Origin of the sequence: Maribacter sp. 2-571 (genome assembly GCF_050589625.1) — a bacterium.
GTDB lineage: Bacteria > Bacteroidota > Bacteroidia > Flavobacteriales > Flavobacteriaceae > Pelagihabitans.
The window spans coordinates 159,775-217,445 of the sequence record NZ_JBNGOP010000002.1 but is presented as its reverse complement, the minus strand read 5'-3'; the positions used below and the strand labels follow the sequence as shown (position 1 = coordinate 217,445).

The 57,671-nt window shown below is 44.1% G+C and carries 46 protein-coding genes (1 of these 46 running past the window's edge); 16 read left to right on the top strand and 30 right to left on the bottom strand.

What is annotated here, in order from left to right:
• Positions 1-46 precede the first annotated feature (46 nt).
• Positions 47-862, bottom strand: a complete 816-nt coding sequence (locus ACRD7P_RS02325) for a 2,3,4,5-tetrahydropyridine-2,6-dicarboxylate N-succinyltransferase (protein ID WP_430905866.1) — start codon at positions 860-862, stop codon at positions 47-49.
• 102 nt (positions 863-964) lie between these two features.
• Here ACRD7P_RS02325 and ruvX point away from each other — a divergent pair, with 102 nt between their 5' ends.
• From ruvX to ACRD7P_RS02310, 3 genes are read left to right on the top strand one after another with little or no spacing between them, the layout of a single operon-like run.
• On the top strand, positions 965-1,381 hold the full coding sequence (ruvX, locus tag ACRD7P_RS02320; protein ID WP_430905947.1) for a Holliday junction resolvase RuvX: 417 nt from the start codon (positions 965-967) through the stop codon (positions 1,379-1,381).
• On the top strand, positions 1,378-1,968 hold the full coding sequence (gene def / locus ACRD7P_RS02315; RefSeq protein WP_430905865.1) for a peptide deformylase: 591 nt from the start codon (positions 1,378-1,380) through the stop codon (positions 1,966-1,968). The genes ruvX and def overlap by 4 nt, the downstream gene beginning before the upstream one ends.
• 56 nt (positions 1,969-2,024) lie before the next feature.
• The gene (locus ACRD7P_RS02310; RefSeq protein WP_430905864.1) at positions 2,025-2,435 is read left to right on the top strand and encodes a DUF5606 family protein; all 411 of its coding nucleotides are present in this window, start codon (positions 2,025-2,027) and stop codon (positions 2,433-2,435) included.
• A gap of 168 nt (positions 2,436-2,603) precedes the next feature.
• Here ACRD7P_RS02310 and ACRD7P_RS02305 read toward each other — a convergent pair whose 3' ends face one another.
• The 3 genes from ACRD7P_RS02305 to msrA form a co-directional block, all read right to left on the bottom strand.
• A complete protein-coding gene (locus ACRD7P_RS02305) occupies positions 2,604-3,800 on the bottom strand; it encodes a Gfo/Idh/MocA family protein (RefSeq protein ID WP_430905863.1) in 1,197 nt (398 codons plus the stop codon).
• Positions 3,801-4,025: 225 nt separating this feature from the next.
• A complete protein-coding gene (locus ACRD7P_RS02300; RefSeq protein WP_430905862.1) occupies positions 4,026-5,408 on the bottom strand; it encodes a 3-keto-disaccharide hydrolase in 1,383 nt (460 codons plus the stop codon).
• A 93-nt stretch (positions 5,409-5,501) separates the two neighbouring features.
• Complete coding sequence (gene msrA / locus ACRD7P_RS02295; protein WP_430905861.1) at positions 5,502-6,200, bottom strand: peptide-methionine (S)-S-oxide reductase MsrA; 699 nt, start codon at positions 6,198-6,200, stop codon at positions 5,502-5,504.
• 136 nt (positions 6,201-6,336) lie between these two features.
• On the opposite strand from msrA, the gene ACRD7P_RS02290 reads away from it, so the two are divergent.
• Both ACRD7P_RS02290 and ACRD7P_RS02285 read left to right on the top strand, forming a co-directional pair.
• Positions 6,337-7,011: a peptidoglycan DD-metalloendopeptidase family protein gene (locus ACRD7P_RS02290; protein ID WP_430905860.1), complete on the top strand. Its 675-nt coding sequence runs from the start codon at positions 6,337-6,339 to the stop codon at positions 7,009-7,011.
• Between the two features lie 787 nt (positions 7,012-7,798).
• Positions 7,799-8,041, top strand: coding sequence for a hypothetical protein (locus ACRD7P_RS02285; protein ID WP_430905859.1), 243 nt, complete (start codon positions 7,799-7,801; stop codon positions 8,039-8,041).
• A gap of 136 nt (positions 8,042-8,177) precedes the next feature.
• On the opposite strand, the gene ACRD7P_RS02280 is transcribed toward ACRD7P_RS02285, so the two are convergent.
• On the bottom strand, positions 8,178-8,756 hold the full coding sequence (locus ACRD7P_RS02280; RefSeq protein ID WP_430905858.1) for an arylesterase: 579 nt from the start codon (positions 8,754-8,756) through the stop codon (positions 8,178-8,180).
• Between the two features lie 182 nt (positions 8,757-8,938).
• Here ACRD7P_RS02280 and ACRD7P_RS02275 point away from each other — a divergent pair, with 182 nt between their 5' ends.
• Positions 8,939-9,631, top strand: coding sequence for an ABC transporter ATP-binding protein (locus ACRD7P_RS02275; protein ID WP_430905857.1), 693 nt, complete (start codon positions 8,939-8,941; stop codon positions 9,629-9,631).
• Between the two features lie 47 nt (positions 9,632-9,678).
• Positions 9,679-12,180, top strand: a complete 2,502-nt coding sequence (locus tag ACRD7P_RS02270; RefSeq protein ID WP_430905946.1) for an ABC transporter permease — start codon at positions 9,679-9,681, stop codon at positions 12,178-12,180.
• A 67-nt stretch (positions 12,181-12,247) separates the two neighbouring features.
• Here the strand turns inward: ACRD7P_RS02270 and ACRD7P_RS02265 are convergent, their stop codons facing one another.
• From ACRD7P_RS02265 to ACRD7P_RS02255, 3 genes are all read right to left on the bottom strand, one after another.
• Positions 12,248-12,703 carry a hypothetical protein gene (locus tag ACRD7P_RS02265; protein ID WP_430905856.1) on the bottom strand — a complete coding sequence of 152 codons (456 nt, stop codon included), beginning with the start codon at positions 12,701-12,703 and terminating at the stop codon, positions 12,248-12,250.
• A gap of 39 nt (positions 12,704-12,742) precedes the next feature.
• Positions 12,743-13,714, bottom strand: a complete 972-nt coding sequence (locus ACRD7P_RS02260) for an MBL fold metallo-hydrolase (RefSeq protein ID WP_430905855.1) — start codon at positions 13,712-13,714, stop codon at positions 12,743-12,745.
• Between the two features lie 226 nt (positions 13,715-13,940).
• Positions 13,941-14,651 (bottom strand): helix-turn-helix domain-containing protein, encoded by a 711-nt coding sequence (locus tag ACRD7P_RS02255; protein WP_430905854.1) that lies wholly within the window; start codon positions 14,649-14,651, stop codon positions 13,941-13,943.
• A 579-nt stretch (positions 14,652-15,230) separates the two neighbouring features.
• Here ACRD7P_RS02255 and ACRD7P_RS02250 point away from each other — a divergent pair.
• A complete protein-coding gene (locus tag ACRD7P_RS02250) occupies positions 15,231-16,583 on the top strand; it encodes a DEAD/DEAH box helicase (protein ID WP_430905852.1) in 1,353 nt (450 codons plus the stop codon).
• A 702-nt stretch (positions 16,584-17,285) separates the two neighbouring features.
• A complete protein-coding gene (locus ACRD7P_RS02245; protein ID WP_430905851.1) occupies positions 17,286-17,540 on the top strand; it encodes a hypothetical protein in 255 nt (84 codons plus the stop codon).
• Between the two features lie 313 nt (positions 17,541-17,853).
• Here ACRD7P_RS02245 and ACRD7P_RS02240 read toward each other — a convergent pair whose 3' ends face one another.
• The 10 genes from ACRD7P_RS02240 to ACRD7P_RS02195 form a co-directional block, all read right to left on the bottom strand.
• Positions 17,854-19,068, bottom strand: coding sequence for a sensor histidine kinase (locus tag ACRD7P_RS02240; protein ID WP_430905850.1), 1,215 nt, complete (start codon positions 19,066-19,068; stop codon positions 17,854-17,856).
• A 174-nt stretch (positions 19,069-19,242) separates the two neighbouring features.
• Positions 19,243-19,758: an endonuclease V gene (locus tag ACRD7P_RS02235; RefSeq protein WP_430905849.1), complete on the bottom strand. Its 516-nt coding sequence runs from the start codon at positions 19,756-19,758 to the stop codon at positions 19,243-19,245.
• 147 nt (positions 19,759-19,905) lie between these two features.
• Positions 19,906-21,165, bottom strand: coding sequence for a sensor histidine kinase (locus tag ACRD7P_RS02230; protein WP_430905848.1), 1,260 nt, complete (start codon positions 21,163-21,165; stop codon positions 19,906-19,908).
• Positions 21,166-21,644: 479 nt separating this feature from the next.
• The gene (gene secA, locus ACRD7P_RS02225; protein ID WP_430905847.1) at positions 21,645-25,007 is read right to left on the bottom strand and encodes a preprotein translocase subunit SecA; all 3,363 of its coding nucleotides are present in this window, start codon (positions 25,005-25,007) and stop codon (positions 21,645-21,647) included.
• A gap of 214 nt (positions 25,008-25,221) precedes the next feature.
• Positions 25,222-25,446, bottom strand: a complete 225-nt coding sequence (locus tag ACRD7P_RS02220) for a DUF2795 domain-containing protein (protein WP_013994285.1) — start codon at positions 25,444-25,446, stop codon at positions 25,222-25,224.
• A gap of 135 nt (positions 25,447-25,581) precedes the next feature.
• Positions 25,582-26,157 (bottom strand): cob(I)yrinic acid a,c-diamide adenosyltransferase, encoded by a 576-nt coding sequence (locus tag ACRD7P_RS02215; protein WP_430905846.1) that lies wholly within the window; start codon positions 26,155-26,157, stop codon positions 25,582-25,584.
• A 260-nt stretch (positions 26,158-26,417) separates the two neighbouring features.
• On the bottom strand, positions 26,418-26,573 hold the full coding sequence (locus tag ACRD7P_RS02210; protein WP_430905845.1) for a hypothetical protein: 156 nt from the start codon (positions 26,571-26,573) through the stop codon (positions 26,418-26,420).
• A 38-nt stretch (positions 26,574-26,611) separates the two neighbouring features.
• Positions 26,612-27,118 (bottom strand): hypothetical protein, encoded by a 507-nt coding sequence (locus ACRD7P_RS02205; RefSeq protein ID WP_430905844.1) that lies wholly within the window; start codon positions 27,116-27,118, stop codon positions 26,612-26,614.
• Positions 27,119-27,562: 444 nt separating this feature from the next.
• Positions 27,563-29,443: an ABC-F family ATP-binding cassette domain-containing protein gene (locus ACRD7P_RS02200; RefSeq protein WP_430905843.1), complete on the bottom strand. Its 1,881-nt coding sequence runs from the start codon at positions 29,441-29,443 to the stop codon at positions 27,563-27,565.
• A 33-nt stretch (positions 29,444-29,476) separates the two neighbouring features.
• A complete protein-coding gene (locus ACRD7P_RS02195; RefSeq protein ID WP_430905842.1) occupies positions 29,477-30,721 on the bottom strand; it encodes a DUF4105 domain-containing protein in 1,245 nt (414 codons plus the stop codon).
• 78 nt (positions 30,722-30,799) lie between these two features.
• Here ACRD7P_RS02195 and ACRD7P_RS02190 point away from each other — a divergent pair, with 78 nt between their 5' ends.
• Entirely contained in the window at positions 30,800-31,561 is a 762-nt protein-coding gene (locus ACRD7P_RS02190; RefSeq protein WP_430905841.1) for a CDP-alcohol phosphatidyltransferase family protein, read from the top strand.
• A 99-nt stretch (positions 31,562-31,660) separates the two neighbouring features.
• Here ACRD7P_RS02190 and lptB read toward each other — a convergent pair whose 3' ends face one another.
• The 3 genes from lptB to ACRD7P_RS02175 form a co-directional block, all read right to left on the bottom strand.
• Positions 31,661-32,401, bottom strand: a complete 741-nt coding sequence (gene lptB, locus ACRD7P_RS02185) for an LPS export ABC transporter ATP-binding protein (protein ID WP_430905840.1) — start codon at positions 32,399-32,401, stop codon at positions 31,661-31,663.
• Positions 32,402-32,651: 250 nt separating this feature from the next.
• Positions 32,652-33,503 carry a twin-arginine translocase subunit TatC gene (gene tatC, locus ACRD7P_RS02180; protein WP_430905839.1) on the bottom strand — a complete coding sequence of 284 codons (852 nt, stop codon included), beginning with the start codon at positions 33,501-33,503 and terminating at the stop codon, positions 32,652-32,654.
• Positions 33,503-34,420, bottom strand: a complete 918-nt coding sequence (locus tag ACRD7P_RS02175; protein WP_430905945.1) for a KpsF/GutQ family sugar-phosphate isomerase — start codon at positions 34,418-34,420, stop codon at positions 33,503-33,505. Before ACRD7P_RS02175 ends, tatC begins: the two co-directional genes overlap by 1 nt.
• A gap of 255 nt (positions 34,421-34,675) precedes the next feature.
• Here ACRD7P_RS02175 and ACRD7P_RS02170 point away from each other — a divergent pair, with 255 nt between their 5' ends.
• Entirely contained in the window at positions 34,676-36,868 is a 2,193-nt protein-coding gene (locus ACRD7P_RS02170; RefSeq protein ID WP_430905838.1) for a RecQ family ATP-dependent DNA helicase, read from the top strand.
• 81 nt (positions 36,869-36,949) lie between these two features.
• On the opposite strand, the gene ACRD7P_RS02165 is transcribed toward ACRD7P_RS02170, so the two are convergent.
• The 8 genes from ACRD7P_RS02165 to ACRD7P_RS02130 all read right to left on the bottom strand — a co-directional run bounded on the left by ACRD7P_RS02165 (position 36,950) and on the right by ACRD7P_RS02130 (position 45,415).
• Positions 36,950-38,020, bottom strand: coding sequence for a trypsin-like peptidase domain-containing protein (locus tag ACRD7P_RS02165; RefSeq protein WP_430905837.1), 1,071 nt, complete (start codon positions 38,018-38,020; stop codon positions 36,950-36,952).
• 23 nt (positions 38,021-38,043) lie between these two features.
• Positions 38,044-39,216, bottom strand: a complete 1,173-nt coding sequence (locus tag ACRD7P_RS02160; protein ID WP_430905836.1) for a hypothetical protein — start codon at positions 39,214-39,216, stop codon at positions 38,044-38,046.
• A 479-nt stretch (positions 39,217-39,695) separates the two neighbouring features.
• Positions 39,696-41,024 carry a carboxypeptidase-like regulatory domain-containing protein gene (locus ACRD7P_RS02155; protein WP_430905835.1) on the bottom strand — a complete coding sequence of 443 codons (1,329 nt, stop codon included), beginning with the start codon at positions 41,022-41,024 and terminating at the stop codon, positions 39,696-39,698.
• Positions 41,025-41,122: 98 nt separating this feature from the next.
• Positions 41,123-41,701, bottom strand: coding sequence for a hypothetical protein (locus ACRD7P_RS02150; RefSeq protein WP_430905834.1), 579 nt, complete (start codon positions 41,699-41,701; stop codon positions 41,123-41,125).
• A 104-nt stretch (positions 41,702-41,805) separates the two neighbouring features.
• Positions 41,806-42,912 carry a helix-turn-helix domain-containing protein gene (locus tag ACRD7P_RS02145; protein ID WP_430905833.1) on the bottom strand — a complete coding sequence of 369 codons (1,107 nt, stop codon included), beginning with the start codon at positions 42,910-42,912 and terminating at the stop codon, positions 41,806-41,808.
• A gap of 181 nt (positions 42,913-43,093) precedes the next feature.
• Positions 43,094-43,810: a 23S rRNA pseudouridine(2604) synthase RluF gene (rluF, locus tag ACRD7P_RS02140; protein ID WP_430905831.1), complete on the bottom strand. Its 717-nt coding sequence runs from the start codon at positions 43,808-43,810 to the stop codon at positions 43,094-43,096.
• 34 nt (positions 43,811-43,844) lie between these two features.
• Positions 43,845-44,981, bottom strand: a complete 1,137-nt coding sequence (locus ACRD7P_RS02135; protein WP_430905830.1) for a serine hydrolase — start codon at positions 44,979-44,981, stop codon at positions 43,845-43,847.
• A gap of 185 nt (positions 44,982-45,166) precedes the next feature.
• Positions 45,167-45,415 carry a hypothetical protein gene (locus tag ACRD7P_RS02130; protein WP_430905829.1) on the bottom strand — a complete coding sequence of 83 codons (249 nt, stop codon included), beginning with the start codon at positions 45,413-45,415 and terminating at the stop codon, positions 45,167-45,169.
• Between the two features lie 149 nt (positions 45,416-45,564).
• On the opposite strand from ACRD7P_RS02130, the gene ACRD7P_RS02125 reads away from it, so the two are divergent.
• The 4 genes from ACRD7P_RS02125 to ACRD7P_RS02110 are packed head-to-tail and all read left to right on the top strand — an operon-like array spanning position 45,565 to position 49,621.
• Positions 45,565-46,434 carry a peptidyl-prolyl cis-trans isomerase gene (locus ACRD7P_RS02125; protein WP_430905828.1) on the top strand — a complete coding sequence of 290 codons (870 nt, stop codon included), beginning with the start codon at positions 45,565-45,567 and terminating at the stop codon, positions 46,432-46,434.
• On the top strand, positions 46,421-47,881 hold the full coding sequence (locus ACRD7P_RS02120; protein WP_430905827.1) for a peptidylprolyl isomerase: 1,461 nt from the start codon (positions 46,421-46,423) through the stop codon (positions 47,879-47,881). The genes ACRD7P_RS02125 and ACRD7P_RS02120 overlap by 14 nt, the downstream gene beginning before the upstream one ends.
• A gap of 1 nt (position 47,882) precedes the next feature.
• A complete protein-coding gene (locus ACRD7P_RS02115) occupies positions 47,883-48,836 on the top strand; it encodes an AAA family ATPase (protein ID WP_430905826.1) in 954 nt (317 codons plus the stop codon).
• 29 nt (positions 48,837-48,865) lie between these two features.
• Complete coding sequence (locus ACRD7P_RS02110; protein ID WP_430905825.1) at positions 48,866-49,621, top strand: class I SAM-dependent methyltransferase; 756 nt, start codon at positions 48,866-48,868, stop codon at positions 49,619-49,621.
• 203 nt (positions 49,622-49,824) lie between these two features.
• On the opposite strand, the gene ACRD7P_RS02105 is transcribed toward ACRD7P_RS02110, so the two are convergent.
• Positions 49,825-55,911: a sugar-binding protein gene (locus ACRD7P_RS02105; protein WP_430905824.1), complete on the bottom strand. Its 6,087-nt coding sequence runs from the start codon at positions 55,909-55,911 to the stop codon at positions 49,825-49,827.
• Positions 55,912-56,376: 465 nt separating this feature from the next.
• Between ACRD7P_RS02105 and ACRD7P_RS02100 the strand changes: the two genes are divergently transcribed.
• Positions 56,377-57,671, top strand: partial view of an aconitate hydratase gene (locus ACRD7P_RS02100; RefSeq protein WP_430905823.1) — the 5' portion only. It continues 979 nt past the right edge of the window; the window shows 1,295 of its 2,274 coding nt (coding positions 1-1,295); the start codon lies at positions 56,377-56,379; its stop codon lies beyond the right edge, outside the window.

Sequence of the window (57,671 nt, the reverse complement as noted above, 5' to 3'; positions counted from 1 at the left end):
AAAAAACCAAAAAAGTATGTTCCGTTACAAAATTCCTACAAAACTACTAAACCGCTACATCATATTCCCTAAGCGCATCGTTTAATGATGTTTTTTTATTGGTACTTTCTTTACGTGTTCCAATAATAAGGGCACAGGGTACTTGATATTCCCCTGCGGGAAATTTCTTCGTGTAGCTCCCTGGTATAACAACCGACCGAGCGGGCACCCTACCTTTGATTGAAATGGGCTCGCTACCGGTAACATCGATAATTTTGGTGGAGGCCGTCAATACTACATTGGCTCCCAAAACAGCTTCTTTTTCTACCCTGACACCTTCCACGACGATACATCTTGAGCCTACAAAAGCGTTGTCCTCGATAATGACGGGGGAGGCCTGAAGGGGCTCCAAAACCCCACCGATGCCTACACCACCACTAAGATGAACGTTTTTTCCTATTTGGGCACAGCTACCTACCGTGGCCCAAGTATCTACCATGGTTCCCTCGTCCACATAGGCGCCGATGTTTACATAACTGGGCATAAGAATGGTGCCGGAGGAGATGTATGCACCATGCCGGGCCACAGCATGTGGTACCACCCGTATCCCTTTGTCCGCATATCCCTTTTTCAACGGAATTTTATCATGATACTCGAAGATGCCGGTTTCCAAGGTCTCCATTTTTTGTATCGGGAAATAGAGTACGACCCCTTTTTTTACCCATTCATTGATCTGCCAACCGTTATCGGTAGGCGCTGCACAGCGAAGGCTTCCGGAATCCAAAAGCGCTATTACTTCACGGATCGCTTCTTGCGTAGCGGTTTCTTTTAAAAGTTCCCGATTTTCCCAGGCATTTTCAATGATATGTCTTAATTCGTTCATGGATTTGCTTAAAAATTTTTGCAAATATAATAGGTCGTGAACGAATTCGGGTCCAATTTTATACTTATAACAATTTATGGGTTATTTTTGCCAAAAAAAGGGATGGCGGGACGGCTTATGGCGTTGGATTACGGTAAAAAAAGAACGGGAATTGCGGTTACGGATGAACTGCAATTGATTGCTTCGGGACTTACCACAGTAGAAACGCATCGCCTTTTTTTGTTTTTGAAAACGTATGTCGCTACCGAGAAGGTCTGCGGATTTGTGGTTGGTGAACCGAAACAAATGAACAACACCCCATCGGAATCGGAAGCGTTGATCCGACCCTTTTTGAAAAAGTTGAATACTACCTTTCCCGATATTCCCATTGCAAGGCAAGATGAGCGTTTTACATCTAAAATGGCCGTTCAAGCGATGGTACAGGGCGGGGTGAAAAAACAAAAAAGAAAGAACAAGGCCTTGGTGGATGAAATAAGTGCGACCCTTATTTTGCAGGCCTATTTAAACAGATTTCAATGATTATACCCATCGTGGCCTACGGCGACCCCGTTTTGCGAAAAGTGGCCAAAGAAATTGATGCCGACTATCCGGAACTGTCCAATTTGATCGACAATATGTGGGATACTATGTATAATGCGAACGGTGTCGGTTTGGCCGCTCCACAGATCGGACGGCCCATTCGTCTGTTTTTAGTGGACACCACACCCTTTTCAGATGATGAAGAACTTTCCGAAACGGAAAGGACGGCTTTAAAAGGCTTCAAAAAGGCGTTCATCAACGCTAAGATCGAAGAGGAGACCGGAGAGGATTGGTCCTTCAATGAAGGATGTTTGAGCATTCCGGATGTACGTGAAGATGTCAAACGAAAAGGTACGGTAACCATTTCGTATATGGATGAAAACTTTAAGCCACATCGGGAAACCTATGATGGTTTATTGGCAAGGGTCATTCAGCATGAATATGACCATATAGAGGGCGTTCTTTTTACGGACAAACTCTCCACCTTAAAAAAGCGGCTGTTGAAAGGGAGGTTAAAGCAGATTTCACAGGGTAAAATAGCGGTGGACTATCGCATGCGTTTTCCAGAGATGAAAAAAGCAAGGTGATTTGCTTTCAATCCGCATAAAAGTAGCATATTTGCGGCATAATCGTATTAGGTATCATGAGCTTAGAAAAAATACTTTCCATCGGTGGTAAACCGGGACTTTTTAAATTGATAACACAGACCCGAACCGGCTTTGTTGCGGAGTCGTTGCTAACGGGAAAGAAAGTGACCGTTGGACTAAGGAGCAATGTAAGTGTACTTTCGGAAATTGCGATATACACTTTGGAGGAGGAAGTTCCCTTGCGCCAAGTTTTTTTGAACATTCAGGTAAAAGAAAAGGGAGGAAAGACTTCCATAGGGCATAAGGAGGACAAAATTAAGTTGGAAGAATATTTTTTTGAAGTACTTCCCGACTATGATGAAGATCGTGTATATCCCAGCGATATCAAAAAAGTAATCCAGTGGTACAATATGTTGTTGGACCATGGCATCACGGACTTTTCCGATGACACTGCGGCCGAGGAATAATATTGCTTGCGATTTCCTATCGTTTCGAATGTTTAAATAGCGATTTGCCATTTTTCAGGTAGAAATGGTACTACTTCTAATTTTGGGAGGATAGCATTTTGGCTTCTAGTATAACCCCTCCGCAACCAAACATTTTTCGAAACCGTATCATAGCGTTACCTTAAGGTTTTATCTTTGTTCTAGTACCGAATCGTTCCAACCAACAATTTCGTTTTTATACATGGCGTCGAGCCCCATTTGAACGGCGATGGCGACTTTTGCACCGGATTCGATATCGGAACTCGGTCTACTGTTGGAGAGAATACTTGATTTGAAATCCATAATGGCCTGTTTGCTAGGGTCGGCATGGCTTACTTCGATCGGTATGCCTTTTCCCTCGTCCCAAGAAACTGTTGCTCCGGCCACACCATCCACTTCTCCGATTTTTTTGTCATAACTACCCTCCGGGTAAAACCAAGCTTTTAAGTAATCCAATATGATCGTTCCCTTATCTCCTTGGACCTTTATTTGATAGTGGTTCAGGGCATTACTGGTAATACAGGTAAACTTTGCTTTGATGCCCTTTGGGTAGTCGTAAAGCAAATGAATATTGTCGTAGGTTTCCCTTCCGTCTTTCCAGTAGTCGATTCCACCGCTTCCCATTACCCGAAGGGGGACCGAATCGGTTACCCAGTTTACAAAATCGATTTGATGGGAGCACAGCTCGCCTACCAGACCTCCAGAAAATTCTTTGTACATCCGCCAATTGATCAACCTTTCCAACTCGGGTTCCGGAACAGGACGGCGCCAGTCGTTATTTCTGTTCCATTGGCATTCGAAGGCGATAATGTTGCCTACCTTGCCGTTCTTAATCAGATCCACCACATGCGTATACAGACGAGAACTGTGGTATTGGTGTCCCGTTTGAAAGATACTCTTGGACTGCATCGCTTTTGTAACCAATTCTTGGGTACCTCTATAACCTTTCGCCATTGTTTTTTCGCAATACACATGTTTGCCCGCATCAAGGGCGTCCATGGCTATTTTGGAATGCGTACTTAGGGGTGTTGCGATCAGTACCGCATCCACATCGGTATCTTCCAGAAGCTTTCGATAATCCTTAAAGGCTTTCGCTTTTTGTCCCGCTACTTTTTTAAGACCATCCTCAAGTCGAAAAGGGAGTATATCGCTACAGGCGGTAACGGTTATGCCCGGTACTTCATTGATGAGGGGTATTAGGCCGCCACCTCGTGAACCTGTCCCTATAATTCCCAATCGAATGGCGTCGTTCGGGCTTTTGACAAACGTTTTCGCCAAAGCGACACTAGTGCTTCCTATGGCAAAAGATGCCAAACTTCCCTTCTTTACAAATTCTCTACGTTTCATGTTACTTTCGGCTAAAGCGGTTAGGTGTGGATTTTGAACTGAAAAATACATTATAATTATTTATTCCAAGCTTTGATAGGTATTTAAAGTACTGATCGATACTATTTAAGCGCATTCTTTTAATTCTTTATAATTTCTTTAAAACTCGATGTCGTTGCCTTAAAATTCTTTTTTTTTGCGTTCTCTCGTATAACACGGTTCTTAAAATTCAAGCACTTCTCAGGTCTATTGTTTCATTTTTATGTTTCGAAAAGAAATTGCACCGCTATCGTTATTAAGTACGATATGTCCTTTGTCGATACGCAAAAAATCAAGTCTTTTTTGATCTCGATTTTGCACTGATGTTTGGTGAAGTCCTTCACTTTTCAATTCCTGAGAAAGTACCCTTGTTCCATTCAACCAGTGTTCTATTTGTCCCTTATGGTGTTTTATTTGGACGGTATTCCATTCCCCGACTACTGCAACCGATTTTTTGGAGTCAAGAATGATCATTTCTATAAGGGAAGCGCTGGTATCATTGTAACGCCGTTTTTCATTTTTGTTAGCGGTAAGATGTATGTTTTCATCGATTTGATACGTCAAGCCTATTACTATGTCTTTGGCTTTCTCCAGTTCCGCTGCCGTATGGCTTATGATATCCGATTTGCTTTTTTGTATAATTTTAAGGTCCAATTTCAGCTCAAAATCACCAAAGGTTTCTTCGGTCATGATATCGTTTCCCCGTTTTGTTTTGTTATTATCCTGGGTTTGAGCTGATAAAGCTCCATTTTTTATTTGCCAACGATTACTTGGGAAAGTGTCCGAATGCACTCCTTTCCATCCTTTTGTACTTTGGCCGTCCCATAACATTTTCCAACCACCTTCTTTTATTTCGGCGGCCGTGAGCGTATTTTTTGTGACAATTGGTGGAAGCTCGCTTTTTCGGGTGTATTCTGAAATATTTTCGGTGAGAATGCGAAGGTTCCGCCAAATGATTTCAGCTCCTTCATTTTTTTTCTCATAAATTTCATGCACCTGCAGGGCAACAAAACCCCTGTTGGTAACATCGTCTATCAGATGAGCGGCGGGAATAGTGTTTATCCATGTTTTTATGGTGTCCCCAATGGCTTCTATTCGGTAGTGGTTCCATTGGTTTTGCTTGAACGCTTTTCTCGCTTTCGGGTTTTGGGCCAACGGGCACAACCAGCCACGTCTTGATTGATCGTAGATTCCTCCGCTCCAGGCTCTATCCGAAGGGTCAATTTCTATTTGATAGCCGTAAACATTCCCATGTCGATAGCTAGGAACGCTATTGCTCCTGATCTGCAGCCCGGAGTTCATCGCAGGGTCGACCAAAAATTCAAACTCCAAAATAAAATTATCGAATAAGCTATCCGTGGTTAGAAAAGAGTTTGGGGTATCCCATACCGTAGTTCCCACTATAGTTCCGTCCCTAATGGTGTAATGGGCCTTTCCTCCTTTTTGGTTCCAGCCGTTAAAGGTGTTTCCGTCAAACAAGGAAATCCAAGGGATATCGGCTTCGGTCTGCTTTTGTTGACATCCACATAAAACAATCGCCATTAGAAAAAAGACTACGAATAGCTTTATGGAAAATTGATAGTTTCTCATTCGAACGTTTTATCGGTTAAAGATAAAACACAAGCGCATCGTCTGAAAACAGGCCAGGGAAGGTCACATTACCGCAAAATATACGCTAAAGTTCTAGTGTCCTTGTTCCTTTAAATAATCGGGAAAGTTCTTTTTAAAACGGTTTAACCTTGGGATAGAAACGTTGGTAATGTATGAATTCTTCGGATGTTTCTTCTCGTAATCTTGATGATAGTCCTCGGCATCATAGAATTTTTCAAAGGCGATGACCTCAGTGGTAATCGGTTCTCCCTGATACACATTTTGCTCCTGCAGTGCCGCAATGTAAGCGGCAATTATTTTGCGCTCGTTCTCGTCCTTGTAAAACGCCACGGACCGATACTGTGGTCCACGGTCCGGTCCCTGTCGGTTAAGGGTAGTAGGGTCATGCGACCCAAAAAAAACCTGGACCAAGGCCGTAAAAGAGATAACTTCAGGATCGTAGTAGACCTTTACCGCTTCCGCATGGCTGGTCAACCCTCTTCCCACTTGCTCGTAGGTGGGATTTTCCTCTGTTCCTCCCGAATAACCGGAGATCACTTCTTGAACGCCCTTTACGCTTTCGAATATGGCTTCTACGCACCAAAAACAGCCGCTTGCAAAATAAGCCGTTTCATACGATTCCAAATCCTGTTGGGCCATGTCCGCCCCTACAACTATCGGTTGTGGTTCCGAACCGGCTATAACGGCTTTCTTGTTTTCTTTTCCGTGTGATTGGCAACTGGTTCCGATTAGGGAAACAAAAAACAATAGTAATAGATGCTTTGGTCTCATTTGATGTTATTTTACTGCTTTGTTGTTCAATGTACGAACTACTTACATCATAGCGGGTTAAAAAATGTTAAAGGAATTGCCGATTTCTCAGATACAGGCTAGGTGTTTTTTAATTTAATGCAGAACTTTGCTGGCCATGCAAACCATAGCAAATTTAGCAAAGGGAATTACTACAATTCCCATTCCTATTTTGGATGCCGAAATACCATTGGCCCAATATATTCCTATAAACTTATCGGTTCACAATACCAATTTGAAATCGGTCGACATTACCGATCCTGTCGCTTGCGAAACCTATATTATGTCGTTTCTTAAAGCGAAAAATGGAACAGTGGCCTATGGTGGCTACCTAGAAAAACGTGATTTGTATCGCGACAAGGCCACGTTTTCGACCGACAAAATAAGGGACGTGCATTTGGGTGTCGATTTTTGGTGTAAAGCCGGTACCAAGGTATTGGCACCTTTTGATGGTAGGGTACATAGCTTTCAGGATAATTCGGCAAAAGGCGATTACGGTCCGACTATTATTTTGGAACACCGGACAACGCAATATTCCTTTCATACCCTTTATGGCCATTTATCCCGTGCCTCGCTAAAGGGACTAACAATAGGGCAGCGTTTTAAAAAGGGGCAGCTGTTGGGAACTTTGGGTACTTCGGATATCAACGTAAACTATGCCCCGCACCTGCATTTTCAGGTTATAATGGACCTAGAGGGTGCCGAGGGCGACTATCCCGGGGTGTGCAATGAAAGTGAGGTCGAAAAGTACACCGAAAATTGTCCGGATCCTCTTTTACTACTTGGATATTAAAGAACGAACCGCTATTCCTGTAGCGCAGCGGTCTTTATTCAATGGACAATGAACAATGAACAATGAACAATGAACAATTAGCAATTAGCAATGAGTAGTTTTCACTGTAGTTGCCAGCCGCCAGTTGGCGTGGTCGGTAATGAGTAAAAAGTATGTAGTGACGACGTTTGAATTTGATGTTTGAATTTGTATTTGTATTTGTATTTGAACTTGACACTTGAACTTGACACTTGAACTTGACACTTGAACTTGTTTATGGTCTTTGTTCTTTCAGCGCAGCGGTCTTTATTCAATGACCAATAACCAATGACCAATTAGCAATGAGTAGTTTGAAGTTACAGTTGCGGTAGGCAGTTGGCGTGGTCAGTAATGAGTAAAAAGTATGTAGTGAGAACGTTTGAATTTGATGTTTGAATTTGAGCTTTAACTTGACACTTGTTTATGGTCTTTGTTCTTTCAGCGCAGCGGTCTTTATTCAATGAATAGTTTGCATTGTTCGTGTCAAACAGCACCCATGAACGGGTCGAAACCGCCCCTCCCTTAAGTTTCTTTCCATTTTACCCTGATTTTACCGGATTTTCCATTCTCATTACGAATTTCTAATGAATAAACCGGGTTCAAATGCACCTTCTTTCGATAAGCGGTGATCGACATAAAATCATTACACCGATACTTTTTAACGCTTTGTCCGAACTTTTGTCACTTACCGAAAAATGGGTGGTTTTGAACGATTTACCACCACCTGAAATACGCTTGCCAGAGTTATAATTATAACAAAACGCAAGTCATGAAAACCATCGCAGCCATCATCTTAGTTCTTTTTATCGGAGTATCGGCCCAAGCCAAAGAAAGGGTACAAGAAGTAAAGGTCGAAACGGTTGAAATGACCATAGTGGAACAAATCGAAGTAAAGCAAGAAATTACGTTTGACGCTGCCAACGATGTAGCGCGTTTGTATAGAAGAAGTAACTCACAAGTGAAAAAAGCGCTTTCTTTTAGTACCAAAAGAAATCGTGCTAAAATGGCTTAATCAGTTCCCCCAGCCATTTTAATAAACCACTTTGATTTCTAAAAAAATGAAAACAACTTCTAAGCACTGGATGATTAACATCCGTTTTGTAACGCCTGTCCGATTACTGGCGTGACCTACATTTTTGATCCTGTTATTAAAGTAGTGTCTTTAAAACGCTCCACACATTCTCCCTAACGATCAATTGGCCCTCTGCCGTAGGATGTATACCGTCCGGAAGGTTAAGTTCCGGATTTCCCGCAACACCGTCCAATAGAAAGGGTATCAAGGGAAGTGCATTTTTTTTGGCGAGATCGGGAAAAATAGATTTGAACTCCTTGGTATATGCCTGTCCCATGTTTGGTGGTATCTGCATTCCCGCGAGAACCAATAGGGTTTCGGGATTTTTTTCCAGTACCTGATCGATTATCGTTTGTAAATTTTTTCGCGTTTCCTTCAGGGGAATACCGCGAAGCCCGTCATTGGCCCCAAGTTCCAACACGAATATATCTACCTTTTGGTTGAGCACCCATTGCAATCGATTCAGTCCGCTAGTCGTGGTTTCACCACTCAATCCCGAATTGATTGCGGTATACGGCAGTTTTAGGGAGTCGATACGTTCTTGTATCAGCGCGGGAAACGACTCTTCCGTATCCAATCCGTAGCCCGCGGTAAGGCTATTCCCAAAAAAGAGAATCACCCTATTCCCCCGATCCGCTTTTTTTTTCGTACTCACTTGCTTTTCAGGCGTAACGTTCGGTGCTTCTGGTGTCTTTTGCTTTTCTCCACAGGAAAAACAAAATAGTACTACTAAAAAATAACGAAACTTTAAGAAGGTGTTCATCGATAGGAGTTCATTAAAACGAAATCATTTTACTACTTTTCGGACTCTTGAAAAAAGCAATGATAGCGCATGGTATGGCAGCAAAGATATTAAACGTTCACAAGCTTGGAAAAACCTATTCCAGCGGAACAAAAGAATTAACGGTTTTAGAGGATGTTTCGTTCAGTATCGAGCAAGGCGCAACTTTTTCGATAGTAGGACCGTCCGGTAGCGGAAAAACTACCTTACTCGGACTGTGTGCCGGTCTGGATCGCCCCGATATGGGCACCATTACGCTATGCGGCTCCGAAATTCAATCGTTGACCGAGGATGAAAGAGCGGTACTCCGCAATAAAAAGGTCGGCTTTATTTTTCAAAATTTTCAATTGCTCCCTACGCTCACCGCATTGGAAAATGTTGTTGTTCCCTTAGAATTGCAGGGAGTTGCAAATCCCATGAAGATAGGGAAGACCCTTTTGGGAAAGGTGGGACTGGAAGATAGGCACGACCATTATCCATCACAGTTATCTGGAGGTGAGCAGCAGCGGGTCGCTTTAGCCAGGGCTTTTTCCAATCGTCCCCAGATTCTTTTTGCGGATGAGCCCACGGGCAACCTTGACGAAGAAACCGGTGAAAAGGTCATTCGTTTGTTGTTCGATCTGAACAAAGAGGCCGGTACCACTTTGGTTATCGTAACCCATGATTTGGAACTGGCGCAACGCACACAACATGTACTCCGTTTGAAAGGGGGTAAAATGGTCGAGGGCCACCTAACTCCCGAAGTCTAGTGGATACGCCTCGAACAAGATCGGTAGGTGCGCGATGGCTCTTGAAGATGGCTTGGCGTGATGGCCGTGCCAGTATAAAACGGTTGTTATTGTTTATGGCGTCCATTGTTTTGGGCATCACGGCATTGGTCTCCATACAATCGTTCGGGGATAACTTAAAAGAGAATTTTAGATTGCAGTCGAAATCCCTAATGGGTTCCGACTTTATTATCCTTAGCAAGCAGCCGCCCACGCCTAGGGTGCAAAAGGTGATGGATTCCTTGGGAGGTGAGAACGCCTCTGAAATTAATTTTCCCTCCATGGTGGCCTTCCCGAAAAGGAATGCCGCTAAACTCGGCTTCGTTCGGGGTATCGAGGGAGGGTACCCTTTTTATGGAGTACTGGAGACCGAGCCTCCTTCAGCAGCTATCGATTATCAGGGCGAGGGGGGCGCGCTGGTAGATGCCACGCTAATGCTCCAGTATAACTTAAAGGCAGGGGACTCCATATCCATCGGAAATCTGACGTTGCCCATCTCGGGTGCTATTATTTCCGGTCCCGGGAGTACGGGAATCTCCACTTCCGTCGCACCTCCGATATACATCCCGTATCGGCATATCGCCGGAACAGGACTGGTACAAACCGGAAGTAGGGTAGAGTACAAGTACTATTTTGTTGCGGATCCTGAACCGGACTATACCGCTTTGGCCGAAGGATTAGATCCCATTTTAGATGTTGAAAATGCCGATTTGGATACCCATGAATCTACGGGTAGGCGTTTGGGAAGGCGTTACAACAATTTTGGTAAGTTTTTAAATTTGACCGCGTTTATCGCGCTGTTATTGGGTTGTATCGGTATTGCCAGTTCGGTACACCTCTACATTAAGGAAAAACGCTCTTCGCTTGCCGTACTAAAATGTTTGGGCGCCACTCGAAAACAAACATTTTTGATTTTTCTCTATCAAATTATGGGCGTTGGGTTGTTGGGTGGCCTTATCGGTACCGGTATGGGGCTTGGGCTACAACAACTTTTCCCATGGATGCTTAAAGATTTTCTTCCTATTGCACTTGAAGTATCCTGGTCCATAACCCCTTTGTTAATGGGGCCGGTGTTAGGGTTGGTCATGTCCGTGCTTTTTGCCTTATCGCCGCTTTTGGGAACTTGGTACATTTCTCCTTTGCAAGCGTTGCGTATTCAGGAGGACGAAGCTCCGAAAAAAAGGAGGCTAACGGCCTTTGTAATGGGCGTGGTGCTACTTTTCCTATTTGGGTTTTCCTTTTGGATTTTGAGAAACGCCGCTTTTGCCTTGGCCTTCGTTTTTGGGGTGGTCATCGTTTTTGTATTATTGGCAGCGGTCGGTCTGCTGTTTATGCGCCTTATCAAACGGTACTTTCCAATGTCATGGGGGTTTACGGCACGGCAAAGTTTACTGAATCTGTATCGCCCTAATAACCAGACCCTTGTATTATTGTTGGCTATAGGTGTGGGCAGCTTTTTGATCAGCACCCTGTATTTTACAAGGGATATCTTAAAAGAGCGAACGTCCTTAAAAGCCGGTACCGGTGCTCCCAATCTCATATTGATGGATATACAGACCGATCAGACGGAGGCGGTTGCCGAAGGTATCCGTAAAAACGGATTGCCGGTTATCGATAACGTACCTATCGTAACCATGCGAATGCAACGGATAAAGGGGCGGTCCGTAAACGATATCCGGGCGGATACCACGGCCACGATAAACCGATGGATATTGAACCATGAATTTAGAACCACTTATAGGGATTCCCTAACGGCTTCGGAAAACTTGGCCTCGGGGCAATGGAACCCCACGTTCGACCCGAGCGGTGCGATTCCCATTTCCTTGTCGGATAACGTGGCCAAAGATGCTCAGGTAGTGATAGGCGACACCTTGGTTTTTAACGTACAAGGGGTGTTGATGGCTACCGTGGTAGCCAATACCAGAGCTGTTGATTGGGGCCGGATGCAAATGAATTTTTCGGTGGTATTTCCAACCGGGGTATTGGAGAATGCACCGCAGTTTCACGTAATGAGTACCAACGTTGAGGATGAAAAAGCTTCGGCAAGATTGCAGCGCGATTTGGTAAAACGTTTCCCGACCGTATCCATTATCGATATACGGCAGCTGTTGACGGTAGTTCAGGAAATTTTGGATAAAATCGCGTGGGTCATCAATTTTATGGCATTTTTCAGTATTCTTACCGGAATTATAGTGCTGATGGGCTCCGTTCGTAACAGCAAGTACCAACGTATTCGGGAAAACGTTTTGCTGCGCACCTTAGGGGCAAAATCCGTTCAAATACGGCGCATTACCGCTTTGGAGTATTTTTATTTGGGTATTTTAGGAAGCGGTATCGGGGTTCTTTTGTCCTTTTTTGGTAGCGCCATTTTGGCAATGTTGGTTTTTAAAACCGAATTTCACCCATCATGGGTTCCTTTTGTGCTCGTAGTCCCCATCATTACCTTGTTGGTAATGGGTATCGGTCTTTTCAATAACAGAACTGTGTTGAAAAGTCCACCACTTGCGGTTTTAAGAAAAACATTGCGTTAGCCGCTTCTGAAGTGACATGCCACATCGTTTGGATAAGCCTGGATATAGCACTGTTCAGTTTACGGTCTTAGGTGTTCGGAGTCGGTATAGTGGCTATGATACCCAAGCTTAATAAGGAGAGTGCCGTTCTTAAAAGATGCCAATTGCCCCAGCCATCCAAAGTACTGGCAATACTTTTTGCGGGGGTCACCGCTCCACTAAGTACCTGATTGGCACCGTCGAAAAAGATAGGATAGGTAATCGAACATAAAAAAATACATGCCAGGGCACCCAGCCATTTTTTTCGAAGGGCTCCTCCTTCTTTCCGAGTGTAAAAGAAACCACTGGCAATCGCTATAAAGGCAATAAGGTTCAAAGGAATCATTATCGTTGGAAAGCGCCAAAAAAAGGTGTCGAACCAACTGTTAAGGTCAGTATCTGAAAGGGTTTTCCAAAAAGGTACGATCGCTACCGCAACGAGAAGAAAGGCCCCGCTAAAAGCGGCATTGCCGATAAGTGCCAATGTTTTGAATAGGGTATTCATTTTTCCCTGTTTTTTTATGAATTCGCATTGAATTTTGTTTTAGAAATCGACACTTAAACTTTCGCACATGGCCCAAACATCGTCCCGGAGATAGGTATCGATACCACCGAGTTTACCGTCCCATTTTTTCTTCATTTCGGCCGTTGCGACATCGACCACCTTTTCAAAATAGGTATTGTACATTTTCCATTTGTCCTCAAAACCGGTCTCTTGGGCACTTTTCATAAAATCTACTTTTCCAAAAGCCTGCTGTGCCGTTTCTTTCAAATCGGTAACAAACGCTTTGGAAACTTCTACATCGGCGCGGTTTCCCAAACGGGTCACATGGCCCGCAATAAAGGTTTCAAAATCGTAGTCCAAGGCAATATCATGGGCCTCCATATACCCCGGAACGTCTTCGGCAATACCAAGATTTTTAAAGGGTACCCATCCTGGAAAGATAACATCGACCAACATCAATACCTTTTGTTTTGGTGCATGTATGAAAATATTCCCTTCAATATGGTTTTTACCGTGATACGTTAGGCGAAGCAATTGATCGCCAAGCACTATTTCATGGTTCTTTTCAAATACTTTGGTCGGTATGGGTCTTCTTGGATCTTTTCTACGCTCCAAAATAGCTTTGGTATCTTCATGTGCCACAATTTCGATTCCTTTCGGAAACAGACCGGCAGCACCGATGTGGTCGGTATGGGAATGGCTGTAGACCAAATGGGTGACGGGCTTTTCGGTTACTTCCGCAATCGCCTTCAAATAGTTCTGCCCTATGGTCGGGGGAGCATCAACAGCAATAACACCTTCATCGTACACCAGAAACATGGCGTTGTATAGACCGTCCGTCACCCAATACAACCGCTCATCGATTTCCGCTACCAAATATCCCTTTGCAGGGTCGATGGCGGGACCATATGAGGTTTCGGGCAATTGTTGCGTATCCTGTGCTCCAACTGCGATACAATTTATGCCTAAAAGAAGAAGAAATAGTAAATTTTTTAAAAGTGACCGTTTCATGTTAGTTTGTTTATTGTAATTGTTTTTATATGCTTTTCTTATTCCAAAAAATAATGTACCGCTTCAAAAATGGTCCACGTTATAAGATCTGGTTGTACAGTGACTTTTCTGACTATCTCCATTACTTATAGGAGATGCCTATTTCCGAACCGCATCAAAGCGCTATTTGGCTTTACAAGTCAAAGGTAATGGCTACTGTTTTGCCGAAACAGGTCAATAACTCGGTTTAGGTAGTCAAAATTTCGGTTCTATACGCTGCCGGGGTGCGTCCGGTATACTTTTTAAAATACTTCCCAAATGTAGAAGGGTCGGGAAAATTGAGTTCATAGGCAATGCCCGATACGGTATTGTTAGAATTTTGAAGTAAAATTTTTGCTTCTAAGATCAACAGGTCATGGAGAAACTGGCTTGCGGTTGTTCCAATATGTTTTTTAGCAAGCGCGGAAAGGTGTTTGCCGGTAACGAACAGGGTATCGGCATAAAATTGTACCGTTCTATGGGTTTTAATGTTATCGGCGGCCAAGGCCTTGAATTGGTCTAAAACCGAAACGGGATGGGCATTATTTTTAGGATTATTGTTTTTTACGGTATACAATTCATCCAACATATAAAGTAAAATGGCAATTTGCTGCCGCACAAAGTTATCTTTATTGCGGTAACTGGAATCGATAAAAAATCTCAGGCGTTCAAAAATGGAATCAATACAAGTAGTATCGGCTTCCTTAAGTTCGAATACGTGTAGGTCGGCCTGCTCAAAATAGGGAACGTTGTTCAATATACCGCCATTGGAGAAAGGACCGACCAAAAATTCCTTGTTAAAAAACACGGTCCGTTCGGCAATCGTTCGGTACGTTCGGGTCCATTTGCGTATTACATTGGGACCCATCGTAATCAGGGCAGGGCCCGAAACGGTATGGTTCGTTAGGCCGGTACTCAAAAATAACTGTCCCTTTTGTAGGTAGCCTATGCCAAAGGTTTCCGTACGGTAAGGTTCTTCGGGATGCTGCGCATCGTTATCAAAGGTTTTAAGGAAGCAATACCATTTCTGGTGTTAAATTACGCAAATAAAAACCAGGGATTTTTTGGGTAGGCAAAAAAGAAAATCCAAGCATAGCCGTAGCTATGGTTGTTTTTTATTTTGAAGCATACACGGAAAAGAACAATTTTTAATGGGTAATTTAACACCAGAAATGGTATAAGGAGTGTTCTCCGAGGGAAGCCCTATCCTTTCCTTGAACTCCGGGACACCGTACCGTTTAATTTCTTTCAAACTGTACGCTTTGTGTTTAAAGATAGGAAAAATGAAATTTGATCGATGGGTCTAACGGTTCCTTAATCGGATTAGGTGGGTAGCCTTTTGCACTCAACGCTACATAAGAGTATGGTTACAGATATTGGGCAAAGTACTGATCAACTTTATTGAAACCGCTTTTTTAAAAGCTTTTCCGATGATTAGTGTAGCTTTGTGCCAACGAGTACCATTTTAGTTCTAAAATGGTACTACATACCGAATACGATGAGTGGTTTTGAGGATTTAAAAATCAATAAAAGTTTGCGAAAGGCAATCGGGGATATCGGTTTTGAAAAGCCGACACCGGTTCAAGAGAAAGCGTTTCCCGTAATTATGTCCGGTAAGGATGTTATCGCCATCGCACAAACGGGAACGGGCAAAACAATGGCCTACCTGTTACCTTTGTTGGAGGCATTGCCCTTCTCGAAAGAAAAACATCCCAGAATACTTATTTTGGTACCGACCCGCGAGCTAGTATTGCAGGTCGTCCAGGAAACCGAAAAGATTGGCCAATATTCGGGTATTCAGGTGCTGGGTGTATATGGGGGAACGAACATTAACACCCAAAAGGAAGCGTTGGCAAAAGGGGTGGACATCGTGGTCGGTACCCCTGGCCGATTGTATGATCTTGTACTGAGCCGTGCCTTGCAATTGAAAACCGTAAAAAAACTGGTGATCGATGAGGTAGACGTGATGCTCGATCTTGGGTTTCGTTTTCAGCTGATCAATATTTTTGAACTCTTGCCCGATCGCAGGCAGAACATTATGTTTTCTGCAACCATGACGGATGATATCGATGCCTTGATCCAAGATTTTTTTGTTGGTGCGCATAAAATTTCCATCGCGGTCAGTGGAACGCCGTTGGACCAAATTGCACAGATAGGGTATGCCGTGCCAAACTTCCACACGAAAATGAACGTATTGGAATATTTGCTGTCCAATGCCGAGGAGTATCGAAAAGTATTGGTGTTTACGGCGAACAAAAAAAAGGCCGATATGGTATTTGAGCGGCTTCAGGAGCGCTACGGGGAAGAGGCAGCCGTTATTCATTCCAATAAGACCCAGAATTATCGCATACGTTCCATAAAACAGTTCGATGAGGGTAAAAACCGAATATTGGTGACTACCGATGTGATGGCACGAGGTCTGGATCTTGATGCCATTTCCCACGTTTTCAATTTCGACACGCCTGCTTACCCAGAAAATTATATGCACCGCATCGGACGGACCGGTAGAGCGGACAAACAGGGAACCGCTATCTTGTTCTTTACGGAGAAAGAAACGTTTTATAAGGAAAAGATAGAGGCCTTAATGCGCTATTCCTTGCCCATAGCGCCACTTCCGGAAGAAGTGACGATATCTTCCGAGCTGATCGCGGAAGAACGTCCCCATAGGAAAGAACGAAACAACCCACATAAAGGACAGGGCGATGATGGACCCGGACCAAGTTTTCATGAAAAATCGGAAAAGAACAAAAAAGAAAACAAAGGGGGCTCCTATCGGCGCAAGTTGAAAGCGAAATATAAAAAACCGAAAAGTAGGGGCGATAAGAACTTCAATAAAAGAAAAAAACGCTGAATGGCCGTTTGATAGGGATCACCGTTTTTTGGAAGGAACACTTTTTGTAACCGAATGCTTTGCTGCTATCGATAATGTACACGACACCTCTTTTGCGCCACCAAGGTCGACCACAGCTATAGGTGAGTGCCCGTCGTACCACTAAAGCGCTTTGTTCCAATGGCAGCGTTGTTTTTGTTACGAGCCAATGGAGAAGCGTTACGGTGACGGTTCCTTTCTGATGCGTACACCGTAATCCTAATAACGATTAATCCCTATGGTGCCATCGCATTCCATAGGGCGTTGCGCTATGTGATGTACGTCTGGTACCGAAGGCCGCACGAAAAACGGTCGAATGCCAAGGTAGCGGTTACCGGAAAACGTTTTGTTTCTTCTTTTCCATAAAAAACACTACATCCCTTATACCAATTGTTTCTTTAAATCGGCAAGGAGCATTTGAGTTGGCCCAAAACCACTAAATAGGATTGCAAAACACTGCTTTTTTAAAGATTTTTCTTGAGAAGGGGCACTTTTACTATCCCAAAAAGCCGACCAAAAACCAATCTTCCCGATAAAGCGATTTTAGGCTTCGATTCACTTACCGAAGAAACGCTACCGTTTATCCAAACTTTTGTCACGTACCGAAAAATAAGGCCTTTCAGCGAAACTCAACCGCCTGTAGGCAGGTTCTCCAGTTATCTTTATATAACCCAAATGTTAGTTATGAAAGCTCTTTTAACCTTTATTTTCTTCTTCGTTTTAACCGCAACTTCTTTTGCAAACGTGCAAAATGATGAAAAGGTAGCTACCATTACCATGGATGTTGTTTTAACAACGGAAATCGTTACAATAGAAGTTTCCAATACTATAGATACTGTAGCTTCAGATAGTATTGCACGTCTTTACAGAAGGGAAAATTCGAAAGTATTAAAAGCACTTTCCTTTAGCACTAAAAGAAGCCGTGCTAAAATGGCCTAGTCCACAAAAAGAAAACATAACCATAAAGCGATAATCAAATGTTATTTTTAGCCTCGATCATATCCATTCTTTTAGTAGTAAGCTATGTAACCGTTTTTCCAAAAACAAAAGGTGTTTTAAGACCGATCAAAGTTCGGGCACATCAACAAAAGAAATAGAACAATAATTCCAAGGGGACCCACACCCATCCCATTGGCCTTTCTGGGCCGATGGGCTTTTTTTTGCATTCTAATTAAATGCCCCGTAAGAGGTATCTTTTTTTAACGCTTTTCGCCAATGCAAGCAAATGACGTAGCATGTGATTTCGTACAATCTATTGGGCATTCTCCGCGAGCTGGCCGCTCACTTCCCTGAACCGTATAATATAATGGGTGCCTTTCGTTTTTGGCGCCCTATGCAGCGAACCTCTAAGCTGCCGTACCAGTTTTTGCATCAGTTGCAACCCCATGGACTTGGAGTTTTTATAAGTGATCTCGTCGGGAAAACCTTTGCCATCGTCACCCATTTCCAAAACGAGTTCTTCCGCTTCCCTTTTCATTTTAACAAATACCGTCCCTTTCGCATCGTCTACAATGCCGTATCGCAGGGAATTGGTGATTGCTTCGTTGACCAAAAGCCCTATGGGAATGGCGGTATCGATATTAAATTTGATTTCGGCAATATCGATGACAATATCGATATTGGAACTTGTTCCTTTTACCGAACGTACCAAATGTTCTACTAATTCTTGAACATAAGAGGCACAGTCAATTTGGGAGGCATCTTCCCGTGTATATAACATTTCGTGTATCATGGCCATTGCGATGACCCTGTTTTGACTGCTCTTAAGCATTTTTTTAATGCTGAGGTCCTCTACGTTTCTCGATTGTAGGTTGATCAAACTTGAAATGGTCTGTAAATTATTTTTGACCCGGTGGTGTACTTCTTTCAGGAGATTCTCTTTTTCCAAAATCTTTTCTTCCACTTCATCTTTTGTTTTCCGCATTTTGAAATGTGCCTTCAAAAGGTTTCTTCCGAAGACCCCTTCCAATAAATATACCGAAAAGAGCAAACTAAGGAGGCCGAACATATTCTTGGAAGCCGGTGGTACTACATTTTCAAAAAAGAATACCTCGCTTACGCTGCCCCAATAGATCAAAAGAATGATGGTCAGAATGGCGTAAAGGTAGATGCGCCCGAATGCGCTGGTGGAAATGTAACCAGCAAGTACGATTACGGGTAGCACAAAAATAAAAGCGCTTTGGATACCACCGCTGTAAAAGGTAATGATCAAGGTACTTAACAAGGACAATATGGAGGTTACAACGGCCATGATCACCAAGTTCCCATGCCTGTTGAAGGTAACTACGTTAAGGCAGTTTAAAACGGTATATCCCCAAAAGATGAAGGGAATTACCGTTACGACCTCTAGGTAGAAATAGCAGGCGATACCGAATAGAAAACTAAGAAAAGAAGACGCATAATTGAATTTCAGTAACAAACTGGTCTTGTCACCGATTCTGGAGCGTTTTTTTAAACTGTTTTTCATACGGTGGCTACCTGTCGTTTAACGGAAATACACTGCGAATTTGTTTGCATATCGCCGTTCGGTTCCTATCAAATATAAATATTTTGCCTTTAGCATTTTTTACTAGAACCATGTTTTCCGTACAATTATTGTTTTAGGGAACCGATTTGTAACTCGCAAAAGTATGGTGACGCTTTAGTGCATCTTAGCTGTTTCTTTGGTCATACCATCCAAAATTTGCAATAAGGTAGGCATGCGGTACTTTCCATGCATAGCCTTAATATGTTCATAGGCCCTGTCCAGCGCTATTCCGGCGGACGATATGTACAGCGGCTTTTTACTTTTCCCTCTTAGAAGTGCTTTCGTCCGTTTTTTGTTCAAATGAAAGCTTGATTTTGCCACACCGATTACCGGTATTTTTTGATCGAGCTTTTCAAAAAGATGCCCGCCCAGGCCCAAGGTGCCGTTATCGTCCAATACGACAAAACTATCGACGATGATGAGATCGATATCACTTAGATCGATTTTTTCCAGTAGGCTTACGATACAAGGCAGTTCCCGTTTGTAAAAAGCTCCGGGTTCATATGCCGGGATGCCGGTCCGAATTTCGCTAAACACTTTCACCGGCTTTTCGTCCGTCCAAGAATCAAAACCGATACCTACCGTTTTTGCATGCTGATCAAAGTAATAGGAGTCGAATACAAGAATCATGTCCCTTTAGTTTTGTGATGTAGCTTCAGTGTTCATATAGGTTCGGAGCATTTCAGGGGACGAACCCTTCATCCATTTTAGGTATGTACCCCAAGGTTTTGGCAACCGAAGCCAGGGGAGGGGTTACTGTTATATCTTTGCTATCGGTTACGTCTTGGAATGTATAGTATCGCTTATTTCTCGAAACTTGACCACATAGTGGGTGCCGCCCTTGGTCAAATCCCGTATGATGGATCCCCGTAGTTGTCGGGACAGGTTGTGAATCAGTTTTAATCCAAGCGATTTTGTATTCTTGTGAGTGATATCCTTTGCAAAACCGACCCCGTTGTCACCGATATTCAAGGTGTATTCATCGTTCTCGCTCTTACGCAATTTGATTTCAATTTCACCTTTGCTATCGTTCGGGATACCATATTTTAAGGCATTGGTAATACACTCATTGATCAACAGGCCCAAAGGAATGGCCGTATCGATGTTCAGTTTCAGATCGGGAATATCGACGTCCAGGGTGATGTTGCTACTTGTTCCCTTGATGGAACGGATGAGGTATTCCGCCAGTTCCCGAACGTACGATTGGTATTCGATCTTACCGATATCTTCCCTCAGATATAGCATTTCATGTACCATGGCCATGGATATCACTCTATTTTGACTGCTTTTTAGTAGTTCCTTCACCATTTTATCATCATGGTTTCGCGATTGCAGACTCAAAAGACTCGATACCGTTTGGAGGTTATTTTTTACCCGATGGTGCACCTCCCTCAATAGCGTTTCCTTTTCGGTTATTTTGGCTTCCAGCTCATCTTTTGTTTTATAAAGGCTGTGATGGGAACTCAGCAAATTTTTTCCGAAGACCCCACCTAACAGGTACACCGAAAAAAGGATACTGAGCAGGGCGAAAAGATTTTTTGACTTTTCGGGAACCACATCGCTGACAAAGGTGAAATCTGCAATGCTTTGGGAGTAGATCAATACAATGATCAGCAAATTGAGGTTTAAATACAGTGAACCGTAAGATTTTGTGGTTACATAACCTGCAACTACGATAAGTGCCAGAACAAATATAAACGGACTGTTGATTCCTCCACTGAAAAGGGTAATAATAATGGAGCCCGTAAGGGTCATTATGGATACCACGTTATAGGTAAGCGTAAGGTTTTTGTGATATTTATAGAGTAAGGTGTTGAGTAAATTTAAGCTCCCAAAACCCAAAAACACATAAGGGATTACTGCTACAATGTCCAGCAAAAACATGCAGAGGGCCGAAAAAACGATGGAAAAAACGGAGGTAAAGTAGTTTACTTTGAGCACAAGCCGTGCCTTGTTCTTTAATCGCTGTTCCAGTTTTTTCTTTTTCTCCGGGCTAAGGAGCGGTGGTGTAGCGGTTTTGGTTTGTTCGGTATCCAATTTGTGGAGTGGTTAGGTCATGTAAAGCTAAGTATGTTTTCTTAAAAAATCGAATTTCTACAAGGGATATTTCGCTAGCATACAACCTTATAGCACTCGATTTTTAAGAAATTTCGCTCTTATATTCAAACACCGGCACTTTTGGGGACGATTTTAATAGGCGATCGCATTGCTGTCGGAGTTCATCGGTTAAAAACCATAAAAGCGGTCTTTTTCAAGTCAATAATAGCGATTTAAAGGAACAATGCCCTCTTTTTCCCGTGGTCGGCAGCAAAAATCGGTATATGGTGCCATAACACGTGATATAGGGCTCGATTTAAACGTTTTACACGCCAAAGGTCAGCTATCAATAAAGATAGTTTTCTTGGCCGCTAAGGGGCTGTTTTTGGATTAATACCGGAAATGGTATAGCAAGAAGACCATCAATAAAAAAAGCGACCTGATAAAAGTCGCTTTTTTTGTACTGTAGGAAGGGGAAACTAATCGTTTACCAATACCCATTCCCCTTTTTCGATCAAGGGTTCCGCTTGTTTGTACTTTACGGTCTTGCTTTCACCGGACAGTACGTTTTTAATGGTTACCCGTTCGTTACGACCGATTTTTGGTTGCTCCCGAACGATCGTTTCCGTTATTTGGGGACGTTGCCGCTGCGTTTGGCCCGCAGCTCTGTTGCGTGCCGCCAACTCATCACTATTGGGTATTTCCTCCTTGCTGGTCTGTATGTTTTCTTTTGGGCGCTGGGTTTCCCTGGCCGCCGAAATTTCGTTAGGATTTGCGGTAGGCAATTCCCCTTTGAACAAAAAGGATACCACCTCTTTGTTTACTTTGTCGATCATCCCTTTAAATAGCTCAAAGGCTTCGAACTTGTAGATCAGCAAAGGATCCTTTTGTTCGTGTACCGCAAGTTGTACGGATTGTTTTAATTCGTCCATTTTGCGCAGGTGCGTTTTCCAAGAATCATCGATGATGGCCAAAGAGATATTCTTTTCGAAATCCGTAACCAGTTGGCTTCCGTTGGAATCGTAAGCTTCCTGGAGGTTGGTTACTACATTCAAGGTTTTGATACCGTCCGTAAAGGGTACTACGATACGTTCAAAATTGTTCGCATTGTCCTCATATACCTTTTTGATGACCGGAAAGGCGGTTTCCGCATTTCTCTTGATCTTTTCTTGGTAACTGTCATAGGAAATCTTGTAAATGTTGCCCGCAATATCCTGAGGGCCCATTTTTTCAAAATCCGCTTCGGAGATCGGCGAGGTTACCGAAAAGTACTTGATCAGCTCAAATTCAAAGTTTTTAAAATCACTTGCCGCTTTATTGGTCTCCGAAATTACCTCACAGGTATCGTATACCATATTGGCGATATCCACTTTTAAACGTTCCCCTTGAAGGGCGTGGCGTCTTCTTTTATAGACCACCTCTCGTTGCGCGTTCATCACGTCATCGTACTCCAACAAACGTTTACGCACCCCAAAGTTGTTTTCCTCTACCTTTTTCTGGGCCCGTTCTATGGACTTGGTCATCATGGAGTGTTGGATGACCTCTCCTTCCTCAAGTCCCATTTTGTCCATCATCTTGGCCACACGGTCCGATCCGAACAAACGCATAAGGTTATCTTCCAGGGAAACATAGAACTGCGAACTTCCCGGATCTCCTTGACGTCCCGCTCTACCGCGAAGCTGTCGATCCACTCGTCTGGAATCGTGCCTTTCCGTACCGATAATGGCGAGTCCCCCCGCGGCTTTCACCTCGTCCGATAATTTGATATCGGTACCCCTACCGGCCATGTTGGTCGCTATGGTAACCACTCCGGGATTTCCGGCCTCGGCGACCACGTCGGCCTCCTTTTTGTGCAATTTGGCGTTCAGTACGTTGTGGGGCACCTTTCGTATGTTCAACATTCGCGAAAGCAGTTCCGATATTTCTACGGAAGTGGTACCGATCAATACGGGTCGTCCCGATTGTGCCAAGGTGGTCACTTCGTCAATGATGGCGTTATACTTCTCCCTTTTGGTTTTGTATATCAAATCGTTACGGTCGTCCCTGGCAATAGGCCTGTTGGTAGGGATTTCCATGACGTCGAGTTTGTAGATTTCCCAAAATTCACCTGCTTCCGTAACTGCCGTACCGGTCATCCCCGCAAGTTTTTTGTACATCCTAAAGTAGTTCTGCAGGGTTACCGTAGCGAAGGTCTGTGTAAGCGCTTCGATCTTTACGTTTTCCTTGGCCTCTATGGCTTGGTGCAGTCCGTCGGAATAACGTCGCCCGTCCATAATACGGCCGGTCTGTTCGTCAACGATCATTACTTTGTTGTCCATGACCACATACTCCACATCCTTTTCAAAAAGGGTATAGGCCTTGAGCAATTGGCTCATGGTATGGATGCGCTCACTTTTTATGGTAAAGTCCTTAAAAAGTACTTCTTTAAGTTCCGCCTCCTTTTCGATATCCAGATTCTGATTTTCAATTTTGGCGATTTCACTTCCGATATCGGGCATCACAAAAAAGTCCTTTCCTTGTGCACCGGATATGTATTCCACCCCTTTGTCGGTAAGTTCGATCTGGTTGTTTTTCTCATCGATCACGAACAATAGGTCCTCGTCTACCTTTGGCATTTCCCTATTGTTGTCCTGCATGTAAAAATTCTCCGTTTTTTGGAGCAATTGTTTTACACCCTCTTCGCTTAAAAATTTAATTAGCGCCTTGTTCTTGGGCAGTCCGCGATGTACCCTTAGCAATAGAAAACCGCCTTCCTTGGTATCACCGGAGGTAATCAGCTTTTTTGCCTCTGCCAAAACGCCTGTCAGGTGTTGGCGTTGTTTCTGAACGATATCACCAATTTTTGGTTTTAGTTCGTTAAACTCATGGCGGTCCCCCTCGGGAACGGGTCCCGAAATAATCAATGGGGTACGCGCATCATCGATCAATACCGAATCCACTTCATCCACAATGGCATAGTGATGGGGACGTTGAACAAGGTCCTTTGGCGTATGCGCCATATTGTCGCGCAAGTAATCAAAACCGAATTCGTTATTGGTGCCGTAGGTTATATCGGCATTGTAAGCGGCACGCCGCCCCTCGGAATTTGGTCGGTGATAATCGATACAGTCTACAGAAAGACCATGAAATTCAAAAATGGGTCCCATCCAAGCGCTGTCCCTTTTGGCCAAGTAGTCGTTTACCGTAACCAAATGGGCTCCATTTCCCGCCAAAGCATTCAAGTAGAGCGGGAGGGTAGCCACCAGGGTTTTTCCTTCTCCGGTCTGCATTTCCGCAATTTTTCCTTGATGGAGGGCAATACCACCGATCAGCTGCACATCATAATGCACCATATCCCAGGTTACTTCTTTTCCTGCCGCGTTCCACGAATTGCTCCAGGTCGCATTATCGCCCGATAAGGTAACATAATCCTTGTTCCCGGAAAGCACGCGATCGTACTCCGAGGCGGTAACCTCTAGCGTAGCATTGGCGGCAAATCTTTTGGCGGTCTCCTTTACCACCGCGAAGGCTTCCGGTAGAATTTCGTTCAGCGTATCTTCGGTAATCGAATATCCCTTGTCCTTTAATTTGTCTATCTCGTTATAGAGTTCCTCATTTTTGTCGATATCCGTCGATGCCTTTACCGATGCCTCCAAGGTGGCGATTTCCGCATCCACTTCTTTTCTGTTTTCCGCTATTTTGGCCTTGAACGCGGCTGTTTTTGCTCGAAGGCCATCATTGTCCAATGCGTCCATTTCCTGTTCAAAGGATTTTATTTTAGCGACCAAGGGCTGTAACGCTTTTACGTCCTTTTTTGATTTGTCGCCTACGAAGGTCTTCAGTATCGAATTTAGAAAACTCATAATGATAATATGGTTTATATGGTGTATCGGCTAAGGCCGAGAATGCTTAAAAGTATCTTTTACCAAACGTTATCTGATGTCAAAAGCTGTTCCGTTTATTGGAAATAGCATAAAATAGCTACTTCGGGCTGCCAAAATTACAGAAAACAGAAGACAAGCACATAAAAAAAGCCTCCAAAGGAGACTTTTTATACTAAGCTATTGCTTTACGGTATTAATATTCGTCCTCGTTCCAGAGGTAATCTTCTTCAGTGGGATAGTCGGGCCAAATCTCTTCGATGGATTCATAGATTTCACCACCCTCTTCTTCCATTGATTGGAGGTTTTCGACCACCTCCAAAGGGGCACCGGTACGAATCGAATAATCGATCAATTCATCTTTGGTGGCCGGCCAGGGCGCATCGCTTAAATAGGATGCCAATTCTAATGTCCAGTACATAGTGAAGGTTTGATTTTAAATTTTTGCAAAAATAATTTTTAAAAGGACGTTGTCAAATGTTTTAACAACTATTTCATTTAAGTTATCAACATAATTTTTGCTTTAATATTGTGTGGGGCCAAAAATTAAAATAGCTCATTCTTTTTTCTCGGGGATCCACTTGATTTCAGAGGCCTCAAGATCGATAGCCAATTTTCGTGACAAAACAAAAAGATAGTCGGATAAGCGGTTCAGGTATCGCAGTACAGCGCTGTCAAATGGTTCTTCTTCATATAATAAGGTCGACATTCGTTCGGCCCTTCTGCAAACCGTGCGCGCAAGATGGCAGTAGGATACGGTGGTATGCCCGCCCGGTAGAATAAAATGGGTCATGGGCGGAATGGTTTCGTTCATCTTATCCATTTCGTGCTCCAAGAGCGCAATGTCCGCTTCGCTTATTTTCTCAATGTTCAATCGGTCCTTTCCATTTTTCAAAACTGCTTTTTGCGGTTCGGTAGCCAAAATTGCCCCTACGGTAAACAGTTTATGTTGTACAATGGCGAGCGTTTCCTTTGCCTGTGCCGCTATTTCTTGGTCCCTTACCAAACCCAGCCACGAGTTCAGTTCGTCAACAGTGCCATAACTATTGATCCTAATATGGTGTTTTGGTACTCGGGTGCCACCAAATAGGGCAGTGGTTCCATTATCTCCGGTTTTGGTATATATTTTCATCTGTTTAAAATTTTGTGGTCCACTGAAAATGAAAAAACTAAAAATCGCTGCAAATTCAGTACCTCGCCTAAACTTATTGTGATCATCTGGGTAGCGTAGTACGTCTTAAAAAGTTTATGCTCCTTTCAAATGGAATTAAAATAGGTGTCGGCACTGTTATGGGTGATGGTGAGCGATCGGAAACGGGAGCGGTCGTCAAACGTGCCCTTTAGCTGCCGTTCTATCAAAATGGCTTTTTGATTTCCATGCTTTGTGGGCCTTTATCGCTGATCTTCATTTTCTTTTTTACGTTCATAATCCTCCATAAATTTTCTGGACTTTCTTTTTCTTGATTTGTTTCTGGTAGAAATGGTTACGATAAGGTAAAGCATAAAAACGGCTCCTAGAACGATGTAATTGGTATTGTTCATTGCCATATTCAGTGTGTTTGTAAGTTATACCCTAAAATAGGGCATTAAATTCGAATCTTAAAATGTTCCTTGGCCTGTTCTTTACGAAAGAATACAAACCCGCAAAAAAACAGGTCGACGGTAACGGTGACCCTCGGGTCAATTTTTAACTTTTCCCAAAAAACCCGATGTTCGCGGGTCGCTTGTATGCTATCGATGAGTAGAACGCTATTGTTGTGGGCATACGCTTTAAGATGGTCCATCGCATTAGGGCGTGCCAATGTGGCAGCATCTACGAAAGCCAGATCATAAGGTTCGTTTCCTTTTTCCAATTCGGAAGTGGTCGCACCGTATTTGAGAGCGAGTTGCGGATCGCCACCGTAAAAGTAGAGCTGTTGTGGTTTAAAGTAGGCGATAGTTTTCTTCAGGACTAACAACGACTTTCTTTTTTGAAGAAAAAATCGGGTACCATCATGGATACATTGGGTAACCAACTTATAAACGAACGGGGAGTGTACCCCATGCCGATTGGTGGAGGTAAGCAGAAAACCGAGATAGCGCAAAAGGTTCATTGGTTACAATCTTTAACGGAAAGGAATTACCTTAATGCAAGCCTTTCCACCGAATACTCGTGGCTACAAATCTTCAAACAGTCCGCGGTCGCACTTTGCGGCTAGTGATCTTTATGGATTACAAAACAGCTTCCCGCTAGCGGTTTACGGCCACTTTGATGCCCTATTATGAATTTCATTCTTTTCTTAATAAATCGATACGGTTTAAATGCATCGCGGTCAAGTTCGCTTTGATACGTCTTTCAATTGTCCTTTTAACCCGGATTATGCATTAGAACTTCGTAATGAAGCTTTTAGCTGCGATAAAATATGACATTTTATGAATGTAAGCATAGCCCCGAAACTTCGGGACTACGGTTACATTTAAAAATGTAGCGCAGCACCATATTTTGAAGTAGCTGGAAGCTGTAATAGATTTTCTAATGCATAAAGCGGGTTTAAGTATCATTCTTCCATAAGCGCCGAGAGTTCGAACCACCGTTCGGTTTTCGCATCAATGCTATCGGTCAGTTGTTTTAATTCTTTTGAAAGGGAAGCAATGGCTTCCCCACTGAGCGATCCGTCCGTAAAGCGTTGCTGTATCGTTTCTTTTTCCCGTTCCAATTTTTGGATGTCTTTTTCAAGACGTTTGTATTCTTTTTGCTCGTTGTACGATAGTTTTGGGGAACGTTGTTCGGTTTTCCATTGGTCCTTTGGGGCTTTTTTGGTGGACGCACTGGCTTTTTCTGCCCTCATTTCGGCGATCTGACTGTCCTCATAGGCCCGAAAATCGGAATAGTTTCCTGGGAAGTCCTCAACAATACCATTTCCCCTAAAAACGAAAAGATGGTCTACGATCTTGTCCATAAAATAACGGTCGTGACTTACTACCAGTAAACAGCCGGGAAAATCCATTAAAAAACTCTCCAGTACGTTCAGGGTAACCACGTCCAAATCGTTGGTGGGCTCGTCCAAAATGAGAAAATTGGGGTTTTGTATGAGCACGGTACACAAATAAAGCCGTTTGCGTTCCCCCCCGCTCAATTTCTCCACATAGTCGTACTGTTTTTTACGATCGAACAGAAAGCGTTCCAATAGCTGTTGCGCAGAAATTTGGCGCCCCTTCATCAAAGGAATATAATCTCCGAATTCCCGAATGACCTCGATTACCTTTTGCCCCTCTTTTATGGGTATCCCCTTTTGGGTGTAATATCCGAATTTGATGGTGTCGCCAATGACCACCTTTCCCGAATCGGCAGTATCGGTGCCCGTGAGTATGTTCAAAAAGGTAGACTTTCCGGTGCCGTTCTTACCGATGATACCGATACGTTCCCCTTTGATAAAATTGTAATCGAATTTATCCAAAATAGGCTTTTCCGGGTATGCCTTTACCAGTTTGTGCAGCTCTACAATTTTACTGCCCATCCGTTCCATATTGATCTCAAGCTGTACTTGGTGTTGCTTTCTGCGCTTTCCGGCAGTTTCCTTGATGGTATTGAAATCGTCGATCCGCGATTTGGATTTTGTGGTCCGCGCCTTCGGTTGGCGCCGCATCCACTCCAGTTCTTTTTTGTAGAGTTGCTGCGATTTATGGTGTTCGGTCGCTTCTTGTTCCACCCGGGCCTCTTTTTTCTCCAAATAGTAGGAATAGTTACCCTTGTACGGGTAAAGGGTGCCATTGTCCAATTCAATAATTTCGTTACATACCCGTTCTAAAAAGTAACGGTCGTGCGTAACCATGAAGAGGGTCATGTTCTGCTTGGCGAAGTAGGCCTCCAACCATTCGATCATTTCAAGGTCCAAATGGTTCGTTGGCTCGTCCAAGATCAACAAGTCCGGCCGATTGATCAGGGCATTCGCCAAGGCCAACCGTTTCTTTTGCCCTCCGGACAGTAAATTTACTTTCACCTTTAGGTCGTCCAGTTTTAGTTTGGACAGAATTTGCTTGTACTGCGTTTCAAAATCCCATGCCCCAAAACGCTCCATGGCTTCAAAGGCGGTTTGGTAGGCATCCTGGTCCTCTGGATTTTCCAAGGCCCTCTCATAGGCCGAAATTACCTTTAACACCTCATTGTCCGATGCAAAAATGGTTTCCTCAATGGTCAAATTCCCCGACAGCTGCGGCTCTTGTTCCAAAAAAGAGGTGCGTATTCCCTTTCGAAAGTTAACCTTCCCCTTATCCGGCGAATCGGCTCCGGAAAGAATATTGAGAATGGAAGTTTTTCCCGTACCGTTTTTTGCGATCAGGGCAATTTTCTGGTCCTTGTTGATGCCGAAAGAAAGGTTTTCGAACAATACGCGTTCCCCAAATGCTTTGGATATGTTTTCTACGGTAAGAAGGTTCATTGTAATGAAAGTATCAGGTTAAGGAAAACGGCTTTAAACAATTGCAGGTCGATTGGGGCTTTGATCAATTTCAGATGCGTTCCGATCTTTGCCTGGTGCGGTATATCGAATTAAAAATAGGTATCGTAGCAATAGGGTCCCTATGGGGAAAAGAACAATTGGTGAAAATTGCTGAACGCCGAACACCCATATCAAAAGAACGGAGAGCAATAAAGCGATCAAGAACCAAGTGTAGGTACGGATCCATTTGGGCAATGTTCTCTTGAGCATTACAAAGGCGATGATAACATTGGGTCCGAAGGCCCAAAACGTATTAAAATTCATTTTTGTGGCCTGATGATCTGATAAAAACCATAAAAAAAAGAGGATACAGCCCGTGACCCCGGACGCCAATGCCAACAAAAAATCGAGCCAACGACTGCGGCTACCATTGCTAATGTTGCGATAGGTAATCCAACAGCTTGCTAAAAATAACAGGCCAAACCAAAACATCGGGGTCATAAAAAAAAGGGTGGTCGTAGCGGTAGGGCGTGGTCTTACCAGTTCGATTTCTTTGGAGACCAGCGGTTTTCCCCATAACGTGGTGTTTGGAAGCTGGTGGAACAGGTACGCCGGTAAAAAAAGCCGTTCCCATGGGGTTACCTCTTCGTCGATGACGGCTCCCAAAGCCGTGTTGATACCAAAGGTAAACCAACGGTTTACTTCCAGTTTTTCATTGATCATGCCCCTAAAGCTTATTGGCTCCCTAATATGGCCATACCGTAATTGCCACGCCTCGCCCAGCACAGATTTTAAGGCGTCGGGAATGCGTGTCGCACAATTGTCGAAGAGGAAGTCGTACCGATAATACCTATTTTCAGGTTTGTAGTTGTTTTCAAGAAAATCGAACAGTGCTTTTGTTTGCGCATTGTCCAACTTTAATACCTGCTCGGTTACGGAACGATTTTCCAATTCGTAACCGAAAACAAAATTTTTGAACCGTTGTTTTCCCAAACGGTAATCGAGTTGCCCTTTTGTAAACTTGGTATAGAACAATGGGTCGTCAAAATCGAAGAGGCCATAATTGTAAACGATATCGAAATTTACCGATGGATCGTGCACCCGAATGGCGCTGTGGCCAAATTTAGAATAAAGATCATCACCATTGCCAACAGTCAATACACTGATTTCGCTCAAAGGGGAAAGTACCGGTTTTTGGGCGTATACCGTAGCGGCTATCAGGAGAAAAGTGGTGAAAAGAAACGTTTTTATCCTTATTAGTGTGCCTGGACTTGTCATAGGGCAAATATCCAAATAAAATTGTACTCGAAACCCCTAGATCGAAAATTGTGCTATTTTTATGAAAATTACCATGCCATGAAGCAGTTTATCCCAAATTTTATTACGCTTTTGAATGTTTTTTGTGGGTGTGTGGCCACCGTTTTTGCCGTGTTGAACCAATTGGATCTGGCGGCCATTTTTGTGTTTATGGGCATCTTTTTCGATTGGTTCGATGGTTTGGCGGCACGTTTGCTGAACGCACAGAGCGCTTTAGGAGTGCAATTGGATTCCCTTGCCGATATGATCACCAGTGGGCTGGTGCCAGGTATCGTAATGTTCCAGCTGTTGGGAATGTCGCTGACCGGCGGTTGGAACCTTGAGTTTTCGGCCACTGCTTCAGAATCCGTGTTATGGTTGGGCGGAACGTTTACCCCTTTGCCTTTTTTCGGATTTTTGATTACCCTTGCCGCGGCCTATCGGTTGGCAAAGTTCAATATCGATGAAAATCAAGTGAGTTCGTTCATTGGTCTGCCGACTCCTGCGAACGCACTTTTAGTCCTTTCCCTGCCCTTGATCTTACTTTATCAAAATAGCGATACGCTAAACAGCATTATTTTAAACCAATGGTTTTTAATGGCGTTCACGCTCGTAAGTGCGTTTCTAATGAACGCACCGATTGCACTGTTCGCATTAAAATTTAAAAACTGGGGTTTTAAGGATAATGCCGTACGATACATGTTTGTTATCCTAAGTTTGGTGCTCTTGGTAACCATGAAGTTTTTGGCCGTACCGATCATCATTGCTGCCTACATTATCGTATCGGCCATTCAGAACGGTTTGAAAACGCAACAGGGATAGGGCCATTTCAAAGTTAAAATGGTACAGGGAGCAGGTAGTCTAAGATCAAAAAGCAAAGGGTTTGTTTGTAGGATTGGATACCCTGTTCTGAATCGCCCCTTAAAAATCCAACTTCTTTTTACGCAATTCAAAGTTTTGGCCAAGGTATACCTTTCGCACCATTTCATCGGCGGCAAGGTCTTCGGGATGTCCCGATTTTAATATCCCCCCTTCGAACATAAGATAGCTACGTTCGGTAATGGCGAGGGTTTCCTGCACATTGTGGTCGGTAATTAAAATACCGATGTTTTTGTTCTTTAATTGCGCTACAATTCGTTGGATGTCCTCCACGGCGACCGGGTCTACCCCTGCAAACGGCTCGTCCAACAAAATAAATTTAGGGTCGGTCGCCAATGCCCTGGCGATTTCGGTACGCCGGCGTTCCCCGCCCGAAAGCAGGTCGCCCCTATTTTTTCGAATGTGTCCCAATCCGAATTCCTCGATCAAGGACTCCATTTTCATCAACTGCTCTTTCTTGCTCAATTTGGTGAGTTGCAGTACGCTCAGAATATTTTTTTCAATGCTCAGCTTTCGAAAAACGGATGCTTCCTGTGCCAGATAGCCAATACCGTTCTGGGCCCTTTTGTACATTGGAAATTTGGTAATCTCCATATCGTCCAAAAATATCTTTCCCCCATTCGGTTTTACCAAGCCCACGATCATGTAGAACGAAGTCGTTTTTCCTGCTCCGTTCGGTCCCAACAGCCCTATGATCTCTCCTTGGTTTACTTCCAATGAAATACCACGGACCACCTGGCGGCCGCTATAGGTTTTCATGATGTTTTCTGCCCTTAATTTCATTTTTATAGGGGTTAGGTCAAAAAGTTAACATGTGCATGCGAAAACGCATTATCCTGGGGCCCTGTATCAAAGCAATCCCTGAGTGCATCCGTCCAAATCTACGTTTTACAACCGATACGATAAAAATAATTACATATAATTTAACGGGCCGTACCATTGTTCACCACTGCCATACTTATCGTAGCAGTGCTTGGCGGTGCTTTGAAAACTATTTCAAGTGCTTCAATATAGTTTTTCAAAAAAGACTTTCCTATCCGGTTGTTACGCCCGTTCCCTTTTTCTTGGCCTTCTTCGACTCCTTTTTGAGTACTTGCCTTGAGATGAAAATACTTACCTGATAGAGGATCAAGATCGGGACCGCAACCACAATCTGGCTGGTGACATCGGGTGGGGTAATCACTGCGGAAAGAATCAACACGACGACCAAGGAAATTTTGCGGTATTTTTTCAGAATTTCTGGGGTAACCAACCCTACTTTGGTAAGGAAATAGACGATAATCGGCAGTTCAAAGATAAGACCACAAGCGATAACCGAAGTTCTTACCGACGCAACATAGGAAGAAAGGTCGAACTCATTGGTCACTTCGGCACTTACTTGATAGGTACCCAAAAAATTAATGGATAACGGCGCCACAACATAGTAACCGAATAGGGCACCCATAAAAAACAATAGCGAGGCAACAACGATGAAACCTCGGGAATTTCTGCGCTCTTTCTCATACAGACCCGGACTTATGAACTTCCACATTTCATAGAGTACATACGGAAAACCAACGATGAAACCTGCCCAGATGGAAGTCCAGATGTGTGCCGAAAACTGCCCGGACATCAAACGGCTCTGAATGGTAAATGGCAATTCGTCGGCGCAAAAGTCAGAATCGTAACCAAAATAAGTGGCGATATTGCAAAAAAGGCGATAGGTGGGAAAGTCCATTTTCTTAGGACCGAACAATACCGTGTCGAAGATAAATTCCCGCATTAAAAAGGCGATACTACCAACAATTACCACGGCACTTACCGATCGGATAAGGTGCCAGCGCAATTCCTCGAGGTGATCGAGAAACGACATTTCATTAGGGTCGGTTGTTGCTGTTTTTGCCATTATACTATGCCTTCGTTGATAAGATTGTGTACATGTACCACGCCATGATATTCCGTCCCGTTGACCACCAATAATTGCGAAATCCCTTTTTCCTGAATCGTCTCCAACGCCTTAACGGCAAGTACATCGGTGGCTATGGTTTTTGGGTTTTTTGTCATAATATCCCTAGCGGTGAGCCCTTTTATAGAGTCGTATTTGTTCAACATACGACGGATATCCCCATCGGTGACGACGCCGACTATTTCATTATTTTCCAATACCGCGGTAACACCGAGCATTTTTTCGGATATTTCAACGATAACGTTCTTTACTTCGGTAGCTGCGTTTACCAGGGGTTTTTGATTGTTTATGGCAATATCGCCCACGGTAAGGTAAAGGCGTTTTCCCAAGGCCCCACCGGGATGGTACTTGGCAAAATCGGTACTGCTGAACCCCCTGAGTTCAAGCAGGCATACGGCAATGGCATCGCCAAGTACCAACTGTGCCGTGGTACTCGTGGTCGGTGCCAGATTGTTCGGGCAGGCCTCTTTGGCCACAAAGGTATTGAGCGTAAAATCGGACTGTTGTGCCAAAAAGGATTCCGGGTTTCCGGTCATGGCGATCAACTTGTTCGTCCCTCTTTTGATCAAGGGGACCAACATCTTAATTTCCGGGGTACTGCCGCTTTTTGAGATACAGATGACCGTGTCATGCTCCTGTATGGTACCCAGATCTCCATGGATGGCATCCGCGGCGTGCATGAAGATCGCCGGGGTACCCGTAGAGTTTAGGGTCGCCACTATTTTGGAGGCGATGATCGCACTCTTTCCGATACCCGAAACGATTACCCGTCCCTTCGATTCCAATATGCAGTTTACCGCGCCGGAAAAGTCGCTGTCGAGCAGTCCCGCAAGGTGGCCAATGGCCTCGCTTTGCATCGTAATCGTTTTTTTGGCGATGTTCAGGATAGCGCTTGTATCGTTCAAGGGAATAAAAAAGTTATGGTGGCGGTATAAAAGATTATCTTATATTTAGGAGTACAAAATTACACAATCTTGACATACTGTCGTTTTAAATCGATATAATTTGATTTGAACTGATTTCTATCGTTAAAAGTTCAAAAATTAGTACCTTATGGAATTGATTTTATATATGACTTATGTAGTGCCCTCATGGAAAATACTAAACTGGCTGTGAAAGCAACTGATTTACATGCACCTTTAAAACAATATTTTGGCTTTTCTACTTTCAAAGGCCTCCAGCAGGATGTCGTTCAAAATATTTTAGATCGTAAAAATACCTTTGTCATCATGCCCACCGGCGGTGGCAAATCGTTATGCTATCAACTTCCGGCGTTGATGCAAGGGGGTACGGCAATTGTAGTTTCCCCATTGATCGCCTTGATGAAAAATCAGGTCGATGCCATCCGCGGCATCTCCTCGGAAAATGGCATTGCCCATGTATTGAACTCTTCGTTGACAAAGGCAGAGATCAAAACGGTAAAGGAGGATATCGTTTCGGGTATTACCAAATTATTATATGTAGCACCGGAGTCGTTGACCAAACCGGAATATGTAGAATTTTTACAGTCGGTACCGCTGTCTTTTTTGGCCGTGGACGAGGCGCACTGTATTTCGGAATGGGGCCACGATTTTCGTCCGGAGTACCGCAATCTAAGGGCCATTGTCAACCGCCTTGGGGACGATATTCCGATAATCGCGCTCACGGCAACGGCAACGCCAAAGGTGCAGGAAGATATCATGAAAAATTTGGCCATTGGTGGCGCTACGGTTTTCAAGGAATCGTTCAATAGGCCGAACCTTTTTTATGAAGTACGCCCAAAAACGGTAAATGTGGATGCCGATATCATTCGTTTTGTAAAGAAAAATTCGGGAAAGTCGGGCATCGTGTATTGTTTGAGCCGCAAACGGGTGGAGGAGTTGGCACAGGTACTTCAGGTGAACGGGGTAAGTGCCGTTCCCTATCACGCAGGTTTCGATGCCAAAACACGATCAAAGTACCAAGATATGTTTTTAATGCAGGATGTGGACGTTGTGGTAGCGACCATTGCATTTGGGATGGGCATCGATAAGCCCGATGTACGTTTTGTAATCCATCACGATATCCCAAAAAGTATCGAAAGTTATTATCAAGAAACGGGGCGTGCGGGCCGCGATGGCGGAGAAGGGCACTGTCTGGCCTTTTACGCGTACAAGGACATCGAAAAACTGGAAAAATTCATGTCGGGCAAACCGGTGGCCGAGCAGGAAATTGGAAATGCACTTCTGCAGGAAGTAGTGGCATACGCCGAAACTTCCATGTCCCGACGGAAATTTATATTGCATTATTTTGGGGAATCCTTTGACGATGTAAACGGTGCAGGTGCCGATATGGACGATAACGTCCGCAATCCGAAAATAAAGGAAGAGGCCAAGGACAATGTGATCAAGCTGATCAACACGGTTCGGGCTACCAGCGAAAAGTTCAAGTCACGGGAAATCGTAAAAACCTTGATGGGCCAGGTGAATGCCATGATGACCTCCCACAAGACCAACGAAAAAGAAGTTTTTGGTATCGGTTCCGATAAGGATGAAGGATATTGGATGGCGCTTATTCGACAAACACTGGTCGCAGGGCTGTTGCACAAAGAGATCGAACAGTATGGCGTATTGCACGTTACCGCCGCCGGGAACGATTATTTACAGGCGCCAGGTTCTTTTATGATGACCAAGGACCACTCGTATAGCGATCAACAGAACGATGCTATTGTAAGCGCCGCCAAGTCCGGAGGCGTATGCGACGAAAAACTACTCAAGCAATTGAAAAGTTTACGGAAGTCCCAGGCCGATCGGTTAGAGGTTCCTCCGTTCGTGGTTTTTCAGGACCCTTCTTTGCAGGATATGGCACTCAAATATCCCATAACCCTTGCCGAACTGCAACAGATTTATGGAGTGGGAGAGGGCAAGGCAAAAAAATATGGGAAGCCCTTTGTAGATTTTATTTCCAAATACGTCACCGAAAACGATATTACCAGGCCGGAAGATCTTGTGGTCAAATCGACCGGGGCCAACTCGGCCCTTAAACTATATATCATCCAGAATGTGGATCGAAAACTTCCGTTGGACGATATTGCTTCTTCAAAAGGTTTGGAATTGAACGAACTGATCAAGGAAATGGAGCAGATCGTGTTCAGCGGTACCAAACTCAATTTGGGCTATTGGATCGACGAACTTTTTGATGAAGACCAGCAAGAAGAAATGCACGATTATTTTTTGGAAGCGGAAACGGATGATATTGAACTGGCCTCCGCAGAATTTGATGGCGACTATGAGGACGAAGAGCTTCGGTTGTATCGGCTTAAATTCATTAGCGAAGTAGCCAATTAAAATACACCGATACATGGTATAAAAAAAGCCCCTACAAGGGGCTTTTTCTTTTCATGATACCAGCGTACCGGCCTAAAAATATTATACATCTTTAGCTTCCATGGAAAGCTCACAACCGTAAGTGTCGATAAAGAAGTTATCGAGGTCGTCCGCCTTCAGGGCCAAGTTCTTGATGTTTTCTTTGATGGTACTGGAATGGTCCGTAAAAATATCGGACAAGTGGGTACGGTACGATAGAAAGATCTTATTTTCATGAATACCCAAAGTGTAAGGGCTTACATTGTTGCCCAACAGGTATTCCAACAATTCTGACAGATTGCTTTTCGGGAGTTTGTTCAAGGGGGAGGTCGCAACCAAATAATCCCGTTTGAAGACAAAAATCCGAATTAGGGCACTGCCTTGGTGAAATTCCCAAAAGTCCTTTCCTGCCCTTCCGATAACGGGATTCATGCCCAGTTCCGTCAAGGCTTCTTCAACAAAGTTTGCGAAGTGGCTTTTTTCAAATTCTTCCCATATGGAAATATCCATATTGTTCCCACAATTGTTGCAAAACTCGCCCTGTTCTTCCATATAGTTATCACAGGAATTACATTTTACACGGTAGGCGTTGTCGACATAGGTAAAATCTTCCAGCTCTTTGGCCAGATCCGAATGTTTGATACCAAAACCGACATTATCGGCATTGGTAAACTTCGATGTGGTTACCGCAATCAGGTTGCCCGCTTCGTTAAGCATGGGACCACCGGAATTTCCAGGGTTTACTGCGGCATCCGTTTGAATGTAATGCCGAGAGCCCATAGGTTGGTTGGTAGATGATATAATCCCTTCCGTAATGGTGTAGGGCATTCCGAACGGAAAACCATGGATATAGGTCTTGTTGGTGTTCGTGATCATCACATCGTTTTCCAAGGTAATACCGGTTTCCGTATTTTCAAAACCATCCACATGTAAAAAGGCCAAGTCTACCTCAGGGTTGACCATTACCACATTGGCGACCGACCGGTCCTTTTTATAATCTTCTACAGCTACCGTTTTTTCTCCGGCAACCACATGATAATTGGTAATGATGTAATTTTTACCGCTAATGGTAAAACCACTTCCCGTTCCAGAGGCCGTGATAATCTTATAAACTGATTTTTTTATATTTTCCATTGTAATTTCTTTATTGAGATTGGTTATCCGAAAAGTTTGGCGAAAAATCCTTTTCCTTTGGTTTTGCCGGCCGCAGTATGTGTTTTACCATCTAAAAACGCATAATAGGTTTTCAATAGCTTTGGGGCGGCAATGTTGGGTTCTAGTCCCGCAACACTTTCCAGTACATCATAAATGGCATTTTTCTGATGTTCCTCAACATTAAAATTATAAAGCATGTACAAAAAGTTAAACTGAAGGTAGTAGCAGAGTGCAAAATTGTCCTGATTTTTCACATAGGAGTTTACCGTGTTTTCAAAACGTTTTACTTCATCTTGAAGTATTTGCACCGAACTTCTCCATTTTAAGGAGATAAAGGCATCTGCATGATAAAGATCTTTCAGATAGTCTTCCTTGGATTTTTGAAGGAGCTCCTGCATAAAATTGGTACCCTTGTCGATACGGTACTGAAAATCGATCTTTCCATCGAACATATTGGTCACATATTCTTGGAGCTTCGTCCGAAGAGCACCATGGGTATACGGCATGTTCACTATTTTTAAAATGGAGATTACCGTAATGTCCCATTGAAAGTCGTTCCATCTTTTCTCCTTAAAAAAGGCGCTATAGTTCTTGTAGTCCTCCAAAATATCGGAGATCTGTTGCCATGCCGTTTCCGCCTCTTCGCCAGTAAGCGGTTGGGTATTGGACTCCTTATAGAAATCGGCCTTGTACTTTTCTACGAATTCATCATCATAGTCATCCGCAAATACCGAAATCTCCCGAAGTACGTCATATACCTTATACGGTTGGCAAAGGGTAATGGGCATGGAAAATTCGAACCATAGTTCTTTACCGCTAAGGTGTATCTGTGCCAAGGTCAGCGGGGCGAAGTTTACTTCGGCCACCTTTCTGAACAGGGCTACCTTATTGGTTCCTTCGGCAATTCGTAAAAACGGTGCCTTTACCGAAAAGGTATTCTGATCGATGCTTACCTGAATTTCGGCAGAACCCTGATTGTGTACCAAGTTGAGGTCTTCGGCAGTATTTTTGTTGGCAAGAATTGCGGGATTGATGTAATTGATGGTTTCTATGAGCGATTGGCGATAGCTTTTCGCGTCGTAAGCATCCATGGCCTTATCCCAATAGGATACATCGGTTTTTGGTTCTGCAATTCCTTGTAAAGGCCTTTGAAACCTGGGTAATACGTTTTTCATATATGGCTTTTTAAGTGGTAGTACATAAAGTGTTAAAATTTAAACGGCTTTTTTTTTATTTTATTTGGTAACGTCCTAAATTGGTCGGTCTTGCAAAGATAAACGGTTCTGACCCTGTTTTTTACGAAGGTTTCCGTGAAACCGTTTTCCCTGAAAACTGGGGTCTCCCCGGTATACCATTTCCACCTTAAAATTACCCATTAAAAATTGCCCTTTTCCGTTTATACTTCAAAGTAAAAAATAACCGTAGCTACTGCTATGCTAGACTTTTCTTTTTCGTCCAAGCAAAAAATGACTGCTTTTTATTTGGGTTACTTTAAAGCAAAAATGGTAGTAGGGATTTTCCTGGTCAACGTCCTTTTTTTATATGGTGTTTCGGCCCTTTTCGTTAAAGAGCGAATAGGGGCCGGTGGCGGACAAAAAAAAACCGCCCCGAAATGGATTCGGTAGCGGCTTCCTTTTTCAATAAAAAAATACCATCATGGCGCTGGCGCGGAGGTGCCGCCCTGACTTTTTGATCGTTTTAACTGTCGACGTATTTTCTTTATGGCCGATTCTATGGATTTCTCGGGCTCAATGATATTGTATTCTCCCCAAAAATCGGGATCGGCGAACCCTATGGCCTCATCGTTCAAAATGATGGATGACTTCATGCGGTCCTTCATTTTTGGAGTGCTTCCGGCATTGTTCTTTTCCCAATCGGTCACGGCCATCTCACAGGTCATGCTGTACACCGAATTGAATAATTTTTTATCCCAGTCGATCTTGAATTCGAGCAGTACGTTGCTGTAGCCGTAATACCATTTTCCATCTTTTTCCCGATAATCGACACGGTAGGCCACTTCTGTAGGCCATACCGAAGCTTTGGCGGGTTTTTTACGGACAAATAACTTGGCCGCTTTTTCCTTGTCGGTAATGTTCATATTGTATATCGCGCTGGTCAGGATTTTGTTTTCGGCATCGATATATAGCTTTCCTTGATAAAGTGGTTCACCGACCGCACTTTTTTGTTTGAAGTCTACTACATAAAGGAGTTTGTCGTTTACTCTAGTGGAGCGATTAAAGGTGAAGTTGTAATGTACCATGGTCTCTTTGGTAAAAATATACTCCGGATATTTCATGATATCTACAAAAAGGGCATTAAAAGGTCCGCCCTGTAACTTTAATGCAACGGTATCAAGCTTGGAATAGTCCGTGCTTTTTCGTGCCTTGAACAGCTTAACGGCATCTTTACGGGTAGAACTGTAGGGGGTCTTGTAAATATTCACTACCGCTTCGGAAAGGGATACGTTCTTTCTGCGTTTCTTGATGGTTTCCCTGTAAAATGCGGTCATCAAGGTAGGGTCGTCAAAATAATTCTCGCCTTTTTTGCGGAGGGTCTCCTGCACTAGGGCCCTAGCGTCCTTAGGGATACTGAGGTTTACCTCCGACAGTTCCACGACCGATACCTCCATGGAAATTTTATTGTTTCCCTGGGTCATCTCGCTCAATGGGAAGGTAACGGTCTTGTATCCCAAAAATGAGATGATGACCCGTGCCTCTTCTATATCCTTTGGGACTTTTAATAAAAATTCCCCTTCGGTATTGCTTACAGTACTGATGTTGGTGTCCTCCAAGGAAAGTGTTGCGAACACCAAAGGTTTTTTGGAATCCTTGTCCATAACCTCTCCTTTGTATTGTTTGAATTCGCTTTTTACCGTGTCGTCCTGAAAGTAAAGGGCGCTCCCCGTTTGGTGGACCCCCATCATGGCAATGGTCATCAAGACCATAAAGAAGGATTTTTTAAAAAGTAGTGTTGGCTGTCTCATATCGTTGTCGTTTAAAGCTAATGTCCTTTAAAGTTACTTAAAATTTAATGGTTTCGTACTATACTCTATTGTTAAAGTTTCTTATTTTTTAAATGTATTTAATTGATTTGCAGTGCTTTGTTTTCATATAGAGGGGGTTTTGCGATGGTTTTTGGTATTATCTTTTCTAAAATGAACCGGGTCTTCCAAGTTCCGGACCAGTCCGGTTTTGTACCATCGGGATAGGTTTCATCATACATGGTAAGTTGTAGTTTTTCCCCAAGCATACGGTAACCGTAAAATTGTGTCCCTTTTTCGAAACCGGGTACTTTCGCAATTTTTGCCGTTGTAACCAAGGTACTATCGGTATATCGGTAACTGCCCGCATTGAATACAATCGATGCAAAGCCCGATCTGATTTCCAGGCTATCGGGTGCGGCCAATTTACGAAAGGGTGTACGCGGCCCTGGTGTTGGGGTCCACATCATACTATATCCGGTAGGGGTAAAAAGAAACATACCCGGTTGCGCCTTGGCAATGGTGTGCACTGTATCTTTTGAGATCCATGCAATGCTTTTTACTTCCCAAGTTCCCAATAACGGAAAAGACGTTGCTACGCTGGGCGCGTTGCTGTTGCATCCCAGTAAGAACAGGATAATCAAAAAAACATATAACACTGGCGAAAGAGCAATTTTCATGTCGGCCTATCATTTAAAGTAAATGTAAGCGCCATGACCCGTATAGTTGTATCTCCTTGTAAACCTTTACAGCCTTTGCAGGTAATTTAAAACCAGAAATGGTATTAGGAGGCGTTCGCCCGTTCCCTATAGGCCGTAGGGTTTACTTCGGTAAACTTTTTAAAAGCCTTGTAGAAGGAGGCCCTGTTGTTGAAACCGACATCATAGGCGATCTGGGTCATGTTCAATTTGTTTTCATCGTTTTTCATCAGCAAATTTTTGGCTTCCATAACCCTATACTTGTTGATGAAGTCGAAAAAAGAGAGGTTGAAATGTTCATTGATGATCTGAGAGGTGTGGTTGCGCGACAGGTTCATCAAACGCGACAAGTCGTCGAGCCGCAATTCGTTATTGAAATAGGGTTTTTCCGTTTCCATGACTCGCAGCAGCTTTTTTTTCATTTCCAGGGAGAGGGCATCCGACAGACCGGTTTTCCGATATTTGACGAACGGGAGTATTTTTTCTATGGCCTTGCCCTCGAACACCTCCGGTTGTACAAAGCCAAAAAAGGCCAATTGTGCAATAAAAAACACGATTACGACATCAACAAAGTAATCGTATTTGGGGTCGAGCAGTCCGAACCAAACCAGGAAAATGTACGACCCGAACATAAAGGCAAATCCGAAATATGAGCCAACGAACCATTTCATCCATTGGTTTTCCCGGTAACCGATCTTTTTGTTCTGCCAAAATCGAAAATAGGTGAAGAAAGCATAAAAGAAGAGCAAGGCGACCACCAGCCATATGCCATACCATGGCCATGGAACAAATTGAAACTCCTTTCCCTCAAGAACGATGGGCAGTTTTTGGGCCGCGTTCATTTTGTAAAAAGGGAATAGCGTGCCTACGATAAGAAATGTTGGCATCAAAAAAAAGAGGTCCTTCCAATGAAACCCCTTTAAGGTGACTACCCTTCGCACATAAATATATAATAGAGGGCCATAGATCGTCCACAAGGGAAAATGGACCAGATTAAAGTGAACAAAGCGCTCTGTTTTTATGGCGCCCGACCAGCGTAGGGCATTATTGAGTAGTTCAGTGGAAAACAAAAACGTGTAGAGGGCAAGCAGGACGTTGGCCATGCGATCTCCTTTTTTCTTCAACAAAAACAATAGGGACAGTACGCCTCCTAAAAAAACAAAACAAAGAAACAAAAGGATGATAAAATCCATAAAACCGTTTTACCGCAAAGATATCATTATGAAGGCCCCAAGCTGTCTCTTTTGATAGGGAGATACTTTATTTATGGCCCTTTGGAACGCTTTTGTGCGCGCGAGGCAGAAACGCTACAGCTGGCAAAATCAGTGGGCGACCGTACTGCCGTTTGAATATTGATACCCTAAAATACCGGGCTCATTCATGGGTTTTTGAAGAATCGGCCACTAGGTCTTGAATCTCCTTTAGTTCCTGGTCGGTGAGATCGCGCCATTTGCCTACCGGGACATCCAAACGTACATTCATGATGCGAACCCTTTTTAAACGGGTGACCTTATACTCCAAATACTCGCACATGCGCCGTATCTGTCGGTTCAATCCTTGGGTAAGTATGATTTTGAAGGTATGGCGATCTAGCTGCTCTACCTCGCATTTACGGGTTACCGTATCCAGTATGGGAACCCCGTTGCGCATGTTTTTTAAAAACATGGGGGTAATGGGTTTGTTCACGGTAACGACGTATTCTTTTTCGTGATGGTTGCGTGCCCGTAGTATCTTGTTTACGATATCGCCATCGTTCGTCAAAAAAATGAGGCCTTCACTGGGTTTGTCCAATCTGCCGATCGGGAAAATACGCGAGGGGTAGTTGATATAATCGATAATGTTGTCCTTTTCCACCCCGGTATCGGTGGTACAAACGATTCCTATGGGTTTGTTAAAGGCGATGTATACCGGTTTTGATTTTGCGGCACCTACGATTTCACCGTCGACCCGCACGGTATCCGTCGGGGAAATTTTTGTTCCCATTTCCGGAACGCTCCCATTGATGGTTACCCTGCCCTGCTCGATGAGCTTATCGGCCGCCCTTCTTGAGCAATAGCCTACCTCGCTTAAATATTTGTTTATCCGTACCAAAAAAAATCGTTTTACAACTGTAGTATTGAGAGCGCTATTTCCTGCGTTTTGCCTCTAGATCGTATAAAGCCCTTCCCAGTTCTGCCAAAAAAGGAATTCCGATCTCCTCATATTCATATTGGTCATCGTTAAAAATACCGTTCCGGTTCACCAAAAGGGTGGCCGAGATCAAAAATTCGACCTTGTTCGTATCGTCGACAATATAGGCGTTGTCGGTAAGGGTACCATAGGCGAATCCTACTTTGTTGTAAATTTTAATCGTGTCGGGAATGGGGTCTTTTTTGTCCCCGAACATGAAAAACTTACAATAGCTATCGTAATAAGTCTCGGCATCGTAGCCTACGGTTTTCGGGAGGCTGTGCATTGCCGTTAATAAAAAGTCCCGCTGATCGTCGCTAAGGTCGAACCGTTCGTTTTTTGGGAAGGCTTTTGGAAAAACGATTCTTTTCAGTAGCTCCTGCTGCGCGCTTAACGGAAAATAGTTCTTCAGCTTAAAATCAAAAGGTTCCGAAACAAGCGCATCGTCTTCATAATACCCTTTGCCTTTTTCCGTGCCTTTTAAATCCAATGGGCGTATCACCGAATTAATGGTAGGGACGGTGGTGGCAGTGGTACTGTCGTTCAAATACACGATCAATGGTAAGGTGGTCACATCGTCCGAACGGTACCCCAGGCGATGTGCAATGCGAACCGGGCCAACGCCCCTGTTCCGCAATCGCTCATTAATCGCGTCCTGACCCAAAAATTCTACCAGACGATTGTTCGCGGCATTGTCGCTGACCGCAAAAATTTTGGATATTTCATTGGAAAAAGTGGTCTCTACCGAGTCGCCCTCAATGTAGAAACGGGTATCCCGGTCGAGGGTGTCCGTTTGGTTCAGCTGTTCCAATGCGGCCACTGCCGCTGGAAACTTTACCGTACTCGCCGGATAAAAATATAGGCTGTCGTTTACCTGAAAATCGTACGCGGTAAACAATACGCTGTCATTTCTCCGATCTATTCGGGTGTACCGTATTTGCACTTGGTACCGTTCCAAGTCGTCCATCACCGTTTTTATGTTCGGGTTTTCCGAGGCGAGTACCGTTTCCAATATTCCGATCTGTTCGGTTTGTTTCGCACAGGAAACACAGCAAATAATGATCAGGGCGATAAACATTAGGTGGTTTTTCATCAAAATGAAGTGATTTAAATTTTTTGGATTGAAGCGATCCCGATGCTTCGGGAAATGATTTTTTGCCCTTTTGAAGCCTTTTTTGAGTTGCATAGCAGCGTTACGGAAGGATAAAAAGTCGAAAAAAGTGTGAAAAAGTATCATTTTTTAGCCGATTTAAAAAGTTTAAACCACTTCAATATATTTTAGCTGATTTTATCCTCAAAAACTTCCCCTCTATGGGGTTTTAAGGCATCGCGGACCGCAATCATTTCGTTTTCCGCTACCACCATATAGGCAATACTATGGAATTCCCCAAAATGCGTATGACCGGTAATGTTCAACGATGTGGATTCCGCAGCAATGAATTCTTTCAAATGCTTTTCGTGATGTTCGGCCGTCTTTGCCGCGGCAGGTCCCCTAAAGTCCCAAATAAGTTTTATTTTTCGATTCAAAATATGCCGTTAAAAAGGGCGATTCGATTCACCGACACGAAAGTACTAAATTACCGGGTGTACATAAAAATCTGTTAACGAATAAAGCAAGACTTTGGCTACCAGTCCGTAATTGCTATTTTTGCGCCTTATAAGATTCAAAAAACGCTGTGAATATTAGGAATTTTTTTATTGCGCTGTTGGCAATGGCAGCTCTCGTTGTGGGATGTAAAGGTGTTTTGTCCGAAAAGAAGGAAGAGCTACCGCTGGCCAGGGTAGGGGAATCCTATCTCTATCGGTCCGATATCGCACCCTTAATGTCCAAATCCATATCTCGGGAGGACAGTGTGTCCTTCGTTACCAATTACATTAACAATTGGGCATCCAAGCAATTACTATTGGCCAAAGCAAAAATCAACCTACCGGAAGACAAGTTGGCCGAGTTCGATAAATTGGTGGCAAACTACAAGAGCGACCTCTATACCCGCGCCTACAAGGAGGCTTTGGTACATCAGGGAAGCGACAGTACGGTAAGCGACGCCCAGTTAAAATCGTTTTATAAAAAAGAGCAAAAGAACTTTTTATTGAAAGAGACCATCGTTCAATTGCGCTATGTTGAATTGCCCAAACAATTTTTGAACAAGGATGAAGTGAAACAACGTTTGAAACGGTTCAATACCAAGGACGTGGCCTATTTGGATTCCATTGGGGTACAGTTCAAGAAACTTAATTTTAACGATTCCATTTGGATTCCCGCTTCACGGGTCATCACCGAGATTCCCCCGTTAACGCAGGACAACCGCGATAGACACTTAAAAAAATCACAATTTTTTGAGTTGGAGGATGCAAAGGGGGTATATTTGGGCAAGGTCGTTAACCTGTTACGGTCCAACGATGTAGCGCCGATTTCGTTTATTGAACCCACTTTGAAACAGGTATTGTTGAGCAGAAGACGGTTGGACTATGTACGGAAATTGGAAGTCGAAATAATAGACGAAGCAATAAAAGACAACGATTTTGAAATTTATGAAGAAGAATAAAACAAAGCTATTGATCGGAATAGCCATTTTGGCCCTCGGTTTTTCCAGAGCACAATCGAACGACAGTATCGTTGAAACGATAAACCCGGTACCCGAAGATAAAGAAATGGCCATGGGGATGGACAGTGCTATAAAAAAGGATACGGTAAGTACCTTTAAAAGGGTAAAGTTGGACGGTATCGCGGCCGTTGTAGGGGACTATGTCATTTTGGAATCCGATATCGAAAAAACCTTGATCGACCTTAAAAACCAAGGAGCGGCAACGGAAGGGCTTACGCGTTGCGGGTTGTTGGGCAAGTTAATGGAAGATCGGCTGTATGCACACCAAGCGGTACAGGACAGTATATTGGTTTCCGACGACGAGGTAAATGCACAGGGAGAGCGGCAATTGCAGTCCTTGGTACAGCAGATCGGATCAATGGATAAAGTATTGCGGTACTACAAAAAACCGGACGAAACGAGTTTTAGGGAGGAGCTTTATAAAATTAACAAGCTTCGGATGCTCTCCGAAAAAATGCAGCAGGAAATTGTTTCAAAAGTAGAAGTTACCCCGGAAGAGGTGCGTCAGTTCTTTAACAAAATAAGCGAGTCCGAACGGCCGGTTTTTGGCGCCGAGCTGGAAATCGCCCAAATTGTAAAACAACCCGAACCCACTGATGCGGAAATACAGGTAGTACTCGATAAACTCAATAAAATAAAGGCCGATGTAGAGGATAACGGAGCGAGCTTCAGCGTAAAGGCCATTCTGTATTCGCAAGGACCGACCAAAACAAAAGGCGGGTTGATCGAAGGCATCACCAAGCAATCGGGCTATGTGAAAGAGTTTAAGGACGTTGCCTTTAGCTTGAGAGAAGGCGCGGTATCCGACCCTTTCAAGACCATGTTCGGTTATCATATTATGTATATCGAAAAGATTAGGGGGCAGGAACGGGATGTTAGGCATATTTTGATACAACCGGAAATTTCGAAACAGGCCATGGAGAATGCACGTGCGGAACTGGATACCATACGACAGCATATTTTGGACGGGAAGTATACCTTCGCCCAGGCCGCTTTGAATTTTTCTGACGAAGAGGAAACCAAATACGATGGAGGGGTACTGCGCAACCCCATTAATTTTGATTCAAGGTTTGAACTTACCAAAATGGACCCAAAACTATACAATCAGGTACGCAACCTAAAAGATGATGAAATATCGCGACCCTTGCTGGAACAGGATCAGCGCGGTGGCGGACCTTCTTTAAAGTTGCTACGGGTGACCAATCGTTATGATGAACATGTTGCGGATTTCTCCAAGGACTATATGAAAATTCAGCAATTGGCTACTACCGAGAAGCAGTACAAAACCATCAAAGAGTGGATGGACAAACATATAAAGGACACGTATATCAGTGTCAACGAATCCAGAAAAGACTGTGAATTCGCTAACAATTGGATGAAAAAATAATATGTCTGACGTTTCCGCAATTGACCAACTGGTTCAAAAACACCAATCCCTAAAACAAGAAATAGCTAAAGTAATCGTCGGCCAACACGAGGTAATCGATCAAATACTGTTATCGATATACACTGGAGGTCACGCCTTGCTTATCGGCGTTCCCGGGCTGGCAAAGACCCTTATGGTGAACACCATATCACAGACCCTTGGGTTGGATTTCAAGCGGATACAGTTTACCCCCGATCTGATGCCCAGTGATATTTTGGGAAGCGAGGTACTGGATCAAAATCGAAATTTCAAGTTCATCAAAGGGCCTATTTTTTCCAATATCATTCTGGCGGACGAGATTAACCGGACACCGCCGAAAACTCAAGCGGCATTGTTGGAGGCTATGCAGGAACGTTCGGTGACCATTGCCGGGAAACAGCACCGTTTGGAACTTCCCTATTTTGTTCTGGCCACCCAAAACCCCATTGAGCAGGAGGGGACCTACCCTTTACCGGAAGCACAGTTGGACCGTTTTATGTTTGCCATAGAATTAAAGTATCCTTCCATAGCAGAGGAAATACAGGTAGTAAAAGCGACCACCGGCGGCGCCACCTATCAGCTAGATGCTCTTTTTACCACCGAGGAAATTCTCAACGTACAGCAATTGGTCAGGCGTATACCGGTACCCGACAATGTAGTCGATTATGCCGTACGTTTGGTAAACGCCACCCGGCCCAATCTGGATACGGCAAGTGATTATGTAAAACAATACATCGATTGGGGCGCCGGACCGCGAGCCTCACAAAATTTGGTGTTGGGCGCGAAAGCGCACGCCGCGGTAAATGGAAAGTACTCACCCGATATCGAGGACGTACAGGCGGTGGCTATGGGCATCCTGCGACACCGGATCATTAAAAACTATAAGGCCGAGGCAGAAGGCATCACGGAAGAAACGATTATCAGGGCACTTTTTTAACCGGTATTACCACGGATGACAAGAAATACATGAAAGCATCCTTCGATTTATTTTCCGAACAGGCCGAAAGCTATAAAAAGTTTCGACCGTCCTATCCGAAAGAACTTTATCAAGAAATTATCGGGCATGTAAACCAAACAGCCCAATGTTGGGATTGCGGTACCGGTAATGGGCAAGTGGCCCTTGCTTTGGCGCCGTATTTCGATAAGGTTATGGCAACGGACATCAGTTCGTCCCAATTGGCACAGGCTCCTGTGCACGAAGCTATTTCCTATTCGGTATCGGGAGCGGAACATACAAGCTTTGCCGATAATAGTTTTGATTTGATCACCGTGGCCCAAGCGCTTCATTGGTTCGACTTTGATGCATTCAACCGGGAAGTCTTCAGGGTGTCCAAAAATAATGGGGTGTTGGCAGTTTGGGGATACGGGTTACTTCGGATAGCCCCTGCATTGGACGAGCATATCGACTCTTTTTATAGCCAAGTGATAGGCCCGTACTGGAATGCCCGAAGAAAACATGTGGATACCGCATATGCACACATTCCACTGGATTTTCAACAAATCGTTTCCAAGGAAAGCCATTTCATTCAGGTACGTTGGAATCTAAAACACTTTGTAGGATATCTGAACTCTTGGTCAAGTGTACAAACCTATCGCAAAAAACATCCGGGAAAAGACCCTGTAAAGGCCTTTGTATCACAAATAGCACCGTTATGGAAAATAGAAGAACAGAAGGATATCCGTTTCCCTATTTTTTTGAAGATGGGCAGGATCAAAAAGTAACTAGTTTATAAAATCACCTTACCGTATTATTTATGTTTTGGGGTAGCGCCGGCTAATACCTGTTAAAACGACACTTCCTAAACCTCCTCGAATTCGTTATGGTTAAAATTGAGTAGGCCCAATAAAAAAAGGGCACCTAAAAGAATACTCTTTTAGATGCCCTTGTACTCCATTACCGTATGTTTAATACGGTATACCTTTTATTACTGCTTGTACAGTTTAACCGTCTTGGAAATGCCCTTAGCTTCAATGCGGACAATGTAAAGGCCTCTCGGCAATTTCGATACATCGATTTGATTTCTGAACTCGGAGAAACTCGTTTGTAACACGGTATTCCCCGAAAGGTCCATTACCAATACACTTCCGTTAACATTTCGCTTGCCGGCGATACTGATTCGGGCGCTGTTGAACGTAGGGTTCGGATATACGATAACCCCATCACTTTCGGCTGTCCCGGTAGTCGCACTATTAGCAACAGGTGTTCCTTTGTAGAGGCTTCCTTCGTTTCCAAAAACCGCGTAACCATATTTTTCGGTCTTATGATTAGTCTCACTGTCCTTGGATGCTTCCTCTTGGAAGTATAACTGCACACTGTTGGCGGTATAACTGTTGGTTCGATACCTAATGGTACCGGCATCCCCACCGTTGGTGGTCTGATCATGCCCTATCAATACTCTGTTGTCATTGGTATAGGACTTTTCAAAATTGACGTTATACCCGTTATGGTCCACAACATTTCCGGTATTGGCAATTTCGAACATTGCTGTTCCGTTACCATCGGAAGTGCGCCGCTCCATAGCTACCCATCCTATCGTTTCGGTAAAATGGTCCCTATTTCCGGTTCCATCTCCTCCATTTTCCTCTTCCTGTAATTTTACCTGGAAACTTGTAGAGGTCACGTTTCTTACCCTTGCGTCCACTGGCTGATTTCCATTTACGGTCATCACTTGCGGTACGATTACGGGGGCATCTTCAAAAACGTTCGGCAATTGAACGGTAACCCAGTCGATATTTACATCGGTTTTTCCGGCAACAATACTATGGCCGTTCGCCATAGTGTGCGTTCCGGACTCTACAATCATGTAGCCCACATTTTCTCTCAAATGGTTACCATCAAGATAGTACCATTCGTCTACCTGCCATTCAAAACAGTTTCCTTCGACACTTCGTACTCGAAGCGTACCCGGTTGTCCACCATTGTTGCTCATAGGGCCAAGCACTACCACTGGGTCGTCATAGGAGTTTTCATAACCTACCGAGGTCCACACATCGGTACCGGAGGTGTTTCCAACTTCTCCATAAGCCATTTCGTCCACTGGTGGCGTATTGTCGCCCGCCAAGAAGATGTCCCCGAACAAGGATGGGTCCCTAAACGATTCGTCGATCTGGGAATACCAAGAAAGTTTACCTGATCGTGGTCCTCCTTCGTCGTCGTCGATAAGGTGGATATCCAAACCAATGAATTGTCCTGCCGAAGGGGTAATGCTCAAAGCGCTCCATGGAATGGAAACTTCCGCATCATACCCATTATCGGTATCCACTACAACTACCGTAGCCCCTTCACCAATGTTGTTCTTGGTATCCTCGATAAGGTTACCGTTGTTCCAACCAATGGTCAATTGATGGTCGTCCGGACCGTAGGTGGTATTCTTGCTATTGTCCGAATCGATATAAATTTCGATACCATCGTCCTCGTACCATTGATCACTATCGTTATGAAGGTCATCATCGGTAACGGAAATGAAGAAGTATAGGCCATTTTCGTCCCATTGGGATTTCCAGCTACCGTCCAAATCATTGCTGTCGGTAATTTCACCTGAAACTTCCGTTCCAATAGCAATTCCTTCAACTTCGGCCCAAGAGTCATCTTGGACACCGTCGATAGTTATTGGGCTAGGCGCGAGAACAACTGCTGGCGGTGGTGGCAATACAACGATCAAACCTTCGCCCAAACGGGAAGGAATGGTAGTGTTGTCCTCCAAGAGGTCCTGCCATGCCAATTTGCTATCACGTTCTCCACCATCGTCATCATCGTTCAATTGCACGTCCAATCCTATTTTAAGGCTGTCGGAAGGTACGGTGCCTATCGTAGACCAAGGAATGGAAATCTCTGCGGTATATCCTGTTTCCGTAGTAACGATTTGGCTCGTTACCCCGGCAGTATCGTTACCGAGCAACTCTTCTAGGCTATCTTCTTCACCGGCGCTCAACACAAATATGAGATCGTCGTTTTCATAGGTTTCCGACCTTGAGTTTTCACCATCGATGTGTATTTCGATGCTGTCATCGTTTGCCGAGTCCGAAGAATCGTTCTGGATGGCCTCATCGTTAACTTCCACCAAAAGGTATAAGTTGTCCTCGTCCCATAACGAAGTCCAAACACCGGAAAGGTCGCTGGCATCCGTCGGGTCGTCCAAGGTGGGCGACAATTTGGTAATGTCATACTTGCTGCCGATATAGGCACCATCTTTAATACCATCGATAACCAATGGGGTTTCGGTATTTTGGATTCTGGAAACAAGTGTCTCGTCCGCTGGTAAAGGCTCGTCCGAATCGGTAGCTCCTTCAAAAGCACCGATATCGGTAGCTGCTCCTAACGGTCTGTCGACGCCATCAAAATCTTTTGAGGCTCCCAGATCTGTATCACCGGCATCGATCGCAGGAGATAGTTCGCGAATTCCAAAATAGTTTCTGAAATCCTGAATGTCCTGGAACGTTACATCGGTAGTCGCATTGGCAAAGGCCGGAAACGACTGTTGGTTAACCGAAACGAACGTATTGTTTTCTTCGACAGGTGTAGCACCTTCAAAACTTCTTGAACCAACAACAATATTGTTTTTAATGGCCACCGTTGCAGATCCTTTGGTCTGTACGAACAAACCATGCCCATTTTCCTGGCCGAACTCTTCAACGGACACATTGTTGTAAATTTCAATGGCTCCATCTACGGCCTGTGCTCCAATATCGCCCAAACCACCTGTGAACTCACGCAAAACGTAGTTGTTGTGCCAAGCGGTATTGTTACGTATCGTCGCGTTGGATACTTCGTAAACTTTTATCCCCGCCCCACCGTTGTTAAAGGTAAGGTTGTTTTCCACCAATGTTGAAGGAGTATAGGCTGGGATTCCTTCACTCTGCGTATGGTTGAAGTCATCGAGGATAATTCCGTTACCGTCGGTAGGGATCGTAAATCCACGGGGACTAAAAGGAAGTCTACATTCGTTTTCAAAGGCCACGTTGTTTCTGATAATGATATGGAAACCGGGAGCATCGTCCAAAGCAATGGGTTGATAAATGCTCATCCCACTACAGTTGTATGGGTTGGTTTTTGCATTGTCTCGGAGTACATTGTTTTCAAAGGTAAAATAATCTCCTTCACGACCACTTACCCCGTTACATCCGCAATCGTGGGCATATACGTTTCTTACGGTAACATGGTTCGATCCTGTAGCTTCGATACCTGCGTTCCAATCTTCCAGCTCTACATTGTTGTTGTTGAATACCTCTAGACCATCGATAACGATGTAATCACTGTCGACAATGGCCAAAAGTTCATCGTATTGTGAGGTCCCTTCTATTTTAGCGCCCCATTTGTTGATGGACTTTACGGTAGTAACAAGCTCTGGAGTTCCTTTAATGTTCTCCAAGGCAAGCGAATTTTCTTGATAAAGACCGTCCGCAATTAACAAGGTATCTCCCGGAATCAATGACGAGAGGGCCTGTCCTATGGTTTTAAATGCACCTTCGGCAGTATTTGCTGTACCAGAATTGGTATCACTTCCGATAGGATTCACATATAGGGTGGTCGGTACCGTTCTCAGTGCTTCGGCTTCCACGATCTGAATGTTATCTATAAAAAGTGGAACATCACTTCCTCCCATGAAAAAAGAGGTATATATGGTAGAAGGTATGGAATCCGGAGAGGCTACCGTTATGGTACGGATAAACTCTTGATAGTTTGTGGTCGCGTTCAAGAAGTTACCAAAGTAATCGGTATCGTCCGTACCAAAGGTATTGTATGGTCTTGATCGCAATCCAAACCATACCTGTCGGTCAGATTCGGCACGGTAACGGAAAGAAACCTGATAACGCTTTCCTTCTTCTTCCACGACACCTTCGTCCTGAAGTACCTGGAACCCGGCATCGTACCATTCTGAATCGGCCAAAGTAGTGCTTGGGTCAACAGAAATTCTAAAGGCTTGTTGGTTTACGGCATTGTCGTCCGCAACGATTTCATGAATAAGGGTCGCCGTTGGATAGGTGTTCCATCGTTCAACAACTTCCCAAGGTTCATCACCGGATAATGGTGGATTGTCGCTACCCGTTGTAATGTTGAAATCGTCTATATAGAAAGCCGTGTCATCACCGCCACCAAACAACTGTACGTGTACCGTACCGTCAACGATATCGGTGGAAGTGAAAGTGAAACTATATTCTTGGTAGCCCGTACCAACGTTGATAAACTCGCTGAAGTAGGAATTATCATCGGAACCATAGGTGTCCGTCGGTCTTCCCGAGATGGTTACCCAAATCTGGCGATCGGCCTCTGCACGGTGACTGAAACGTACCGTATATTCGTTACCGTTAATAACGGCCGGAGTATTGTTCTGAAAGGTTTGTACTAGGCCATCATACCAGTTTTCGGTACTGACCAAGGTCGTTACTTTAATGGCAGAACCGTTAAGGGCATCTGCATCCGCTTCCTCGGTAATTTCGAAGTTATCCGTGGGGAACGCATCCCAGTCGGCAACGGTATCATAGGCTTCGTCGTTGGCTGGAGGAGTAGTTCCCTCTACAACGGTAATATCGAAATCATCTACATAAAAAGCGGTATCGTCGCCCCCTCCATAGAGTTGTACATGTACCGAACCGGAATCGGCATCGGTAGCGGTGAACGTATAGGAGAACTCCTGATACGCCGTCGAAAGATCGATGAACCCGTCAAAATATTTATTGTCGTCCGAACCATAAGTGTCCGTCGGCCTTGCGGCAACGACTACCCAAAGCTGTCTGTCGGCATCGGCCTTGTGGCTGAACGTTACCGTGTATTCGTTTCCACTAACGATGGCAGGGGTATTGTTCTGAAAGGTCTGAACCAAACCATCATACCAGTTTTCTGTACTTACCAGCGTACTCACCTTTATGGCGGAACCGTTTACCGCATCTGCATCGGCCTCTTCGGTAATGGCAAAGTTGTCCACAGGGAACGCATCCCAATCGGCAACGGTATCGTAGGCCTCCTCTGCAGGAGGAGCGGTCCCTTCTACTACGGTAATATCAAAATCGTCGATAGAGAAAGCGGTATCGTCACCACCGGCATACAATTGTACGTGTACCGATCCCGAATCGGTATCCGCCGCCGTAAAGGTATAGGAGTATTCCTGATATCCCGTAGCTAGGTCTACGAACCCATCGAAATATTTGTTGTCGTCGGAACCATAGGTATCGGTCGGCCTTGCGGCAACAATTACCCAAAGCTGTCTTGCGGTTTCCGCCTTATGGCGAAAGGTTACGGTATATTCGTTCCCGCTTACAATGGCAGGGGTGTTGTTCTGAAAGGTCTGCACGAGTCCTTCCCACCAGTTTTGCGTACTGACCAAAGTACTTACTTTGATCGCGGAACCGTTCAATGCATCTGCATCCGCATCTTCGGTAATTTCAAAGTTATCCGTGGGGAAAGCATCCCAATCGGCAACTGTGTTATACGCTTCATCTGCAGGAGGAGTGGTTCCCTCTACAACGGTAATGTCGAAATTATCAACATAGAAAGCGGTGTCATTTCCACCGGCGTACAATTGTACATGTACCGAACCGGAATCGGCATCGGTAGCGGTGAAGGTATAGGAGAACTCCTGATATTCCGTAGAGAGGTCAAAAAATCCTTCAAAATATCTGGTGTCGTCCGAACCGTAGGTATCTGTTGGTCTTGTTGCGATAACGGCCCAAACCTGTCTGTCGGTATCCGCCTTGTGCCGGAAGGTTACGGTGTATTCGTTCCCACTTACAATAGCGGGCGTGCTGTTTTGAAAGGTCTGTACCAATCCTTCCCACCAGTTTTCGGTAGAGATCAATGTACTTACTTTAATAGCTGAACCGTCAACGGCGTCAGCATCGGCCTCTTCGGTGATGCTGAAATTGTCTACCGGAAACGGATCCCAGTCTGTAGCCGCATCATAATTGGCCGTTTGTGCTTTCAATCCTATCAGGAAAAAAAGACAAAGTGTTAGAAAAAAGTACTTCGCAAACAAGAAAAAACTGCTCTTGCCACCAAGTTGGTAAAGGTGCTTCATAACTGATTTTTAATTAGGTTAAACGTTTAAATCGGCGAAATATATAATTTTTATCCCTACTTTTTTGGTATTTGGAAAAAAAAACGGGCCGGATATGCTTATTTAACATCTAAATAGAATTTTGTTCAAAGCATGTTTCAAATTGCCTAAACAATTGTGCTTCAATGAAGGAGGTTGATTGTAGTTGTTTTAAAAACGAAAAGGAATCGGCATGGTCATAAAAATATGTTCATTTTTACCTTAATTGTGTTAATCGATAATTTTTACCGTTCATGGAAAATAGGTTTTTACGGGCATCAGAAGGGTAGGGTGTTAGGAGTATTTTGTTTTAGGGATAATAGGAAGGTCCTTCCACATCGTCGGAAGCTATGGTCCTTAACTTCGGTATCCTGTTCAAAAAATTTCAAATGGGGTAAAGAATTTCTTAACTTTGTAAAATTGCATAACTTATAAACCACTTCAAGAATGGCATTTGATATCGATATGATCAAAGGAGTATACTCCAAAATGGCGGAAAGCGTTGACAAGGCAAGAAGTATTGTTGGCCGGCCGCTGACCCTGTCCGAAAAGATTTTATATTCCCACTTATGGGACGGGAGCCCTAATAAGGCTTTCGAACGGGGCAAGGACTATGTCGATTTTGCTCCCGACCGTATCGCATGTCAGGATGCGACCGCCCAGATGGCCCTGTTACAGTTTATGCAAGCGGGAAAGCCAAAAGTGGCGGTACCCACAACGGTACATTGTGATCACTTGATACAGGCCAAGAACGGTGCGGCCACCGATTTGAAGATGGCCAATGCCACCAGTGCCGAGGTTTTTGACTTTTTAGAGTCTGTATCCAATAAATACGGTATCGGGTTTTGGAAACCCGGAGCGGGAATCATACATCAAGTCGTATTGGAGAACTATGCCTTTCCAGGAGGGATGATGATCGGAACCGATTCCCATACGGTAAATGCCGGAGGTTTGGGAATGGTGGCGATCGGTGTCGGAGGTGCCGATGCTGTGGATGTGATGGCCGGAATGGCCTGGGAACTGAAATTTCCCAAACTTATCGGAGTGCGATTGACCGGTGAAATTTCCGGGTGGACCGCTCCTAAGGATGTTATATTAAAGGTAGCGGAAATCCTTACCGTCAAAGGCGGAACCGGTGCCATTGTAGAATATTTTGGGCCTGGTGCCCTGTCGCTTTCCTGTACAGGTAAGGGAACCATATGTAACATGGGCGCAGAGATTGGTGCCACAACGTCTACCTTTGGGTATGATGACGCCATGGAGCGTTATTTGAGGGCGACGGACCGTTCTGATGTAGCCGATGCCGCCAATGCGGTGCGGGAACATTTGACCGCCGATACCGAAGTATATGAAAATCCTGAAGCCTATTTTGATCAGGTCATCGATATCGACCTTTCCAAATTAGGCCCTTTGTTGAACGGCCCTTTTACGCCGGACCTCTCCACTAGTGTAGGAGATGCCATGACGGAAAAGGCTAACACCAATGATTGGCCCTTGCAGGTAGAATGGAGCCTTATCGGTTCCTGTACCAATTCCTCCTACGAGGATTTGAGCCGGGCCGCTTCCATAGCGGAACAAGCGTTGGAAAAAGGGTTGAAGATGAAGGCCGAGCTGGGAATCAATCCTGGTTCCGAACAGGTTCGCTTTACCGCCGAGCGTGACGGTATTTTGGATACTTTCGAAAAATTGGGCGCCAAAATTTTCACCAATGCCTGCGGACCTTGTATTGGCCAATGGGCACG

Excerpts from the sequence above, each read along its gene's own strand:
- ACRD7P_RS02235 (WP_430905849.1), bottom strand. The coding sequence starts at position 19,758 with ATGATTCTTGTATTCGACTCCTATTACTTTGATCAGCATGCAAAAACG.
- ACRD7P_RS02195 (WP_430905842.1), bottom strand. The coding sequence starts at position 30,721 with ATGACAAGTCCAGGCACACTAATAAGGATAAAAACGTTTCTTTTCACC.
- ACRD7P_RS02155 (WP_430905835.1), bottom strand. The coding sequence starts at position 41,024 with ATGAGACAGCCAACACTACTTTTTAAAAAATCCTTCTTTATGGTCTTG.
- ACRD7P_RS02305 (WP_430905863.1), bottom strand. The coding sequence starts at position 3,800 with ATGAAACGTAGAGAATTTGTAAAGAAGGGAAGTTTGGCATCTTTTGCC.
- ACRD7P_RS02200 (WP_430905843.1), bottom strand. The coding sequence starts at position 29,443 with ATGAACCTTCTTACCGTAGAAAACATATCCAAAGCATTTGGGGAACGC.
- lptB (WP_430905840.1), bottom strand. The coding sequence starts at position 32,401 with ATGAAATTAAGGGCAGAAAACATCATGAAAACCTATAGCGGCCGCCAG.
- ACRD7P_RS02245 (WP_430905851.1), top strand. The coding sequence starts at position 17,286 with ATGAAAGCTCTTTTAACCTTTATTTTCTTCTTCGTTTTAACCGCAACT.
- ACRD7P_RS02145 (WP_430905833.1), bottom strand. The coding sequence starts at position 42,912 with ATGGATTTTATCATCCTTTTGTTTCTTTGTTTTGTTTTTTTAGGAGGC.
- ACRD7P_RS02250 (WP_430905852.1), top strand. The coding sequence starts at position 15,231 with ATGAGTGGTTTTGAGGATTTAAAAATCAATAAAAGTTTGCGAAAGGCA.
- ACRD7P_RS02220 (WP_013994285.1), bottom strand. The coding sequence starts at position 25,446 with ATGTACTGGACATTAGAATTGGCATCCTATTTAAGCGATGCGCCCTGG.
- ACRD7P_RS02135 (WP_430905830.1), bottom strand. The coding sequence starts at position 44,981 with ATGAAAAACCACCTAATGTTTATCGCCCTGATCATTATTTGCTGTGTT.
- ACRD7P_RS02165 (WP_430905837.1), bottom strand. The coding sequence starts at position 38,020 with ATGGAAAATATAAAAAAATCAGTTTATAAGATTATCACGGCCTCTGGA.
- secA (WP_430905847.1), bottom strand. The coding sequence starts at position 25,007 with ATGAGTTTTCTAAATTCGATACTGAAGACCTTCGTAGGCGACAAATCA.
- ACRD7P_RS02325 (WP_430905866.1), bottom strand. The coding sequence starts at position 862 with ATGAACGAATTAAGACATATCATTGAAAATGCCTGGGAAAATCGGGAA.
- msrA (WP_430905861.1), bottom strand. The coding sequence starts at position 6,200 with ATGAGACCAAAGCATCTATTACTATTGTTTTTTGTTTCCCTAATCGGA.
- ACRD7P_RS02120 (WP_430905827.1), top strand. The coding sequence starts at position 46,421 with ATGAAGAAGAATAAAACAAAGCTATTGATCGGAATAGCCATTTTGGCC.
- ACRD7P_RS02240 (WP_430905850.1), bottom strand. The coding sequence starts at position 19,068 with ATGAAAAACAGTTTAAAAAAACGCTCCAGAATCGGTGACAAGACCAGT.
- ACRD7P_RS02285 (WP_430905859.1), top strand. The coding sequence starts at position 7,799 with ATGAAAACCATCGCAGCCATCATCTTAGTTCTTTTTATCGGAGTATCG.
- ACRD7P_RS02160 (WP_430905836.1), bottom strand. The coding sequence starts at position 39,216 with ATGAAAAACGTATTACCCAGGTTTCAAAGGCCTTTACAAGGAATTGCA.
- ACRD7P_RS02310 (WP_430905864.1), top strand. The coding sequence starts at position 2,025 with ATGAGCTTAGAAAAAATACTTTCCATCGGTGGTAAACCGGGACTTTTT.
- ACRD7P_RS02210 (WP_430905845.1), bottom strand. The coding sequence starts at position 26,573 with ATGGCAATGAACAATACCAATTACATCGTTCTAGGAGCCGTTTTTATG.
- tatC (WP_430905839.1), bottom strand. The coding sequence starts at position 33,503 with ATGGCAAAAACAGCAACAACCGACCCTAATGAAATGTCGTTTCTCGAT.
- ACRD7P_RS02275 (WP_430905857.1), top strand. The coding sequence starts at position 8,939 with ATGGCAGCAAAGATATTAAACGTTCACAAGCTTGGAAAAACCTATTCC.
- ACRD7P_RS02115 (WP_430905826.1), top strand. The coding sequence starts at position 47,883 with ATGTCTGACGTTTCCGCAATTGACCAACTGGTTCAAAAACACCAATCC.
- ACRD7P_RS02270 (WP_430905946.1), top strand. The coding sequence starts at position 9,679 with ATGGCTTGGCGTGATGGCCGTGCCAGTATAAAACGGTTGTTATTGTTT.
- ruvX (WP_430905947.1), top strand. The coding sequence starts at position 965 with ATGGCGGGACGGCTTATGGCGTTGGATTACGGTAAAAAAAGAACGGGA.
- ACRD7P_RS02205 (WP_430905844.1), bottom strand. The coding sequence starts at position 27,118 with ATGAACCTTTTGCGCTATCTCGGTTTTCTGCTTACCTCCACCAATCGG.
- ACRD7P_RS02265 (WP_430905856.1), bottom strand. The coding sequence starts at position 12,703 with ATGAATACCCTATTCAAAACATTGGCACTTATCGGCAATGCCGCTTTT.
- def (WP_430905865.1), top strand. The coding sequence starts at position 1,378 with ATGATTATACCCATCGTGGCCTACGGCGACCCCGTTTTGCGAAAAGTG.
- ACRD7P_RS02300 (WP_430905862.1), bottom strand. The coding sequence starts at position 5,408 with ATGAGAAACTATCAATTTTCCATAAAGCTATTCGTAGTCTTTTTTCTA.
- ACRD7P_RS02290 (WP_430905860.1), top strand. The coding sequence starts at position 6,337 with ATGCAAACCATAGCAAATTTAGCAAAGGGAATTACTACAATTCCCATT.
- ACRD7P_RS02215 (WP_430905846.1), bottom strand. The coding sequence starts at position 26,157 with ATGAAAATATATACCAAAACCGGAGATAATGGAACCACTGCCCTATTT.
- ACRD7P_RS02190 (WP_430905841.1), top strand. The coding sequence starts at position 30,800 with ATGAAGCAGTTTATCCCAAATTTTATTACGCTTTTGAATGTTTTTTGT.
- ACRD7P_RS02105 (WP_430905824.1), bottom strand. The coding sequence starts at position 55,911 with ATGAAGCACCTTTACCAACTTGGTGGCAAGAGCAGTTTTTTCTTGTTT.
- ACRD7P_RS02260 (WP_430905855.1), bottom strand. The coding sequence starts at position 13,714 with ATGAAACGGTCACTTTTAAAAAATTTACTATTTCTTCTTCTTTTAGGC.
- ACRD7P_RS02110 (WP_430905825.1), top strand. The coding sequence starts at position 48,866 with ATGAAAGCATCCTTCGATTTATTTTCCGAACAGGCCGAAAGCTATAAA.
- ACRD7P_RS02150 (WP_430905834.1), bottom strand. The coding sequence starts at position 41,701 with ATGAAAATTGCTCTTTCGCCAGTGTTATATGTTTTTTTGATTATCCTG.
- ACRD7P_RS02175 (WP_430905945.1), bottom strand. The coding sequence starts at position 34,420 with ATGCAAAGCGAGGCCATTGGCCACCTTGCGGGACTGCTCGACAGCGAC.